Genomic DNA, 43607 nt, shown 5'->3' with positions numbered 1-43607 from the left:
TCAGGTCAAAGCGAGCCATCTCAACCTCCAAGGCTGAGATCAATGAATCAGAACTCAGTCCCGCAGGGAATCCCGTTTATGAGTATGTGACCTAGTGTTTGATCCCAGTCTTTGATGGTGCAGTCATTTCGCGTGAGTGGAAGGGGGCGCTATGGGCCAGGTTCATCAAACCGGCAATCGGTCCTTCAGTTGATACAAGCCGCGTCGGGCGTGCCCTTGGCCGAATCGAGGGTCAGCGACTTGGCGGCGCGCTCGAGCCGCGTGCCACCAGCTCGGGCTGGGTCACGATCTGCGTGATTGCGTCTCGGGCGCCGGTGATGATGTCGAGCAATAGCTGGCCGGTGCGCTCGCCCATCTCGCGGTGGCTGATGCGGATCGTCGAGAGTGAAGGGCTCACCATGTCGACGAGGGGCATGTCGTTGTGACCGATCACCGAGACGTCGTCGGGACAGCGCCGGCCCTGTTCGCGCAGCATCTCGTAGACGCCTAGCGCCAGCAGGTCGTTGGCTGCAACGACGGCTGTCGTGCCCGGGCACCGTTTCAGGAGCTCGCGGGCGGCCGGCAGTCCGGCTTCACGGGTGAAGGCGGCCGCTTCCACGATGGCGTCGTTGCCAACCGAGAGACCGGCAGCTGCCATCGCCTCGATGAATCCGCGACGGCGCAGCGAGCCGGTCGAGAGCGATTGCGGGCCGGCGACATGGACAATGGCGCGATGGCCGAGCCCAACCAGATGCTCGACGGCGAGCCGCATGCCTTCAATATCGTCGGAGACCACGGAGGGGACACGCGCGGCCGTCTCGGCGCGGTTGACCAGCACCACTGGCACCTGCCAGCGCAGGCACCGCTCGACGGCATCGTCCTTGAGCGAAACATTGGCGAGGACTAGCCCGTCGACGCGGCGGGCGACCAGCATCTGCAGGATATCGGGCTGGATCGGCCGGTCCGGCGGCTGGTCGACCACGATCAGGGCGTAGCCACGCGCGGCCAGCACCCGCTCGAGCCCGCTGATGATCGGCGAGAATACCGGATTGGCGATGTCGGGAACGATGATGCCAACGAGATGGGAGCGCCCGCTACGCAAGCTCGCCGCCGCCGTATCGGGCCGGTATCCGAGCCGCTCCGCCGCCTCGAGGACGCGCTGCACGATCGATGGGCCGAGCCGGTCGCGCTGAGACGGATCGAGCGCGCGCGAGACTGTCGAGGGGTGAACACCGACCTCGCGCGCCACGTCCTTGATTGTCGCCAACCCCGCCATGTCCCGCTTGTAGCCGCTGCGCTTGACGGCGGCAATCGCGCCGACTATGCATGCGCAATCGATTGCGCAATCGATTGCGCATGCATAGTCGGCGCAAATGGGATGGCCGGCCCCTTCATGGGGAAGCCGGAGCCGGTGGTCGTTTCGGTGGAGTGGAGGCTCGATGATCATTGCGCGTCAGGAGGACGTGACCGAGGCGGTGCTCATCGCCATGGACGGAGGCGAAGATGCACGTCTGCGCAATGTCATGGCGGCCTTCATCCGCCATCTGCACGCCTTCGCGCGTGAGGTTCGGCTGACCGAGGCCGAATTCGAACATGCGATCGACATGCTCAACCGCATCGGCCAAGCCACGAACGACAGCCACAACGAGGGCGTTCTGTTTTCGGACGCGCTCGGTTTGTCGACGCTGGTCTGCCTGCTGAACAACGGCCAGAACGGCGCGACCGAAACGGCCGCGGCCTTGCTCGGCCCGTTCTGGCGGGCGAATGCGCCGCTGACCGAGAATGGCGGCTCGATCGTGCGCTCACCGACGCCGGGTCCACCGCTCTTCGTCGATTGCCGGATCAGCGATGCGCGGGGCCTGCCGCTTGCGGGTGTGCAGGTTGATGTCTGGCAGGCCTCGCCCACCGGCATGTACGAAAACCAGGACGAGACCCAGGCCGATATGAACCTGCGCGGCGTCTTCGAGACCGACGCAAACGGGCGCTTCGCCTTCCGCTCCGTCAAGCCCGCCGGCTACCCCGTGCCGACCCATGGGCCGACCGGCGAGATGCTGGCGGCGCAGAAGCGCCATCCCTATCGCCCGGCGCATCTGCATGTGCTGGTCTTCAAGCCCGGCTTCAAGACGCTGATTACCCAGGTCTTCGTCGACGACGACGAGCATCTCGAAAGCGACGTCGTCTTCGGCGTGACGCAGGCGCTGATCGGCGATTTCCGCAAGGGAGAGGGGCCGGCGCCGGCTGCCGATGTCGCGGGCGAGTGGTTCAGCCTCGCCTACACCTTCGTGATGGAGCCGGGCGAAGCCGTGCTCCCGCAGCCTCCGATCAAGTGAGTCAGGTCCGATGACGCAAATTCTCTCCGGCAAGGTCGCGGTGATCATCGGCGGATCGGGTGGCATCGGCGCGGCGGCGGCCCGGGCGCTCGCGGCCGAGGGCGCGACGCTGGTCGTGACCTGGCGCTCCGACGAGGCTACGGCGAATGCCGTCATCGCCGGCCTCCCGGGCTCCGGCCATATGGCGCGACACGCTACCGTCGAGGACAGCGCGACACTGGTTGCGCTCGCGGCTGATGTCGCGGACACGCTCGGGCGCTGCGACATCCTCGTCAACAGCGCCGGCTACACGAAGCCGATTCCGATTGCCGATCTCGATGCGCTGGCCGACGAATTCATCGACGATATGTTCAAAGTGAACTGGCGCGGCCAGTTCGCCGCGATCCGCGCCTTCGCGCCGCTGCTGAAGGCTTCCGGCGACGGCCTCGTGGTCAACGTCTCCTCGATCGCGGGGCTGAACGGCGTCGGCTCCAACCTCGCCTATGCCGCGATCAAGGCCGGCATCGACACGATGACGAAGTCGCTGGCGCGAGCGCTGGCCCCGGCGATCCGGATGATGTCGGTTTCGCCGGGCGTCGTCGCGACCGATTTCGTGCCGGGTCGCGATGCGGCGGCCCTGGAGAAGGTTGCCTCGACGATACCGCTGCGGCGCGTTGCGACCGCCGAAGACGTCGCGCGCGCCATCGCGGCCTGCGCGACGCATCTGACCTATTCGACCGGATCGATCCTGATCGTCGACGGCGGAAGGGCGTTGTGAAGCGATGATGATGCGCGCCATGCTCGATAAGGTCGTCATCACCTGCGCGGTTACCGGCAACCTGACGCGTCCGGATCAGACCCCGCATCTGCCGGTCACGCCCGAGGAGATCGCCGACGCTTGCCTGGGCGCGGCGGAGGCAGGGGCGGCGGTCGCCCACATCCACGTCCGCGAACCCGGCTCCGGCGCACCGTCGATGAAACTGGAGTACTATGAAGACGTCGTCGCGCGCATCCGAGCGCGCAACCGCGCGCTGATCTTGAACATCACCACCGGTCCGGGCGGGCGCTTCGTGCCCTCGCAGGACGATCCCAAGATCGCGGCCGCCGGCACCACGCTGATGAATCCCGAGCAGCGCGTCGCCCATATCGTGGCGCTGAGGCCCGACATCTGCACGCTCGACCTCAATACGATGAACTCGGGCGGGCAGGTCGTCATCAACACGCCCGGCAATGTCCGGCGCATGGCCAAGGTCATCCGCGAGGCCGGCGTGAAGCCCGAGATCGAACTGTTCGACTCCGGCGACATCGCCCTGCTGCATGATCTGCTGGCCGACGGCACCCTGACGGGGCCGGCGCTCACCTCCTTCGTGATGGGCGTGAAATACGGCTTCCAGCCCTCACCCGAGACCGTGCTCTACGCGCGCGGCCTGCTGCCGGCCGGCGCCCATTTCACCGCGATCGGGATCGGCCGCTCGACCTTTCCGATGGTCGCCCAGTCGGTGCTGGCGGGCGGCCATGCCCGTACCGGGCTCGAGGACGCTGTCTACATCCACCGCGGCACGCTCGCGCCTTCCAACGCCGCAATGGTCGAAAAGGCGCGGCTGATCATCGAACAACTCGGCGCCCAGATCGCGACGCCGGCACAGGCGCGGGCGCTCTTCGACCTTCCATTGGCCGGGTCCGAGCCGGGACGGACGCCCGCATGACACGCAGGCAAGCAAGAGATTCGAAATGAACGCACCGGCGAAGATGACCTCGATCATGGCGACGACAGTGCGGCTGCCGGCCAAGGCCGATGGGATCGAGGCAGTCGCGCCTGTGATCGAGCTGCGCACGCTGGCTCCAGCGCACGCTGGCGACGCGATCGTCGAGATCAGGGCGGCGGCTGTGAACCCGTCCGACGCCAAGGCCGCGATCGGGATGATGCCCTATGCCATCTTCCCGCGCACACCGGGGCGTGATTTCGCGGGCATCGTCGTTGACGGGCCCGCCGCTCTGATCGGCAAGGAGGTGTTTGGTTCCTCCGGTGACCTCGGCATCCGGCGCGACGGCACTCACGCGTCCCATCTCGTGGTCGAGGCGGAAGCGTTGATCGAGAAGCCGGCCGGGATCACCCTTGCCGAGGCGGCCGGCATCGGTGTTCCCTTTGTCACCGCGCAGGAGGGCTTTCGCCGTTGCGGCATGCCGAAACCCGGCGAGACGGTCCTGATCCTTGGATTGAACGGGAAGGTCGGTCAGGCGGCAGCGCAGATCGCCTCCTGGCAGGGCGCTCGCGTCATCGGCGTGGTCCGCAAGGATGAACCCTATGCCGGCCACGCCCAAGGTGCCGTCACGGTGATCAATTCAAGTCGGGAGGACGTCGCCGGGACGGTCCGCGAACTCACCGGCGGCAAGGGCGCCGACATCGTCTACAACACGGTCGGCGAGCCCTACTACGAGGCCGGCACGAAAGCGCTCGCTATCCTCGGTCGGCAGATTTTCATCGCCGCCCTGAAGCAGACGGTCCCGTTCGACATCTTCGCCTTCTATCGCGGCCGGCACACTTATGTCGGAGTCGACACCCTCTCCCTGTCCTCGGTCGCCACGGCCGACATCCTGCGCGACCTTGTTCCGGGCTTCGCCACCGGCGCGCTGCGCCCGTTCCCGATCTCTCCCGGCGCGACCTATCCGCTTGAGCGCGCTCGTGACGCCTATATCGCGGTACTCGGTTCCTCGCGCGACCGCCTCGTCCTCCTGCCAGACGGATGATCGCCATGCACGTCGTGCGACTGAACGATGCCCCGCGCTACGAGGCGCCTGGCCACAGCGACATGCGGATGTTCCGGCTGCAGGGCCGCGAGGCCGGGCCTGCCGACGTGATGTGGCTGGGAATGAGCCAGATCCTGCCGGGCGGTGGCATCGCTCCTTCGGCCTCGCCGGAGGAGAAATTCTACCTCGTGCTCGAGGGCGAAGTGACCTTCGAGACGCCGGACGGGGTCGTCACGCTCGGGGTCTGGGATTCCTGCCGCATCGCCCCCAACGAAATGCGCGCCTTGCGCAATGAGGCCAAACGTCCGGCCACGGTTCTGCTCGCCATGCCGCTGCCCAACACTGCCAGAGGCTGAAGCCCCGGCTTGTCCACCAGGGAGAAACGTCGATGGATCGCCGTCAGTTCATCATCCGAACCGGCCTTGCTGCCGGTACGGTGCTCGGCGCCCGCAGCGCCCTCGCCCAGAGCTTTCCCAATCATCTCGTGCGGCTCGTCGTGCCATTTTCGGCCGGCAGTATGACCGACATTCTCGCGCGCTCGGTCGCCGAGAGGCTTTCGCCGAAATGGAAGCAACAGGTGATCGTCGAGAACAGGCCGGGTATCGCCGGGACCAGCAGCGTCTCGCGCGGCCCGGCCGATGGTTCGCAACTCCTGCTGACTTCGAACGGTCACAGCGTCATCGGCGCCGTTAACAAGAATGTCGGCTTCGACCCGGTCAAGGATTTCGCCGGGATCGGCCGGGTCGCGACCACGCCCTTACTCCTGATCGTACCGCCTAGTGCACCCTTCAGGACATTGGCCGAGTTCATCGCGACCGCCAGGGCAAAGCCCGGCGATCTGAGCTACGGCTCGGCCGGCCTCGGAAGTACGACGGGAATCGCCGCCGAACTGTTCAAGCAAACGACCAACACGCAGATGGTGCTGGTACCGCATCGCGGCCAACCGGAATCGCAGATCAGCGTAATGCGTGGCGATACCGCCATGGCCTTCACCTTCTTCACTGTCGGCGGCGACCTGATCCAGTCCGGCCAGCTGCGCGCGCTGGCCGTCACGGGGGCGTCGCGCCTCCCGCAGCTCCCGGATGTGCCGACTTTCGCGGAGGCGGGGCTGCCGAGCTTCGTCTACGACAGCTGGTTCGGACTGCTCGCACCCGCGGCCTTGTCGCGCCCTATCATCGGCCAGATCGGCAGGGACGTCGCCGAGGTCATGGCCGATCCCGCAACCGTCGGGCGCTTCGCGGCGCTCGGCGTCGAGATCACGACCTCGACACCCGACGCCTTCGATACGGAACTGCGTGGCGATGCCGAGCGCTACGGCAAGCTCGTCGCGGCCGCCGGCGGCTGAGCTGCTCGCCGCCTGCAAGGCGCCGGCGAGCAGGGAGACGCGCGGACGTAAGCCCGCGGGACGATCGCGCCCGCTGACAGCAGGGCCAACGAAAGCCAGGGAGAACGCCAATGACGACGGAATGGAGCTTCACACGCCGTGCCGCTCTCGCCGCTGGAGCCGCCATGCTCGGCTGCGCCGGCGCGCCGGCGCAGGACGCAAGGCCGATCAGGCTCGTCGCCTTCGCCGGCGCATCGAACTGGCCGATCTGGATCGGCCAGCAGAAGGGCTTCTTCGCGGCAGAGAAGCTCCAGGCGTCACTCGAGATCACGCCGAACTCGCGCCAGATGGCGGCGGATATTTTCAGCGGCAAGTTCGACGTCGCCCTGACCGCGATCGACAACGTCGTCGCCTATGTCGAGGACCAGGGCGAGGCGCAGTTGCCGGGGCCCGCGGATTTCGTGGCCTTCATGGGCGTCGATGACGGCATGCTCTCGCTGATGGCGGTGCCGGGCACAAAATCCGTCAGCGACCTCAAGGGCAAGGAGCTGTCGGTCGACGCGCTGACGACGGGTTTCGCCTTCGTGCTGCGCGACGCCTTGATGAAATCGGGCATCGGAGCCGACGAGGTCAAGTTCGTCGCCGTCGGCGGTGGAGCCCAGCGGCTGGCGGCTCTGCGCGAACAGAAGCAGACCGCCACCCTGCTCAATTCGCCGCTCGACCTGATCGCGGAGAGCGCCGGCTCAGTGCGGCTGGCCGAGATGCACGCGCTGATCGGCCCCTATCAGGGCATTTCCGGCATGGGGCGCCGCGCCTGGCTCGCCGAAAACCGCGACACGGCCAAGGCCTTCCTGCGCGCCTTTCACGCCTCGGTGGCCTGGCTCGTCGACCCGGCAAGCAAGGATGAGGCGATCGCGATTCTGCGCGAGCGCGTGCAGGGCACGTCGCCGGAGCTGGCGCAGAGAATCCATGCCCGACTCACCCATCCCGAGCGCGGCATCAAGCGCGACTCCGCGATCGACATCGAGGGCCTGCGCACGGTCCTGCGCCTGCGCTCGACCTACGCGGCCGCCGGACAAACCCTCAGCGATCCGTCACGTTACCTCGATTCAGCCCTGCTCGGCGAAGCCCTCGCCCGACGCTAGCGCGGCTCAAGCTTGAGCTCTTCCCGTGCAGCCACATGTTCTATTCACGTGATGCCTCGCGCCAGAACCTGCGCGAAGCCGTCCGCATGATGATCGAAGCGCGGCGCGGCCTTTGAGGCGGCGCCGTCATTGAAAAAGGCCGGAAAGGGTCGTGACGACTGAGGTTTTATCACGTTGCCGTGATAACCTTCCCGCATCTCATCTCGCCATGATCGGGACCGCTGCGCTCGAACACGGCGGCTGGGCGGCCAAATCGGCTGTTCTGGCCCAGGAAACCGCGTCCCCGGCGGCCCATCACGCGGCGTGATCAGCCGATCATCGGGCATTGGCTCATCGGTACAACTGAGTTTCAATCAGTTCCAATTCAACTCTGACCGGCACGTCGCGCGGCGTGCTGGCCTTGCGGCGAGGCGCGTTGGCCCTCTCGCCGTCCTTCTTGATCGAAACCGGGAGGTTTACGGTGGCGAAGCTCAATGTGAACGGCAAGATGCTCGATGTCGAAGCGGCCGGCGATACGCCGCTGCTCTGGGTCATCCGCGAGCAGATCGGCCTGACCGGCACGAAATATGGCTGCGGCGTCGCCCAATGCGGCGCCTGCACCGTCCATATTGACGGCGTCGCGACGCGCTCCTGCTCGCTGCCGCTTGAGGCGGTGACGGCGGAACAGAAGATCGTCACGATCGAGGGGCTCTCGCCCGATGGCAGGCATCCGGTCCAGCAGGCCTGGATCAAGCACGACGTGCCGCAATGCGGCTTCTGCCAGAGCGGCATGATCATGGCGACGGCGGCGCTGCTTCAGGCCAATCCCAAGGCGACCGAAGCCGACATCGCCAGCGAGATCACCAATATCTGCCGCTGCGGCACCTATGCGCGGGTCAAGACCGCGATCCTCGACGTCGTCGCCGGCGGTACGCTCGGCCGCGGCTGAGCCTTCGCCTGTTTCGTATTCCCCAGGGCGGGGTCGAACGCGGCAAGTCGCCAAAGGCTGCCGCATCCCTCGCGCCCATGCAGATTCGGAGGACGACATGACATCCGCCTCGACAGCTTCTTCCAAGACCCCTTCGTCGAAGACTGGCCTGTCCCGTCGCGGCCTGCTCGCAGGCTCGGCGGCCGCGGCCGGCGCTTTCAGCTTCGGCTTCGCGATCCCGTTCGGGAGCGAGGCTCAGGCGCAAGGCGCTACGCCTGAGATCAACGCCTGGGTCGTGATCCATCCCGACGACAAGGTGGTGATCCGCATCGTCCGGTCCGAGATGGGCCAGGGCACGCTGACCGGGCTCGCCCAGCTCGTCGCCGAGGAACTGAACTGCGACTGGACGAAGGTCACGACCGAATATCCGACACCCGGTCAGAGCGTGGCGCGCAACCGGGTCTGGGGTAATTTCTCGACCGGCGGCAGCCGCGGCATCCGCGAATCCAACGAATATGTCCGCAAGGGCGGCGCCGCGGCGCGCATGATGCTGATCCAAGCCGCCGCCAATGAGTGGAAGGTGCCGGCCGGCGAATGTAGCGCCGAAAAGAGCGTGATCACGCACAAGGCCTCGGGCAAGTCGATCCGCTACGGCCAGGTGGCGGCAGCGGCCGCCAAGCTCGAAGCGCCCAAGGACGTCGCGTTGAAGGATCCAAAGGACTGGACCATAGCCGGCAAACCGCTGCCGCGCCTCGACACCGTCGACAAGACCAACGGCAAGAAGATCTACGGCATGGATCTGAAGATGCCGGGCATGCTCAACGCCGCGATCAAGGACTGCCCAGTTTTTGGGGGCAAGGTGAAGAGTTTTGACGCGGCTGCGATCAAGGCCATGCCCGGTGTCCGGCATGTGCTCCCCGTCGGCGACAGCGCCGTCTCCGTCGTGGCCGACACATGGTGGCAGGCCAAGTCGGCGCTCGACGCACTGCCGATCGTCTGGGACGAGGGCGAGCATGCCAAGGTCTCGAGCGAGAGCATCGCGGCCTGGCTCAAGGAAGGGCTCGACGCGCCGACCGCCGTGGTCGGCAACCAGAATGGCGACGTGAAGGCGGCGATCGCGGCCGCCGCAAAGACCGTCGAGGCGGTCTACAGCTACCCCTACCAGAACCACGCCACCATGGAGACGATGAACGCGACCGCGGTCTGGACGCCGGAGAAATGTGAGGTCTGGACGCCGACGCAGAATGGCGAGGCAGCGCTGGCTGCCACGGCGGAGGCAGCCGGCCTGCCATTGGCGAAATGCGAGGCCTACAAGATCGATCTCGGCGGCGGCTTTGGCCGGCGCGGCGCCTCGCAGGATTGGGTCCGCCAGGTCGTGGCCATCGCCAAGCAGATCCCCGGCACGCCGGTGAAGCTGATCTGGTCGCGCGAGGAGGATATGACCCATGGCCGCTACCACCCGGTCACGCAGTGCAAGATGGTCGGAGCCTTCGACAAGGACAACAACCTGACCGGATTGCACATGCGCATTTCCGGCCAGTCGATCGTGGCGGGGCTGTTTCCCGGGACGATCCAGAACGGCCGCGATCCGGCGGTCTTCCAGGGCCTGAACGCGCCCGGTCCCGAGGCCTCGATCGGCTATGGCGTGCCCAACCTGCTGATCGACCACGCCATGCGCAATCCGCATGTGCCGCCGGGCTTCTGGCGCGGCGTCAACCTGAACCAGAACACGATCTACCTCGAATCCTTCATGGACGAGCTTGCCCATTCGGTCGGCAAGGACCCGTTGGAGTTCCGCCGCGGCCTGATGAAGAACCATCCCAAGCACCTTGCGGTGCTCAATGCCGTCGCGGAGAAGGCGGGCTGGGGCAAGCCCTTGCCGGATGGCGTCTTCCGCGGCATCTGCCAGACCATGGGCTTCGGCTCCTATGTCGCGGCGGTTGCCGAGGTTTCGGTGAGCCCGGCTGGTCAGCTCAAGATCCACCGCATCGTCGCCGCGACCGACCCCGGCCATGCGGTCAACCCGGCGCAGATCGAGCGCCAGGTCGAGGGCTCCTTCGTCTACGGTCTGTCGGCCTCGCTCTATGGCGAGATCACCATCAAGGACGGCCGTGTCGAGCAGGAGAATTTCGATACCTATGAGGTGATGCGGCTGGAGGCGATGCCGGCGGTCGAGACCGTGATCGTGCCGTCGGGCGGCTTCTGGGGCGGTGTCGGCGAACCGACGATCGCGGTTGCGGCGCCGGCCGTGCTGAACGCGATCTTCGCCGCCACCGGCAAGCGCATCCGTAGCCTGCCGTTGAAGAACGCCGATCTCAAGAAGGCGTGAGGCAGCCGAAATGCTTTGGCGCATGGCGCTTGTCGGGGCGATTCTGGCCGCCGGCGGCGTGACGCCGGTGGCGGCACTCGAACCTTACACGGTCGTCGGCGATGCGATCCCGCGTCCGCTCGGCGGCCTTGCCGGGAACGCGGCGCGGGGCGCGGCGCTGGTACGCGATCGCGAACGCGGCAACTGCCTGATCTGCCACCAGGGGGTGGAGGCTGCCGAGCCCTTCCAGGGCACGATCGGGCCGCCGCTCGCTGGCGTGGGCGCGCGCCTCGATGCGGGCCAGATCAGGCTGCGGCTGGTCGATGCCTCGACACTCAACCCGCAAACGGTGATGCCGCCCTATTTCCGGACGGAAAATCTGCATGATGTCGCCCAGCAATATCGCGGCAAGCCGGCCCTCTCGGCCCAGGAGATCGAGGATGTCGTCAGCTATCTCGCCTCGCTCAAGACATTCTGAGCCCGGCCTTGATCGCCGCAGCGTGCTCGCGGGCGCAACGGCCGGTCTTCTGGTCGCAGCCTTGCCTGCCCGTGCCGCCACCGAACCCTCGCCGGAACTGGCGCAACTGATCGCACGCATCACCGAGGGCGCGGTGCCAGAGCGTGGCCGCATCACGCTCGACATCCCCGCTCTGGTCGAGAACGGCAATTCGGTCGATACGCGGATCGTGGTCGAAAGCCCGATGACCGACGCCGACCATGTCCGCTGGATCCACCTGATCGCCGAGAAGAACCCGTTTCCCGACATGGCGCGCTTTCATCTCGGCCCCCGAGCCGGCCGCGCCGAGGTCGCGACGACCTTGCGGCTCGCGCAATCGCAGAAGATCACGGCGGTCGCGGCACTCAGCGGCGGCGCCTTCGTCCTGGCGGATGCCGACATCGTCGTGACGCTGAGCGCCTGCATCGACGGCGGCTGAGGAGAGTTAAGATGACCTTCAACGCCCGCATCACCTTGCCGCCCACCGCCAGCGTCGGCGAGATCGTCGAGATCAGGGTGCTGACCCGCCATCCGATGGATCGCGGCGGCCAGTCCGACGGCCGCGGCGGCACGGTGCCGCGCAAGATCCTGAACCGCCTGACCGCGACCTATGCCGGCGAGCCGATCTTCCGTTTCGACATGCATACGGGCGTCGCCGCCAATCCCTTCGTCTCCTTCACGACACGGGCGGTCGCGACCGGCGACATCGTCTTCGAATGGCGCGAGGACGGCGGTGCGACCTACACGCGAACCGCAAGGCTGACTGTGACGTGAGTGGGCGAGGACGGCTGATTCAAGGAGCCTTTGCGCTCGGACTGGCCGCGCTTGCCGCCGTCCCGGCCCTGTCGGAGATCAAGTCCGGCACGGAGTTCCTCTCACCCGACATGCGCCGGCAGCAGGCGGACGAGACCCGCAATCCGGCCTTCTTCTGGGTCGAGCAGGGTCGCGAGCTGTTCAGCCGCAAGCCGACGCCCGACGGCCAGGCCTGCGTCTCCTGCCATGCCGACCCGCAGCAGAGCCTGCGCGGCACTGCTGCGCATTATCCGCAGGTCGATGCGGCGACGGCCAAGCTGCTCAACCTCGAAGGCCGGATCGAGCAATGCCGCGTCGAGCGGCAGGGGCAGCCGGCCTTCGGCTATGAGAGCCCCGAACTTCTGGCGATGACCGCCTATCTCGGCTCGCTTTCACGCGGCCTGCCGGTCGAGGTGAAGACCGATGGCGCGGCCAAGCCCTATTACGAGGCGGGCAAGGCCTTCTTCGAGCGCCGGCAGGGCCAGCTCAACCTGTCCTGCCAGCAATGCCATGACGGCCTTGTCGGCCAGAAGCTGCGCGGCGACACCGTCAGCCATGGCGCGGGCACGGGCTACCCAGCCTATCGCCTCGAATGGAACGATGTCGGCTCGCTGCACCGGCGCCTGCGAGCCTGTTCGCTCGGCGTCCGCGCGACCCAGTTCGACTACGGCTCGCCGGAGTATCTCGCGCTGGAGCTTTACCTGGCCGGGCGGGCCAAGGGCTTGCCCGTGGAGACGCCGGGCATGCGGCGCTAAAGACCATCCCACCCGCAATCGATCTGGTCTTCCGTCATTGCGAGCGTGAGCCGAAGCTCAGAGCTTCTTGCCGTCCTTGTCGAACTGCTTGAGATAGGCGGCGAGGTCCTTGATCTCCTGCTCGTTCTTGATGCCGGCGAAGATCATCTTGGTGCCGGGTATCTTCGCCTTCGGGTCCTTGATGTAGTCGGCGAAGACAGCATCGTCCCAGGTCAGGCCGGCAGCCTTGTTGGCCGGGGAATAGCTGTAGCCCTCGACCGAGCCGGAGGACCGGCCGAACAACCCATTCAGCACCGGGCCGATCGTGTTCTTCGCGGTTTCGCCGAGCTGGTGGCAGGCGCGGCACTTGTTGAACGAGCGCTCGCCGGCCGAGACGTCCTGGGCATGGGCGGAGGTCCCGAGCAGCAGCGCTGCGGCGAGGATCGGGGCGCTGGCAAGCACGGCTTTCATCATCGTCATCATCTGTTCCTTGTCGGCGCTATGGGGCCGCAAAAAGCGGCGTGGCAGTCGATCGGCTTTGAATGCGGGGGCCAGGCCTTGCTGGGCGGCCCTCACGTGAACATGTCGGCGCAGATGGCGTCGTACCAGGCGATGTTCTCTGCCTGGGTCTGCCGGCGGATCTCGGTACTTTCGCCCGGCTGCGAGATGAAGGTCTCGACAGCGGCGATGCGGCCGTCCTTGGGCTCGTAGCGGCCGCCGACCTTGATGGCGTCGTCGGTGTCGACGAGGCTCCAGCAGGTGTTGAGATAGCGCGCCGGAAAGGTCGGGGCGGCAACGAGTTCGCCGCGCAGGATCATCGCCGCGACCTTGGCCTGGTTGTTGGCGGAGAAGGCCGATTTCGGCATGTCGCCGGCATTGCAGGCATCGCCGAGCACGACGATGTCGCGGTCCGCCACGGACTTCATCGTCGCGGGATCGATGGCGCAATAGCCCCCGGCCGGGGCGAGCCCGGCATCGCGCGCGATCGCGCCGGCCATCTGGGCCGGAATGACGTTGACGAAGGCGCAGTTCTCGTAGGTCTCGAAGCCGGTGACGACGGTTCCGGTCTTCGGATCGACCGATTTGATGCCGTCATGCACCTTGGGCCCGAGCCACTCGATCATTGCGCCATAGCGTTTCTCCCAGTCGGGCATGAAGACGCCCTGCTTGGAGAAGCTCTCCTTGGGATCCAGGATGACGATGCGGGCCTTGCTGCGGCCTGTCCCCATCAGCACATGCGCGAACATCGAGGCGCGCTCATAGGGGCCAGGCGGGCAGCGATAAGGGTTCGGCGGTGCGATCATCACGATGGTGCCGCCGTCGGGCACAGCGTCGAGCCTCTCGCGGATCAGCTGCGTCTGCCGGCCGGGCTTCCAGCCATGCGGCATGATCTCCTCGGCCTCCTTCGACCAGCCGGGCACGGAATCGTATTTCAGGTCGATACCAGGCGAGAGCACGAGCCGGTCGTAGGCAAGCCGCCGGCCATCGGCGAGCACCACCTCCTTACGGTCCCGGTCGACCTGCACGGCGCGGCTGCGGGCGAGCGCTATGCCATAGGCCGAGGCGAGCGCGTCGTAGCGATGGACGATCTCGTCATATGTCTTGAAACCGCCGATATAGAGGTTGGAGTGGAAACAAGTCTGGTAGGTCTCGTTCTCCTCGACCAACGTCACCGCGATCGCGCCGTTGCTGTCCCTGGCTAGATATTTTGCTACCGTTGCGCCTCCCGGACCGCCCCCGACGACGACGACGCGCGCCTTGGCCTGACCAAGGACTGCGGGTGCACCGATCGAGCTCGCGGCCAGCAGCGCGACCGGGCCGACAGTCACATGACGTCGCGTCAGTTTCATCAGCGCATCCTCCGCAGGTTCAGGGCTCGGGCGTCAGCGAGGCGAAATAGGTGGCAAGCGCGGTCACGTCGTCGCGGCTCAGGCGCGCAGCAATGGTCTGCATCGTCTGGTTGCCCCGCTCCTTGCGAGCGTAAGAGTTGAGCACTGCGACGAACTGCTCCTCGGGCCAGCCGACAATCGGCGGAATGCCGCCGGGACTGCGGCCCGAGAGCTGGTGGCAGGAGGTGCATTCAGAGGCGAGGTATTCTCCCAATGCTCGATCCCCCGCCGCCTGGACCGGCGCCGCCCCGAAAAGCAGCCCAAAAGCTCCGAGCAGGACGAAACCTGCAGGACTTTGCGCATGGCGCAGCTTGATCCCGTCCCAACCCAAGCCGGGCTCCTGTCACAGTGTTCAGTTGGCCGCCCTCCATCCGCAATCCGAGAGCAACAAAGCCGCAAGGCGAGATCATGGAGATAATCTCTTTTTTGGAAGAGTTCGAAGGTCTCGTCTTTCACGATCGTGTCAGATCGTCGCGAGCAAGGTTGGCGGCGCAATCCTTTGCAACACAGTTGACGGCCCTAAAGGCCGTTAAGGAGTGATCGACCCTGATTTCCGAGCTTCGTGCGATAAAGCCGTCGCCAATCATATCCGCCTGATGTTTCCGGTGAAGAATAGGCTCTGCTCGCGCCGTATCCGGCGTTCTTGCCGGAGAACACCGGCAGTGGACCCCTTCGCCATGCGAGATGATCAACGGCCTGCGCTATGTGGCGAAGACGAGCGCCCCGGCGCTGGATGCCGAACGGCCCGCACCATGCGAGATCGTTTACCAGCAGGTGCGGCGCCGGTTCCGGGCCTGGGACTTAGACTGATCAGGCGGAGCATCCGGCCGAAATCCTGAGCCCGCCATGCTCTGAAGCCTGTCGTCTATCTGAAAGAAGTCCGAATAATCGATGGTCACGACATCATCGATCACGCCGGGATAGGAGCCTTTCGCAATGATCTTATCGTATTTCCGGAAGCCGAACTTGGCCATTACATCGATAACGTCCTGCCTAATCGAAAGAACCCGCATGGGCTTCTGTTCATTGAGGCGCTTCCAGAGCGGATTGGCGATTACAGTGGCTTCGTGAAAGATCGAATCCACCTTTCCCGCGAGCATGCCTCGCAGCGCCGGGCCGGCCCACGCATAGGCTCGATCTTGGCCCCCCATGACCGCATCTCGGCAAGCGAGACACCGTAGGCTTTCATCACCTCCTCGAAGAGGAAGCCTGTGGTATCATCATCGTCTTGATGTCCGGTGGCGATCTTGAGCGGAATTTTGCGTTTGATCAGTTCTTCGACAGAATTCACTCCCCATTCCGCCGGAACGGCAAATGTAATCGGGTCGCGTTGGCCAATTCTGAATAGTCCGCGAACATTTGGATTAGCTTGCTCGAACACTCCGACGCCGTGGTAGCTCATATAGGGGGTAGCTGATGGAGTCGGGATGGCGACCTGCGCCATTCCTCGCTGAAGATTCTTGAGTTCTATGCCGTAGCCGCTGCCGGTGAAGAGGATCTCACCGGAAAACTCTGCATCGGGAAACTGATCGTTGACGGCATTCAGCATCCAGGCGGCAATTCTCGGAAAGTTTGCCCGCCCGGCCGAGATGACAAGATGTGTTTTCGCCTGCCACTGCGACCACCGATCCGCGTGTGAATCCGACTGGGCGTACGCATCGAACGCGCTCATGTTCGATAGGAGCGCCATAGCGATCACAAAAAGACCGGAAAATCGTGACCTGACGCTTTTCAAAATCATAATTTACCTCCCTTGGGCGAGTATGGTCAGGAGCATCGGACGCCCCTGGCCCTAGGCGTGCCGCTATCTCGTCTGCAAACGAGCCGAGCGCGATCGCCCGCAAGCGGCCGATGCCGTCACGGCGCGCGCGAGCGCGGCAGGCTGAAAGTCCTATGCCCGGGATAACCGTCTATCTGGGCCGCTGCGCCGCGAGCTTCATTCCGCAAACGCGCGAGCTCTCACGGGTCTTTAACTGTGCGGGAACACCGAGGTCGGCGTCCGACGTGATCGTCCTGGCAAATGCAACTTCGCACTCAAATACGCTTATGCTTTTCGCCGTTGGGGCCGGCTCGCCCTATTGCCATTTCGCGCGAAGACGCGCCCGGCCACACCGCGCGAACAGTGATGGCATTCGTGGTTGCGAGATCGGTCCGGCCATTCGATCGCTCCCTCGACGCGGTCCTGTTTTTTGGAATTTCCCACTTGTGAGCGAAGGTATGGGCGCCAGTAATCGAAGTCCAAGATTATCTCGCTTGGTCTCTCAAACATTTGCCCGTGCGTCTGTCTGAAGTTTTGCGTGCAAAGCGGTTCACTCCATCAAGCGGCGAACACGCTCAGCCCGATGCCGTCTATTCGCGGTGCTGGCGAGCGCGAGCAGATCATGCACCGCCAAGCCTCAGATATTCGGAATTATTGACGCGCCCAGGATGTACGCCCCTGCACCGGCCAGAGCGACGCTTGCTGATGCCTTGACGGGAACGGCACACAAAAGGGGACCAGGTCGAAAGCCGCGGCAAGCAGCGATGAGCGCGGCGGAACCGGCCGAGGTTGCGTTGGCGCGTCGAGCTCGGCTCTGGCCGAGTTGGTCGGATCGGATCGCCAGGCGCGGTCGGGCTCGCAGCCTGACGTCTGGATCTACGGTTCCTGCACAGGCTCCTTACGCATCGCGCTGAATTGGCTGCGGCCCGTGAATCCAGGTGCATTCTCAGGCAAAGTGGACACCGGTACGCGTGACGACGGCGCGTCAGAACAAAGACTAGGATTGCACGATGAGCGATGCGAGCTTCACCCCGCTTCCGCCCGAGAGCTTCCGGCGCACGCCTTGGAAGAATGGCGGCGGTGTCACCATCGACATTGCCGACGCCTATCGCGAGGGTGCCACGCCGGGCAGTTGGGAGGGCATGATCTGGCGCTTCGGCCGCACCAGCATCGTCGCGCCCGGGCCATTCTCCGATCTCACCGGCTATGAGCGCCTGCAACTCGTCATCGCCGGGAGCGGCCTCGTCCTCGAAACGCCGGCAGGCGAGATCGACCTTCGCAGACCCTTCAAACCCGTCCGCTATGATGGCGGCACACCAATCATCAGCCGTCTCGAGAACGGCCCGGTCGAAGTTGTGAACCTGATCGCCGACAGGGCGCTCTGCAAGATCGACCTCATCGTTGTAACAACGGGGCAGGACGCCATGCTGGGCGCGGGACGCCATGTCATTTACGCGCCGGAGAATGCCTTCACTGGCTCCTGCGACGCGAAGCCTGTCCGGATCGAGCCAGGGCAGGCGCTCCTGATAGAAGCCAGGATTGCCGTATCGCTCAAGGCCGTGACAGGGCTCGCCGTCCTTGCGACCATCGCCCAGCGTCCTTCCTCAGCCTGACGCCACCTCAATGCGCGCGCTTCTTCGCGCCAGGCTTGGTCGCGGTCTGCGACGCGACGGGATCGCTCGCCGGGAATGTACCTTTCAGCGCCTCATGCAGCTCGGCATCCCTGCCCTTGCCACGCTTGGCTTGCTTCTGCTCCTGCTGTTCCTTGCGCAGGCTTTCCTTGGCCGGATTGACAGTCGCCATGTGAAATCTCCTCTTTGAGACGTGCCGGACGCCTTCGCTGAGGAGTGAACGCGCAAAACCCGCGCGCGTTCCGCGGTGGCCAGGTTCACCAGTGCCGTGGCCAGGCGATCCGCGCCACGAGCCCACCGCCCGGCCGCTCGGACAGCGTCAGCCCACCGCGATGCGCCTCGGCAATGGCGCGCACGATGGCGAGCCCCAGACCGAAGCCGCTGCTCTCACGCAGGGTGCGGGCGAGATCGGCGCGATAGAACGGCTCGAACACCTTCTCACGATGCTCCGGGGCAATGCCCGGGCCATCATCCTCGACCACGATGGCGACATTCTCGCCCTCACCATCATCGAGCCGCACCACCGCCTTGCCGCCGAACTTGATCGCATTGTCGACGAGGTTGGTGACGGCGCGCGTCATCTGGTCGGCATCGCACAGGGCCGAGGCGCGGATCGGCCCTTCATAGACGACGATATGCCCGAGATCGGCGAAATCATCACAAACCGTCTGAAGCAAGGCCGGAACATCGGTCGCGACCATGCTGCCCGAGGCTCGTCCCTCACGCAGATACGACAAGGCCCCGCTGACCATACGCTCCATCAACGCCAGATCGGCAAGGATGGCGCGGCGCTTGTCGTCATCGCCGATCTCCTCGGTGCGCAAGCGCAGCCGCGTGATTGGCGTGCGCAGATCATGGCTGACGGCCGCCAGCATCCGCGTCCGCTCATCGACGAGCCGCCGGATGCGCGCCGCCATCGCCCCGAAGGCGGCGGCGAGCCGCTTGACCTCGACAGGGCCGTGCTCAAGCGAGACCGCCTCATCGCGATCGGGATCAAAGCGATCGGCGGCCGTCGCCAATTGCGACAGCGGCGAGACCACCGCCCGCGTCGCCCAGAGCGACAAAAGCCCGATCAGCATGGCAAGCGTGGCCAGTGTCGTGATCAGGTAGAAAATGAAGGCCGTGCCGCGCGGCGGCGGCGTCATCGCGGGCGGCTCGACCACCAAGCCGGTTCCGTCAGTGAAGCGCAAGGCCACGGCAGGCGGCAGCTCCCGCCTGGACTGCGCATTGTTCTCAAGCAGTTGCGCCTGTCCGAGGCCGTAAAGGTCCTGTTCAAGCAACTCCAGCAGGGCCTCGTCATGCCTGTTCGGGTTGCGCAGGGGCGTGCCCTGCCCCGGCTCCAGCCGCGACAGTCGCGGATTTGCCCTGGTGGCGGCCTCGATGATGGCGGCCTTCAATTCCGGCGTCGCCGCCGCATTGTGCAATTGAGCCAGCGACACCAGCTCGGTCACATAGGAGAAACGCGGAACCCGACGCAGCTCCGCGGGCAGAAGCGTCAGCAGCACGGCCACCGTGACGAGGTTGGCGAGGATCAGCGAACCGACGACGATGACCGCGATCTGCGCGGCGGCCCGGGCCGGCAGCAGGCGCAGCAGGAAACGCTTCATCCCGCCTCGATCTCCGGCGAGAACATGTAGCCGCCCGACCGGATGGTCTGGATCATCTCCGGTTCGCGCGGATTACTTTCCATCTTCTGCCTGAGGCGGCTGACGAGCACGTCGATCGAGCGCTCGAACGGCGCGGCCGCACGGCCTTGCGTGAGGTCAAGCAGCTGGTCGCGCGAAAGTACCCGGCGCGGCCGCTCGCAGAAGGCAAGCAGCAGATCGAGCTCTGCCCCGGTCAGCGCCACGCGTTCCCCGGCAGGGTTGAACAGCCGCCGGACCGCCTTGTCGAGCTTCCAGCCGGCAAAGCCGAGGAAGACGCTCTCACCGATCTCGGGTTGCCCCTGGGCGGAGGCCCGCCTGAGCACGGCGCGGATGCGGGCGAGCAATTCGCGCGGGTTGAACGGCTTCACGAGATAGTCGTCGGCCCCCATTTCGAGGCCGAGGATGCGGTCGATCTCCTCGGCCTTGGCCGTGAGCATGATGATCGGCATCGCGCCGTCCGACCGCAGCCGCCGGCACAGGCTCAGCCCGTCCTCACCCGGAAGCATCAGGTCGAGCACGATCAGGTCGAAACGGCCGTCGCGCAGGGCAACGTCCATCTCGCGCCCGTTCGCCACGGTCTTGACGCGATAGTCATTGTTACGGAGGAAGCGCGAGACGAGCGTCGCGATCTCGCGGTCGTCCTCGACGATGAGGATATGTGCGGTTCGGTTCATCGGGCGGCCTTAAACCCAGTGCGCGGCGCGGTCGCGACGGAATTGTTTCCAATTGTTTCTAAACGAGCTTCTGGAAAAGCCCCGATACCAGATACCCGAATCCTGGACGTCATTTCGCAAAACGCAGCGCCGACACTCAGGCGCGAATGATGACCTCGACCCAAATCATATCAAATCCTGTCGGCGCCGGCATCCTTCCCGGCAAGATCCTGCCCGGCAAGCCGCATCAACGGCTTCGCCGCGCCGCCATCCAGCTGCTGCTGCTCGCCGGCGTCTCGCTCTGGCTGATGCTGTTGCCGGCCCTCATGGCCCATGACGGCTTGTCCTCGGGCGAGAACGGCTGCGGTCGGCGCGGCTTTCGCGATCCGGTGACCGGCCGACCGGTGCAGCTCTCCTCCGCACCAGCGGGGCCGGCCGATGCCGATGGCTGCCCGCTGCCGCCGCGGGCACGCGCCCGATGATCACTCGCCGCCTGTTGGACGGCGCCTTGCGGTTGCCTCCCGTGCTCGAACGTCTCGGCAAAGTGGTACTGCGCCATCCCCTCGCTTTGGCGCTCATCGTCCTGCCCCTCGCCTTGTTGCTCGGCTCGCTCGCGGGCTACGAGTTCGGCCGTGCCGGCTCAGCGCAGCCCTATCGCACCACCCGGCTTCAGGCCGTCACCGCCGATCTCGGCCGGATCGAGGGCGACTACCTGCTGGCCGCCGGCGATTCCCATATCGAGCGCTGGCCCACGCGCACGCTATGCGGCCTGCCGCTCGTCAATGCCGGGGTTTCCGGGGCGACCACCAGCGCCTATGCCGATTTCCTTGCGGAACTGCCGCTGCCGCATCCGCCGCGCGCCGTGATCCTGACCATCGGCACCAATGACGCCAACGCCAAGCGTTTCAGCAACGAATACGAGGCGGCGATGCGTTTCGAGGCGAGCTTCGAGCCGCTGCTCGGGACCTTGCAACGCGCATCCCGCATCGTGCTCGTCACCGGCGTCCCGCCCATCGACACAGCCAGGGCCGAGGGTTTCTCGGCGGAGGCGGCCGAACGCATCGGGTCGCTGGCGGAGAGCACCTGCAAGGCGACGAGCGGTTGCCTGGTCGCCAACCCTTTCACGCCCGGCCTGCCCATGGCCGATGGCGTCCACTACAGGGATTATGCAGCCGTCTACCGCCGGATCGGCCCTGCGCTCTGCGCCGCGCTCGAACGGGAGCACGCCGTCACAGCCAGCTCGAAATGAGCCGAGGCGGCGGGATCATCAAGACGTGGCGGCCGGCCGCCGCGTCATGAAGCTGACGCAGACGCGTCATGACACGCACGGCCACGCATTGGATTGCCTGGCCGCCACACCCATCTGCATGGTCCTTTCAGGATTCGCGCCTCGGCCTGCGGCACAGCCGTGGTTTCCCGCCGCCGCGCCAGAGCAGAGGCCGCCATGGTCGCCATTTCCGTTCTCGACCTCGTTCCCGTCATCGAAGGCCAGGAGCCGGGAGACGCGCTCCGGAACTCGATCGAGCTCATCCGCCATGCCGAGGCCCTGGGCTATCGGCGCTACTGGGTCGCCGAGCACCACAACATGACCGGCATCGCCAGCGCCGCGACCGCCGTGGTGATCGGCGCGCTCGCCGGCGCGACCAGCACGATCCGCGTCGGCGCCGGCGGCGTGATGCTGCCCAACCACGCTCCCCTGGTCATCGCCGAACAGTTCGGCACGCTGGAAGCGCTCTTTCCCGGCCGCATCGATCTCGGCCTCGGCCGCGCGCCGGGGACCGATCAGCGTACATTGCGGGCGCTGCGGCGCGACCCGATGGCCTCGGACCAGTTTCCGCAGGACGTGCTCGAGGTGCAGGCCTTTTTCGAGCCGGCCGGGCCGAACCAGGCGGTCCAGGCCGTGCCGGGCGCGGGCCTGCGCGTGCCGCTCTGGATTCTCGGATCGAGCCTGTTCGGCGCGCAGCTCGCGGCCGAACTCGGCCTGCCCTACGCCTTCGCCTCGCACTTCGCTCCGGATGCGCTGATCCAGGCCCTGGCGATCTATCGCGAACGCTTCAAGCCGTCGGAACAGGCGGCAAAGCCCTATGCCATGCCCGGCATCAACGTCGTCGCCGCCGAGACCGACGCCGAGGCGCGCTACCTCGCGACCTCCCTGCAACAGCGCTTCGTCGGCATGGTCCGGGGCGCGCGCGGCAAGCTCCAGCCGCCGATCGCCGATATCGAGCAATACTGGTCGCCGGCCGAGAAGGCGCATGTCTCGCAGATGCTGCGCTACGCCTTCATCGGCTCGCCCGAGACGATAAAGCGGGAGCTTGGCGCCTTCATCGCAGCGACATCAGCCGATGAGATCATGGTCACAGCGCCGATTCACGACCAAGCGGCGCGCAAGCGGTCCTACGAGATCCTGGCGCAGATCGCGCCGGAGATCGGCCTGGCCCGCTCGGCGGCCTGACGCCGCGCCGGAACTTCAATCCCGGCGCGGCGTTTGACCGTCGCGTTCTCACACGCATGCTCCGGGGAATTTCATGAAGCTCTCGATCGCGGCGACGCTGACCTATGGTTTTGGTAGCGCGACACAAATCATTGCCGCAATCGAGGCCGCGCGCTCGCCCGACCAGGCGATCCTCTCGGAAGAGCTCAGCCTCACGTCGGGGCCCGCGCTGATCCACGACGAGGACCCCGCTACCGGCGAGAGGCGCTTTCGCGCGGCGCTCTCCGGCCAGGTCGAGATCCGCTACAACGCCATCGTCGATAACGGCGTGCGGGCGCCGCTCTCATCCAGCGCCCGCCAGCACGACTGGTCGGAACTGCCCCGCGACGTGCTGCCTTACCTGCTGCCCAGTCGCTTCTGCCCCTCCGACGAATTCATGCGCTTCGCCCAGCGCGAGTTCCGCATGATCCAGGGCGGTGGTGCACGCGTTCTCAGCGTCCTCGACTGGCTCCATACCCATCTCGACTATGTCCATGGCGTCAGCCACGCATTGACCACCGCCGAGCAGACCTTCATCGACCGGGCCGGCGTCTGCCGCGACTTCACCCATCTCGGCATCGCTTTGACGCGGGCCCTGAACATCCCGGCGCGCGCGGTCAGCGCCTATGCGCTCGACCTCGATCCGCCGGATTTCCACGCCGTCTACGAGGTATTTCTCGACGGGCGCTGGTGGCTTGTCGACCCGACCCGGCTCGCGCCCGTCGAAGGGCTTGTCAGGATCGCGAGCGGACGCGACGCCGCCGACATCGCTTTCCTGACCAGCGAGTACAACTGCCAATGCCTGAACCAGAGCATCACGGTGGTGCGCCTGTTGGACGAGGCCGGCCAGCAGGCCGCATGACGGATCAGCCAGGCTGCTGAACCGCGCTCGCCCGCCGTGACGCACGCATCAGATTGCCGGCGAGCGCCATCAGGAAGAACGCGGCCTGCACCACCACGATGCAAGGGCCGGTGGCGGCATCGAGGTGGAAGCTCAGGATGGTGCCGAAGATGCTCGACAGCGTCGCGGCCCCGACCGCGACCAGCAGCATCCGGTCGAACTGGCGTGTCGTCAGATAGCCGATGGCGCCGGGCGCAACCAGCATCGCCACCACCAGGATGATGCCGACCGCCTTCAAGGCCACGACGATGGTCAGCGCCAGCAGCATCAGCAGGCCGAAATGCAGCGCCCGGACATTCAACCCGATGGCGCGGGCGTGAGCCGGATCGAAGGCGTGCAACAGGAAATCCCCGCGCTTGGCCAGCATGATCGCGATGGTCGGAACCGCGATGATGGCGGTCTCGGCGATATCGGCCCAACGCACGCCCAGCATGTTGCCGAACAGGATATGCATCAGGTGCTGGTCGCTATCGACCTTGACGAAGAGCACGAGACCAAGCGCGAACATGCCGGAAAACACGATGCCCATCACCGTGTCCTCCTTCACCCGGCTGTTCTCCTTGAGATAGCCGATGCCGAGTGCGCAGCTGAGGCCCGCCGCGAAAGCTCCGAGCGCCAATGGCAGCCCCGTCATGGCGGCAAGCACGATGCCGGGCAGCACCGCATGCGAGACGGCGTCACCCATCAGCGACCAGCCCTTCAGCACCAGGAAGCAGGACAGGACGGCGCAGACCACACCGACAAGCGCCGCCACGATGAGCCCGCGCAGCATGAACTCATGCGACAGGGGCGTGAACAGCCAGATGTCGATCAGACTCATGCCACGGGCTCCACGACGCTGCGCGCGGCCCGGCGCGCCGCGAGCCGGCCATGCCTGGGCGCAAACAGAAAGGCAGCCAGGAACAGGATGGTCTGGAAGACGACGATCAGGCCGCCGGTCGAGCCGTCGAGGAAATAGCTCGCATAGGCTCCGACCGCGCTCGTCGTCACCCCCATCGCGACCGCAATGATGATGAGCCGCCCGAAACGATCGGTCAGAAGATAGGCGGTCGCGCCCGGGGTCACCACCATGGCGATGACGAGACAGGCGCCGACCGTCTGCAGCGCCGCGACCGTGCAGGCGCTGAGCAGGACGAAGAACAGGATCTTCAACCGCGTCGGCGAGAGACCCACCGCGCGCGCCTGATTCTCGTCGAAGAAGACCAGCATCAGATCCTTCCAGCGCGCGATCAGGATGCCGAGTGAGATCGCGGCGATGATCGCGACCTGGAGGACGTCCTCATCCGAGATGCCAAGAATGTTGCCGAGCACGATCGACTGGACATTGACCGAGGTCGGGTTGATCGAGACGATCAGCAGGCCCACCGCGAAGAAGGTGGTGAAGACGATGCCGATGACCGCATCCTCGCGCAATTGCGTGCGCACCCGGACCAGCGCCATGGCGAGCGCGGCCAGGAGGCCCGAGAAGAAGGCGCCGGCGGCATAGGGAACTTTCAGCAGATAGGCGAAGGCGACGCCCGGCACGATCGCATGCGCCAGCGCATCCCCCATCAGCGACCAGCCCTTCAGCATCAGATAGCAGGACAGGAAGGCGCAGACGCCGCCCACGAGAGCCGAGACCCAGATGGCCTTGACCATGTATTGATAGCCGAAGGGCTCCAGAAGCAGCTCGATCACGACGAACGCCCCTCCCTGCCGGTCGCCCTCTCGCCGTTCTCCTTGCCGCGCGTGGTCTGGCCGCGCGTGGTCTGGCCGCGAGTGGTCTGGCCGCCATCGGCCAGCTTCTCATGGTCGCGCTCGCCATAGAGTACGAGCGGCCGCTCATCGTCGCTGATGACGGTGACACGGCGCGCATCCGCATCCTCATGCAAGGCGTGCCCTTCCAACCGGAAATGCCTGAGCGCACCACCGAAGGCCCGCTGCAGATTGGCATGGGTGAAGGTTGTATCGGTCGGCCCGGCGGCCAGCACCGTCTTGTTGACCAGCACGACCTGATCGCAGAAATCGGGGATCGAGCCGAGATTATGCGTCGAGACCAGCATCAGCCGGCCCTCCGCGCGCAACTCCCGCATCAGATCGACGATCTGGTCCTCGGTCTTGACGTCGACGCCGGTGAAGGGCTCGTCGAGCAGGATGATCCGCCCGCCCTGCGCCAGGGCGCGAGCCAGGAAGACGCGCTTGCGCTGGCCGCCGCTGAGTTCGCCGATCTGCCGGCGGCGGAATTCCAGCATGTTGACCCGCGCCAGGGCGTCGTCGACGGCATCACGATCGGCTTTACCGGCGATGCGCAGGAAACCCATATGCCCGTAGCGCCCCATCATCACGACATCGTCGACCAGTACGGGGAAGCTCCAATCGACCTCCTCCGCCTGCGGCACATAGGCGACGAGGCCGCGCTTCAGCGCCTGGCGAACTTCCATTCCGGCGATCGAGACCATGCCCTTTGCCGGCTTCAGAAACCCCATCAGGGTCTTGAAGAGCGTCGATTTGCCGGAGCCGTTGATGCCCACGAGCGCGCAGATCGTGCCCGGCCCGAGCGCGAACGAGGCGTCGTGCACCGCGGTGACGCCGTTGCCGTAGCGGACCGTGACCCCCGCCACGACGATCGACGGGGTCGGGCCGGCGGCCATGCTCGAACTGATCACAGGGGTCTTCACTGGCTAAACCCCTTGGCGATCGTCTCCACTGTCACCTCCAGCAATTTGGCGAAGGTCGGCACCGGCCCGTTTGCGGCCGACAGCGAGTCGACATAGAGCACCCCGCCATATTTCGCGCCGGTCTCGCGCGCGACCTGTCTGGCCGGCTTGTCCGAGATCGTGCTTTCGCTGAACACGGCCGGAATCTTGCTCTTGCGCACGAGGTCGATCAGCTTGCGAACCTGCTGCGGCGTGCCCTGCTCGTCGGCGTTGATCGGCCAGAGATAGGCTTCACGCCAGCCATAATCGCGGGTGAGATAGCTGAAGGCCCCCTCGCTGGAGACGAGCCAGCGCCTGTCGGCGGGCACCTTGTCGAGCCGGGCGCGCAGCGGCGCGTCCATCGCCTTGATCTCGTCGGCGTAGGCAGCGGCATTCCTGGCATAGGTCGCGGCGTTGGCAGGATCGGCCTTGGCCAGCGCCTTCCTGATGTTCTCGATATAGATCAGCGCGTTTTTGGTCGACATCCAGGCATGCGGATTCGGCTTGTCCTGATAGGGGCCTTCCTTGATGCCCATCGGCTCGATGCCGTCGGTCAGCACCGCGCTCGGCACATTCTTGACGTTCTCGAAGAATTTCTCGAACCAGCGCTCCAGGTTGAGCCCGTTCCACAACACGAGATCGGCCGACTGCGCCTTCACCACGTCGAGCGGCGTCGGCTGATAGTCATGGATCTCGGCGCCGGGCTTGGTGATCGACTCGACGATCGCGACATTGCCGGCGACGTTCTGCGCCATGTCCTGAATGATGGTGAAGGTCGTCACCACCCGCAGCGGCTTGCCCGCCGCCGGCTGCGCCAGCGCCGGAACTGTCGCGGCGCAAACACCACCCACGACAGCGAGGGCGGCCCACAGACCCAAGAAATACCGACCCATGAAATGACGACGCGAAGGCATGCTCTCTCCTGCTGGCTATCAATCTCCCCAATAGCTATTGCAAACGAATTGCATCTGTCAATGCAATTGCAAATGATTTGCATTATGCCTGTTTTGCAAATGCGTCGCAGCCTTGCTATCTGCGAAGAATGATCGGAATCGAGCAGCGCGTGGCCATTTTCGAGGGCCAGTTGAAGCAGGCTGGCTTGCGGATGACGCAGCAGCGCCGGCTGATCCTGCGCATTCTCGCCGAGGCGCACGACCACCCCGACGCCAAGGGCATCTTCACCCGCGCCTTCGAGCACGACCCGACCTTGTCGCTCTCGACGGTCTACCGCACCATGAAGCTCTTGGAATCGCAGGGCGCGATCGAGCGCCACGCCTTCGAGGACGGCGTCTCGCGCTACGAGCACGCCGACCAGCAGCACCACGACCATCTGATCGATGTCGAGACCGGCCAGGTGGTGGAGTTCTCATCGCCGGAAATCGAGGCGCTGCAGGCGAAGATCGCAGCCGAGCTGGGCTACGAAATCGTCCGCCACCGGCTCGAACTCTATGGGCGCAAGCTGTCCAAGACCGGGCGGAAGCGCGTCAAAAAGGACGTTTGACGCGCGCCGTCATGCTCGGGCCTGACCCGAGCAACTCATGGCCAGCAAACGTCCCGGGAGATGGCCGGGTCAAGCCCGGCCATGACGCGCGACGTATCGCCTTACCCTGCCTTGCGCTTGTTCTGCCGGTTGGCGATCAGGTCGTCGACCACCGCCGGATCGGCCAGGGTCGAGGTGTCTCCGAGCGCACCGAACTCGTCCTCGGCGATCTTGCGCAGGATGCGGCGCATGATCTTGCCCGAGCGCGTCTTGGGCAGACCAGGCGAGAACTGGATCAGGTCAGGCGAGGCGATCGGCCCGATCTCCTTGCGCACATAGGACACCAGGTCCTTGCGCAACTCCTCGCTCGGCGTCTCGCCGGCCATCAGCGTGACATAGGCGTAAATGCCCTGCCCCTTGATGTCGTGGGGATAGCCGACGACGGCGGCTTCCGAGACCTTGGGATGCGCCACCAGCGCTGATTCGACCTCGGCCGTGCCCATCCGGTGCCCGGAGACGTTGATCACGTCGTCGACGCGGCCGGTGATCCAGTAATAGCCGTCGGCGTCGCGCCGGCAGCCATCCCCCGTGAAGTACTTGTTCGGATAGGTGGCGAAATAGGTTTCCTCGAAGCGCTTATGGTCGCCATAGACCGTACGCATCTGGCCGGGCCAGCTCTCGGCGATGACGAGGTTACCCTCGCAGGCGCCTTCCAGGACCTTGCCCTCGGCATCGACGATCTCGGGCTTGACGCCGAAGAAGGGCCGCGTCGCCGAGCCGGGCTTGAGCTTGGTCGCGCCCGGCAGCGGCGTGATCAGGATGCCGCCGGTCTCGGTCTGCCACCAGGTGTCGACGATCGGGCAACGGCGATCGCCGACGACGCGGTGATACCACTCCCAGGCTTCCGGATTGATCGGCTCGCCGACCGAGCCGAGCAGACGCAGCGATTTGCGCTTGGTCTTCTTCACCGGTTCCTCGCCCGCGCCCATCAGCGAGCGGATTGCGGTCGGCGCGGTGTAGAAGGTGTTGACCTTGTGCTTGTCGATCACCTCCCAGAAGCGGGAGATCGTCGGATAGGTCGGGATGCCCTCGAACATCAGCGTCGTCGCGCCGTTGGCGAGCGGGCCATAGAGGATATAGCTGTGTCCAGTGACCCAGCCGACATCGGCCGTGCACCAGTAGATGTCGCCGTCATGGTAGTCGAAGACGTATTGATGCGTCATCGAAGTGTAGACGAGATAGCCTGCCGTCGTGTGCAGGACACCCTTGGGCTTTCCTGTCGACCCGGAGGTATAGAGCAGGAAGAGTGGGTCCTCCGCCTTCATTTCAACAGGCGGACAATGGCCCGAAACCTTGGCGGCCTCGTCATGGTACCAGACGTCGCGGCCATCAACCATATGGGCATTGCCGCCAGTGCGCTTGACCACGATGACCTTGCCGATGCCGCCCTTGACCTTGGGATCGGCAGCATCGACATTCTTCTTGAGCGGCACGGGGCGGCCCCCGCGCAAACCCTCATCGGCAGTGATCACGATCTTGGAATCGCTGTCCTCGATCCGGCTTGCCAGTGAATCGGGCGAGAAGCCTCCGAACACCACGGAATGGATCGCACCGATACGTGCGCAGGCGAGCATCGCATAGGCCGCCTCGGGGATCATCGGCAGGTAGATGGTGACGCGATCGCCCTTCTTGACCCCGTTGGCCTTGAGCACGTTCGCGAACTTGCAGACCTCGGTATAGAGCTGGCCGTAGCTGATCTTCTTGGATTCCGAAGGATCGTCGCCCTCCCAGATGATCGCGGTCTGCTTGGCCCGCGTCGCCAGATGCCGATCGACGCAGTTATAGGCGACGTTGGTGGTGCCATCCTCGTACCATTTGATCGAGACCTTGCCGGGCTTGTAGCTGGCGTTGCGGACTTTGTTGTAGGGTTTGAACCAGTCGATCCGCTTGCCCTGCTCGCCCCAGAACACGTCGGGATCCTTGATCGAGGCCGCATACATCTTCTTGTATTTGGCGTCGTTCAGATGCGCCTTCTTCGCCCATGCGGCGGGCACATCATAGATCGTCTCGGACATTTTAGGCGTCTCCCCAGACCTGGGCCGTCTGAATCGCGGCTTCGGGGGCGCATCGCTGGATTCGCCTCGTCCGCTTGGTTTGAATGCGCTGCATCATAGTCCCGGCAGCCAAGGCGGCAAGCTGGGCGGCCTCGCACTTTCGTTTCAAAGACTTTCGGCTGCCGTGCCGGTCTTCAAAGCCCGCCCATCTTGCAGACCAGATCCCATTCCTCGTCGGTCACCGGCTGCACCGAGAGGCGGAAGGAGGTGACGAGCGACATCTTGGCGAGCTTCGGTTCCGCCTTGACCTGCGCCAGCGTCACTGGCTTGGGCAAAGGCTTCACCGCCTTGAAATCGACCAGGACCCAGGGCTCGCCCGGAATCCAGATATAGGCCTCCTTGATCACCTCGACGATTCCGACGACCTCGAGCCCCTCATTTGAGTGGTAGAAGAAGACCTGATCGCCCTGCTTCATCGCCATCAGGTTGAGCTTGGCGGTATGGTTCTTGACGCCGTCCCAATGCGTGCCCTTGGCGCCGGCCGCGACCTGCTGTTCCCAGGACCATTTCACCGGTTCGGATTTGATCAGCCAATGTGCCATCAGGCCTCTTCCTCTTTCATCGGGCTCGGTGGTTTCGAGGCCGCTTGCCCCTGCTCGTTCCAGAACCGCACCATCTCGCGCGTCAGGGCGGCATAATCCTGCGGATCGAGCTCGACCCGGACCTCGCCCTCGCCGAAGGGCAGGATCAGCACGAAGCGATGCGTATCCTCGGCGCGGCGGCGGCGATGCTGGATCACCGGGCCGGCCGGCACACGGCCCGCCAATGCCACCGGCAGGCTCTCGGCAACAAGCTCCGAGCCCGTCGTCTTGCGGACTTCGGCAATGCCGCGCGCCACGCGCTTCGTCAGGTCGGACCAGTCATTGGCCATTGCCGCCTCCTTCGTCCCGACGTCTCATGGTCGGATCTCCACGCGCGTCCCGTCCGGAACACGCGACCAAATCTCGCGAATCTCGGCATTGGTGACCGCAATGCAGCCATCCGTCCAGTCGCGGTTGCGATGCAGCCCGGCGAGCCAGCCGAGGCCATTGCGGATACCATGGATCATGATGTCGCCGCCGGGAGAGACGCCGGCCCGCAGCGCTGTCTCGCGCGCCGGCTGATCCGGATAGGAGATGCGCAAGGCCAGGTGATAGCGGCTGCGCGGATGCTAGAAGTCGACGGCATAGACACCCTCCGGAGTCCGGCCGTCACCTTCCCGCTGCTTTTGGCCGATGGGATCGGAGCCGAGGGCCACCGCATAGCGCGCCAGCACTTGGCCATCTCGCTCCAGCGTCAGCCTTCGCGTGCCCTTCTCGATCAGAACAAGCGTCGCCTGCTCGTTTTGAGCTGCAAGCACCGGCGTTGCTCGCAAGAACTGCGAGAACTCCAAGCCCAAGGCAAGGACGAGCCCGACGGAGAGCAAGATCGCAGCTCGCTTCAGCACGCTCCGGCTCGCCTCAATTCTCGGCGCGGATCGGTCGTGCCAGGAGCCCGGCCACTGCCTCGCGCACGCCGATCTCGCCTGCGATGATCGCCGCGACCGCATCCGCAATCGGCATCTCGACCTTGTGCTCCCGCGCAATCCGCGCCAGCACCGAAGCGGTGAACGCCCCCTCCGCCAGCTTGCCACCCGAAGCGTCCGCAATCGGCCGCCCCTGCCCCAGCGCCAGGCCGAAGGCAAAATTGCGCGATTGCGGCGAGGCGCAGCTCAGCACGACATCGCCGAGCCCCGACAGCCCCATCAGCGTCTCGCCTTGCGCGCCAAAAGCCTCACCGAAGCGGCGCAATTCAGAAAAGCCGCGCGCCACCAGCGCGGCGCGGGCGCTCTCGCCATAGCCTAGGCCAATCGTGATTCCCGCTGCGATGGCGAGCACGTTCTTGGCCGCTCCGCCGATCTCGACGCCGCGCGGATCGGCGCTGTGATAGATGCGAAAGGCCGATGAGCTCAGCGCCTCCGCCAGGCTCCGCGCCAGATTTGCGTCCTGCGCGGCCAGCGTCACCGCCGTGGGCAGGCCGCGTCCGATATCGGCGGCGAAGCTCGGGCCCGACAGGATCGCAGCCGGCGAGCCCGGCCAGGCCTGCGCGATCACTTGCGTGGTGAACAGGCCGGTCGCCTGCTCGATGCCCTTGGCGGCTGAGATCACCGGCCGGCCGGACGGCAGCGCCTGCGCCAGCCCCTCGCAGACCTGCCTCAGGCTCTGCGTCGGCACCGCGACCACGAAGGCGCCAGAGGCGCTCAACGCCGCGAGCGACCCTGTCGCGGTGATTGCCTCTGGCAGGATCACGCCCGGCAGATGCGGCGTCTGGCGGGTCTCCCGGATCGCCGCGACCGTCGCCGCGTCGCGGGCCCAGAACAGGACCTCGCGCCCAGCCCGCGCCGCGGCCAACGCCAAGGCCGTACCATAGGCGCCGCCGCCGACAATGCCGATGACGGAAGAGGCCGTGAGCCCGCTCATTCCCCGGCCTTGGCGTCGCGCGGTACGAGATCTTGCGGCCTGAGCTCGTCCAGCGGCCAGCGCGGACGCGCGACCGCGCTCATATCGTCGATCAGCCCCAGGCGCAGCCGCTCCAACCCAGCCCAGGCGATCATTGCGCCATTGTCGCCGCAGAGCGCGACCGGCGGCGCCACCATCGGCAGGCCGGCCTCGGTCGCAAGCCGCGTCAGCCCGCGCCGGATCGGCTGATTGGCGGCGACGCCGCCCGCCACGACCAGCGCCGACGGCGTGATGCCGGCGGCACGGCAGGCGCGCAGGCCAGCCCGTGTCCGGTCGACCATCACATCGACGACCGCCGCCTGGAAGGAGGCGCAGAGATCGGCGACATCGCGATCCGACAAGGGCGCGATCCGCTCGGCGACGAGGCGCACGGCCGTCTTGAGGCCAGACAGAGAGAAATCCGGATTCGGCCGGCCGCTCATCGGGCGGGGAAAGTCGAAGCGCTCGGGATCGCCCTTCTCCGCCTCGCGCTCCACCGAAGGGCCGCCCGGATAGGCCAGGCCCAGCATCTTGGCGATCTTGTCAAAGGCCTCGCCGACGGCGTCGTCGATCGTGCCGCCGAGCTTGAGATAGTCGCCGACGCCGCGCACGGCGAGCAATTGCGTGTGCCCGCCCGAAACGAGCAGCAGCAGATAGGGAAAGGCGAGATCGTCGGTCAGTCGCGCCGTCAGTGCATGGGCTTCGAGATGGTTGATCGCGATGAAGGGCTTGCCGGTCACCAGCGCAATGGCTTTTCCCGTGGTCAGCCCGACCATGACGCCGCCGACGAGCCCCGGGCCGGCGGCGGCCGCCACCGCATCGATCTCGGCAGGCTTGAGCCCCGCGCGCTCGAAGGCGCTGCCGACGATACGGTCGATCGCCTCGACATGGGCCCGCGCCGCGATCTCCGGCACGACGCCGCCAAAGGCCGCATGTGCGGCGATCTGACTCAGCACCTCGTTCGACAGGATTTTCGCTTCGCCGGAGCGTGTGACCTCGACAATCGCAGCCGCGGTCTCGTCACAAGTCGTCTCTATGCCCAAAACTCGCATGATCGGCCGGTTGGTCTCGCAGCAGCTGTGACGGAATAGGCGGGCGCAGGAATTCGGTCGTGAAGAACCGGCAGTTTCGCGCCGGGAATTCCCCCGTATAGTGCGCGAGCGAGCATAAGGCCAAGAGGCGGTCTTGCGGCCCGGACACCAACTCTGGAATACCGAGTCTGGGATGCCGGTCTGGCATGACACATCCGGAGCCGCCGGCAGAGCGGCCATTTGAGGGGGGACCTAAGGCATGGCCGGAATCGCAACCCCACTCCGCGACATCCCCTCTGACTACGTCGTCATCGGGCACGCCGCGATCGCTAACCAATTCGACGGCGAACACGAGCGCAGTCCAAGCGTTCATGCTTCAGATGGGAGCCTTGCCTGATGATGCCCGGCGCAAGAGGAGACCGCATGCGCATACTCGTACTGAGGCCGCAGGCCGATGCCGAGCGCAGCGCCCGCGCGGTTGCCGCGCGCGGCTGCGAACCGTTGATCGCGCCGCTGTTCACGGTCGTGCGTCTGCCCGAGCCGGCTCCGACCGGAGATTTCTCCGCACTCGTCCTGACCAGCGGCAATGCGGTGAGCGCGCTCGCCGACGCACCCCCGGGCTGGCGCGAGCTGCCCGTCTTCAGCGTCGGCGCACGCACCGCCGGCAAGGCCCGTGAGGCCGGCTATGCCGATGCCCGCAGCGCCGATGGCAATCGCCATGACCTCATCGATCTGATCAGCCGCAATCTGCCGGCGCCCTCGCGGCTGCTTCTGATCGCCGGCCGGGACAACCATGAGGATGTGCCGCAGCGCTTGCGGGACGCCGGTTACGACGTGACGATCTGGACGGCCTATGCAGCCGAGGCCGTGACCGCGCTCCCGGCGAATGCGACTCAAGCCCTGCGTGACGGCAAGGTCGACGCCGCCCTGCATTACTCACCGCGCGGCGCCCGAACCTTCCTGGCGCTGGCGCGGCAGGCCGGCCTCGCCGAGCCTGCCCTGGCGCTGACCCATGTCACGCTCTCGGCGGACGTCGCGGCGCCATTGATCACGGCTGGAGCCAGCACGGTGCTGGTCGCCGAACATCCGGAAGAGGCCGGCCTGCTCGCCGCCCTCGATCAAGTGTCCGCTCGCAATCGCCTGCGCGACGATGTTAGAGACGAACCGGCTGCGACGACAGGCGTCGAGACGGAGACAGGCCCGATGACCGAGCCCGACGCTGAAGCGATGAAGCGTGGCCGTGCCCGCCGCACGCCGCCGACCATCGATCTGAAGGCGCAGGACACGTCAAAGGCGCAGGACACGTCAAAGGCGCAAGACGCCCAGCCCTCCGTAACGGACACGGCGTCCGCAAGCGCAGCCGCATCCGAGGCCGTGCTGCCGACCGAGGCGCTGCCCAAAGAATTCGTCGCGCCCGATTTCGCCGCGCCCGAGACCAAGCCCTCGGCCGCGCGTGGCGGCCCTGATGACGAAGGATCGCGCCGCGCCGGCACAGCCGAAACGCCGCCCCTGCAGGCGACGAGGCCGCGCCTGCCCTGGCCGGCCCTCGCGCTTGCCGGCATCGTCGGCGGCGTGGCCGGCGCAGGCCTCACCATGCTGGCCTGGAGCCGCACGACGCCTGCCGTCGACGTTACGCAGATCGCCGAACTCCGCGCCCGGCTCGACAGCCTGCAAGGCGCCACCGCCGCGCTCGACCGCAAGGCGGATGCCGCCGTCAAGGCCGGGACGGAGGCGCAAGCCGCCGCGACCCGGCTTGGCGAACAGGCGAAGGCGCAAGGCACCCAGAGCGCCGATTCCGGCGCCATCGCGGGCTTGAGTGCCCAGGCCCAGCGCGCCGAGGCCGCCGCCAACGCGCTCGCCCAGCGGCTCGGCACGGTCGAGACCCTCGCCAAGACAGCCTCCGCACCCAGCCCGCAGGCCCTTGCCGCCGCACGCATCGTCCTGGCCGAGCGCATCCAGAGCGCCATCGCCTCGGGCCAGCCCTTCGCCAGCGATGTGGCGGCGCTCGCAAGGGGCGGCGGCGCGCCCGAGCAGATCGCGGCGCTGAATGCGGTCGCGGCGACCGGCGCCCCGACCCGTGACACGCTGCTCGCGCAGTTCCGCGAGCAGCGGGCCATGTTCGCCAGGGAAATGACCCCGGCGACAGCCAGCTGGCAGGACCGCCTGCTCGGGCTCGCCAGCCGTATCGTCACGATCCGCCCCGTGGGCGACACCGGCTCTAATGATCCCGCCACATTGCTGATCCGGCTGGAGAACGCGCTGGCGAGCGGGAATATCGTCGTGGCGGCTGGCCTCTGGAACCAGCTGCCCGAGCCGGCGCGGCGCGGCAGCGCCGATTTCGGCACGGCTTTGCAGAAACGGGCCCAGGCAGATGCCGCGATTGCAAAAATCGCACAGGATGCCGTGACCGCGCTCGGCGCGGCGGGCTGACGGAGGATAGAGTTCATGGTTCGGGTTCTGCTCTATCTCCTTGTCTTCGCCTGCCTCGCGGTCGGCGCCGTCTGGCTCGCCGATCGTCCCGGCGAAGTTTCGATTCTGTGGCAGGGCTACCGCATCGAGACCAGCGTCGCGATCGCCGCCATCGGCGTCGTCGTGCTGGCGATGCTGGCGATGCTGGCCTGGGCGCTGGCGCGCTTCGTGCTCGGCCTGCCCTCTGCCTTCAGCTTCGCCTCGCGGGCCCGCCGCCGCGCTCGCGGCTTTGAAGCCGTCTCGCGCGGCATGGTCGCGATCGGCGCGGGTGACCCCATCGCCGCCAGCCGCCACGCCGTCGATGCGCGCCGCTTCTCCGGCAACGAGCCCCTGACCCTGCTGCTGGAGGCGCAGGCCGCCCAGCTCTCCGGCGATCGCGGCCGGGCCGAGGCTGCCTTCAAGACCATGCTCGACAAGCCCGAGACCCGCGTGCTCGGCCTGCGCGGCCTCTTCGTCGAGGCCAGGCGTCGCGGCGACATGACCGCCGCGCGCGCCTTCGCCGACGACGCCGTGCGCCGCTCGCCCTCGCTCGCCTGGGCCAATGACGCGTTGCTCGACTTCCACACCAGCGCTGGCGACTGGCAGGCGGCGCGCACCGCCGTCGAGCGCCGTGCCGCCCTGAGGCTGGCCGAGAAGGCCGAGGCCAAGCGCCAGCGCGCCGTGCTGCTCGCAGCCGAAGCCCTGCAGGCCCGCGATGGAGAGCCGGAAAAGGCACTCGCCGCCGCGCTGGAGGCGACCAAGCTCGCACCCAGCCTGACGCCGGCCGCGGTGCTGGCCGGCCGCATGCTGGCCGAGCGCGGCGACATCCGCAAAGCCTCCAAGATCCTGGAGGCCGCCTGGAAGGAGGTCTCCCATCCCGACATCGCCGCCGCCTATCTCGATGTCCGCTCCGGCGACAGCGCCCAGGATCGGCTCAACCGCGCGACCACGCTGGCGAAATTGCGCCCGGCCGATCCCGAAGGCGTGCTGGCGCTCGCCGACGCCGCCATCCACGCCCGCGATTTCGCCAAGGCCCGCACAACCTTGAAGCCGCTGCTCGCCGGCGGCGCCTCGGTGCGCGCCTGCCTGCTGATGGCAGAGCTCGAGGAAGCCGAGCACGGTGCCGCCGGCAAGGTGCGCGAATGGCTCGCACGCGCGACCCGCGCACCGCGCGACGCCGCCTGGGTCGCCGACGGGCTGGTCTCCGATCAATGGCTGCCGGTCTCACCGATCTCGGGGCGGCTCGACGCCTTCGTCTGGACCGTGCCGCCCGCCACGCTCGGCAGCCATGCCCCGGCGCTCGACGATGTCCTGGCCGATCTCGACGATTCCGCGCCGCTGATCGAGGCCCGCGCCGAAACCGTGACGACCGAACCTGCAAGCATTCCGGCCATGCCGCCGCCCAAGCCGAGCGAGCCGCCGCCGGCAGCCACCGTCGAGCCTGCGCCCAAGCCGCCCGAGGAGGCCAGATCTGCCGCGGAGCCAAAGCCTGTCGCGGAGCCCAAACCTGCCGTGGAACCAAAGCCAGCCGCAGCCAAGCCCGAGGCCGCGCCGGCAAAGGGCGACACGCGCGCCACGCCCGTGATCTTCCCCGTCTCGCATGCGCCCGATGATCCGGGGCCGGAAGAGGCCCAGATTGTCGAGGAGAAGAAGGCGAAGTTCCGCATCTTCGGCTGAGGCCAGATCTTTGGCCGTGGCAAGCCCGGCCGCAGGCGCGTGCGAAAAGAAGTGCGGCTTTCGGCCCGGGCGCTTATAGCGTCGGTCATGACATCACAGCCAAGCCAATTTGAGACCGCGCCGCCTGCAGGCGTGACCTTGCATGTGACGGCCGAACAGGCCGGCGCGCGCCTCGACAAGGCGCTCGCCTTGCTGGCCGGCGAGATCTCGCGCGCCCGCCTGCAGCAGATCGTCAAGGATGGCGGAGTCAGCCTGAACGGCGCGGTCACGACCGATGGCAGCCGCAAGGTCGTCGAAGGCGACGCATTGACGCTGATCATGCCCGAGGCCAAGCCCCCGGCCCCGGCGGGGCAGGACATCCCGCTCACCGTGGTGTTCGAGGACGAGCACCTGATCGTCATCGACAAGCCCGCCGGCCTCGTTGTGCATCCCGCCGGCGGCCATGAGGACGGCACGCTGGTCAACGCCCTGATCGCTCATTGCGGCGAAAGCCTCTCGGGCATTGGTGGCGTCAGGCGACCGGGCATCGTGCACCGGCTCGACAAGGACACCAGCGGGCTGCTCGTCGTCGCCAAGAACGACAAGGCCCATCAGGGCCTGGCGAAGCAGTTCGCCGATCATGGCCGCACCGGCCCCCTCCAGCGCGCCTATCTCGCCATTGTCTGGGGCTTTCCACGCCGGGCGCACGGCACGATCGAGGCCAATATCGAGCGCTCGAACAAGAACCGCGAAAAGATGATGGTCGTGGGCGAGGAGCGCGGGCGTGAGGCGATCACCCATTTCACGGTCATGGAACGCTACCCCGCTTTGCTCAAGGGCAGGGAGGAGACCGAGGCGCTCGCCAGCCTGATGGAGTGCCGGCTCGAGACCGGCCGCACGCATCAGATCCGCGTTCATATGAGCCATCTCGGCCATCCCCTGCTCGGCGACCAGCTCTATGGCTCCGGTTTTGCGACCAAGGCGAGCCGCCTGCCCGAGCCCGCCCGTCTGGCGCTGACGCAATTGGGGCGACAGGCGCTGCATGCGGCGCTGCTGGGTTTCGCCCATCCCGCCACGGGCGAAGAGCTGCTTTTCGAATCCGACCCGCCGCCTGAGTTTGCAAATTTGCAAGCAGAACTCGCGAGGCTGTGAGGCAATCTCGCTATCCTGCCCATTTTCCGCCAAGCTGTCTTGGCATAGAGTGAGCGTTGGATGCGGATGGCTAAGGGGCGCCGCACGTGGCTTGAAACAGCGCCGAACCGTTAGTCGGTTCCGGCGTTGTATCTTTCACGAGATCCAAAGCCTGCGCGAAGGTTGATCGCGCGGTTGGTTTGCCGCGAAGCGGGGGCCAAGAAGGAGAACGAGCATGGCGATTGCGTCGCTGCCCGTCATGTCCGCGGAAGGCGGACTGTCACGTTACCTCGACGAGATTCGTAAGTTCCCGATGCTGGAACCGAACGAGGAATTCATGCTGGCGAAACGCTGGCGCGAGCATGGCGACCGCGATGCGGCGCACCGGCTCGTCACATCCCATCTGCGGCTCGTGGCCAAGATCGCCATGGGTTATCGCGGCTATGGCCTGCCGATCGGCGAGGTCGTGTCCGAGGGCAATGTCGGCCTGATGCAGGCGGTCAAGCGCTTCGAGCCCGATAAGGGCTTCCGGCTCGCGACCTATGCAATGTGGTGGATCAAGGCCTCGATCCAGGAATACATCCTGCGTTCCTGGTCGCTGGTGAAGATGGGAACCACCGCCAACCAGAAGAAGCTGTTCTTCAATCTGCGCAAAGCCAAGAGCAAGATCTCGGCGCTTGGCGAGGGCGATCTGCGTCCCGAGCAGGTCAAGACCATCGCCACCAAGCTCGGCGTCAACGAGCAGGACGTCATCGACATGAACCGCCGTCTCGGCGGCGACGCGTCGCTGAACACGCCGCTGCGCGAGGATGGCGACGGCGAATGGCAGGACTGGCTGGTCGACGACAGCGAGAGCCAGGAGCGCCGCTATGCGGACTCGCAGGAAAGCGACAACCGCCACTCGGCCCTGCGCGAAGCGCTCGATGTCCTGAACCCGCGCGAGCGCCGCATCTTCGAGGCGCGCCGGCTGGCCGAGGACCCAATCACGCTGGAGGAGCTCTCCGAGGAGTTCAACGTCTCGCGCGAACGCGTCCGCCAGATCGAGGTGCGCGCCTTCGAGAAGGTGCAGGATGCGGTCAAGAAGGCCCTGACCCGCATCGAGGCGCCGCGCGCGGCGCTGCCGGCGGCGTGATCCGCTGCCGTTCATGAGCAAAAAAGGGGCGCGATGCGCCCCTTTTTCATATGCGGTCAGTACAAGGGCGGGATCAGTACAAGGGCAAGAGCGGCTGGACCGGCAGGCGGATCGGCCCGAGATAGACGCGGCCCTCGCGCAGCACCACCGGCGGCAGCGCCGTCAGGCCGGGAGCCGCACCCGGCGCCTGCGCGCTGGCCCGGCCGCCGAGCAGGCCCCCAAGGCCACCGAGCACCCCCCCGACCGGAACGCCGGCGATCTGCTTGATGCCCGCGAGCGAGGCCTGGATCTGCCCGGACACGCGATGCGTCTGGTCGAGCAGCAGCAGGCCGCTCGCCTCGATGCGGGCCGGGCCCTTGGCTGAAACCAACTTCGTCAACTCGATCTGTCCCCCAGCGCTGCGCCAGCGCTCCAACGCATCGGGATTGAAACCGAGCTTGAAGGCTTCGGCCTGCGTCAGGGTCGCCTGGATGTCGACATCGCCGGCCTCGCTCGTGCCGAGCAGCGCATCGAGCGCTGGCAGGACGGAGCCCTTGGTGCTGATGGCGAGATCGGTGGCCTGATCGCTTGCCGGGCGCGTCGGATTGCGGCGCAGATGGACCTCCAGGCTGGCCGCGCGCCAGCCTTCATTGGCCTGGCCCGGCGCGGCGAGGGTCGCATTCGGCTCGGTCATGACCAGGGAGACCTGCTGGGGCGCTGTGCCGTTATGCGTCAGGCTGGCCTCGAGCCGGGCCCAGGCCAGATCGAGCTTGCGGCCCTCGGGCAAGCTGGCCTGTAGCGGGCCGGTGATCTGCACGATGACGAGCCCCGGCGAATAGATCTGCCCGAGCGCCAGGCTCGGGCCGGTCTGCAGCTTCACCGCATCGCCCCAGCGCGTCGAGGTCAATTCCAGCGACGCGCACCGCAGTTCGACGCGAAACGGAAAACCGCTGATCGAACGGTCCAGGCAGGTCCAGCTGCGGCCGAGCCCGGCCTCGCGCGCCAGCGCCGTATCGACCGCATCGGCGACGCGCCCGCGCACCACGAACCAGAAGCCGCTCCAGGCGGCGGCCAACAATGCGAGCAACACGAAGGGCGCATAGAGCCAGAACCGGCTGCGGCGACGCGTGGGAGTCAGATCGGTCATACGGCGGCAGTCCATTGCGAAAAAGCGAGCGGATTGTTAGCTGCCGCCGAGCAAGGACGCCAGTGCGTCCATCAAGCAGGCGGCCACGGCTAAATTATGGGATGATGATGACAGCTGATCTCAGTGCGAGCGATCTCTGGGTCTTCGGCTATGGTTCGCTGATCTGGCGGCCGGGCTTTCCCTTCGAGGAAAGCGTCGTCGCGCGGCTGCACGGCTACCACCGCTCGCTTTGCATCTTCTCGCATGTCCATCGCGGCACGCCCGAACGTCCCGGCCTCGTATTGGGGCTCGATCGCGGCGGCATCTGCCGCGGCCTTGCCTTCCGGGTCGCAGCCAGCGAGGCGGCCGAGACCGTGAGCTATCTGCGCGCCCGCGAACAGGCGACTTCAGTCTATCTCGAGCGCCATATGCCAGTGCGGCTCGATGACGGGCGCAACGTCAAGGCGCTGGTCTATGTCGCCGACCGCAAGCACCTGCAATATGCCGGGCGGCTGCCGCCGGACCAGATTCTAGAGCTGGTGCGCAACGGGCGCGGCGGCTCAGGCGAGAACCCGGACTATGTGCTGCAAACCCATGAGCATCTGCGCAAGATGGGGGTCTTCGACCCTGTCCTTGCCGATCTCGCGCAAAAACTCGCCCCCGGCCTCGGCGAGCCGCGCCCGCCGCTCTGATACCGGCTCAGACCTCCGGCATCAGGTCGAGCAGCGCCGCGCGGCGGCTCATGCCGTCCTCCGCAAGCAGATGGACATGGATTTCGCGCGCGCCGGCTTGCGTCACCGCCTGCCGCCAGCGCGTCAGCGCAGCCTCGACCCCAAACGGCCCGCTGTCGCGCGCGGCGAGGATCTGGCGATCCGGCGAGACCGCCAGCAGCACCGCATCGGTGAAGCCGAGCGCATGATCATCCGAGACCGTGAAGACCGAGGCGACGTAGCGCCGGCCCGAACGTCCCCGCCAGGCGGTGAAGCGACGCTCTGAGAGGCCCGCCGTGCTGCGCAGCGGCATTTCGCGCGCCGAGACCACGGGCTCGTCAGCGAAAAGATCGGCGTGGGAATAGGCGAGAGCGGCCATCCGTTCCTCCTTTTGTTCCAGAACAAAATGAGAACGAACAAGCTATCTGTCAAGGGCAGCCAGCCCGCTCAGCCGGCCTTGCTGACAGTTGCTGTCAGGAGTGTTTCGCCAGCGGGTCGAGCCCGAGCTTGGCCAGTTCGCTGCGCCCCAGTGCCAGCAGCCGGTCGCTTTCCGTCTCGATACTGTCCTGCAGCAGCGCCTGGAACTCCGTCTTGTTCAGCCCCGGCGGGATCGCCGGCAGGAATGTCAGGCGGATCGTGCCCGGCAGGCGCAGGAACTTGCGACGCGGCCAATACAGGCCGGAATTCAGCGCGACGGGCACGCAAGGCACTTTGAGATCGGCATAGAGATGCGCAACGCCGTATTTGTAGTCCGGCGGAGCTCCGGCCGGCCGGCGCGTGCCTTCCGGGAAGATCAAGAGCTGGCGCCCGTTTTCGCGCATCTCGATCCGCGAGCCCCGCGTGACCTGGGCCAGGGCCCGCGCCCGCCCACCACGATCGACCGGGATCATCCTGAGCTTGAGCAGGCACCAGCCGAAGAACGGAATCCAGGTCAGTTCACGCTTCAGGATGAAGACCGGATCGGGAAACAACCCGATCAGGACAAAGGTCTCCCAGAGGGACTGGTGCTTGGACGCAACGATCAGCCCGCCGCTGGGGACGTTCTCGAGCCCCTTGATCTCAAAGCCCGTGCCCGACGTCACCCGCAACAGGAACAGCGCGCTGCGGGACCAGCCGCCAGCAATCTTCATCAGGTAGCGTCGGGGCAGCAGCAAGGCGGGAAATGCCGCGAACACCAGCCATAGCGACAGGTTGACGTAGAACACGACATTGGCGAGCAGGGAGCGCAGGATCAGCATGGCGCGCAAAGAGCCCGTCAGCTCGCCGCCGTCAAGCGCGCGAATGCGGATCAGGCGTTGTGGCGATGGTCATGCAGGCGCGTGCGCTTCTCGTTGTCTGGCCCGAGCAACCCTGCAGGCTTCGGCGATACCGGCTTGCGGCCGCCGATGATGACCGAGAGCCGCGACGTCTCGGGGTCCCCCTCGAAGGCGCTGCGCAGGCGCGCCACAAGGTATTTGCCGTATTCGGGCCCGAGCAGCCGGACTGCGTTCCAACTCCGCCACCAGCCGGTGGTGTCGATCTGGTCGGTCACGACCGGATGCGGCACGAGGCGCACGCCCGGCATCGCATGGGCGAACTCGGCCAGCACGCGCGGCATGTGGTAGTTCGAGGTCACGACCAGAAGCGAGTGGAATTCATGCTGGCGCACCCAGCGGCGGGTCTCGATGGCGTTGCCGATGGTGTTGCGGGCGCGGTAGTCGAGATCGACGCAGCAGGCGAGGAGCTCGCGCGCCGAGGGGTTGAGCTTGGCCAGCTCCTCGCGGCTCGTCTTCTCGTTGACGCCGCTGATCAGCAGGCGCGAACCGCGCTCGGCGCCGAGCAGGCCGATGGCGTCGCCGATACGCTGCGAGCCACCGGTGACGACGACGATCGCGTCCGTACGCGGCACGGCAACAGGCTCGCGCGGTTCGATTCCGGAGGCGAATTCGGCATAGCCCAGCCCGAGCGCCACGGAGGCGGCAACCAGCATGCAGCCCAG

Annotated in this window: 47 protein-coding genes and 1 pseudogene (1 of these 48 cut by a window edge); 24 read left to right on the top strand and 24 right to left on the bottom strand. The window is 66.3% G+C overall.

Annotation, left to right across the window (positions count from 1 at the left end; genetic code table 11):
• Positions 1 to 232: 232 nt before the first annotated feature.
• Complete coding sequence (locus tag J2Y55_RS28400; RefSeq protein ID WP_404979057.1) at positions 233 to 1255, bottom strand: LacI family DNA-binding transcriptional regulator; 1023 nt, start codon at positions 1253 to 1255, stop codon at positions 233 to 235.
• A 163-nt stretch (positions 1256 to 1418) separates the two neighbouring features.
• On the opposite strand from J2Y55_RS28400, the gene J2Y55_RS28395 reads away from it, so the two are divergent.
• The 7 genes from J2Y55_RS28395 to J2Y55_RS28365 all read left to right on the top strand — a co-directional run bounded on the left by J2Y55_RS28395 (position 1419) and on the right by J2Y55_RS28365 (position 7505).
• Complete coding sequence (locus J2Y55_RS28395; protein ID WP_310160005.1) at positions 1419 to 2309, top strand: dioxygenase family protein; 891 nt, start codon at positions 1419 to 1421, stop codon at positions 2307 to 2309.
• A 10-nt stretch (positions 2310 to 2319) separates the two neighbouring features.
• Positions 2320 to 3066: an SDR family NAD(P)-dependent oxidoreductase gene (locus J2Y55_RS28390; protein WP_310160004.1), complete on the top strand. Its 747-nt coding sequence runs from the start codon at positions 2320 to 2322 to the stop codon at positions 3064 to 3066.
• A 19-nt stretch (positions 3067 to 3085) separates the two neighbouring features.
• A complete protein-coding gene (locus J2Y55_RS28385) occupies positions 3086 to 3994 on the top strand; it encodes a beta-keto acid cleavage family enzyme (protein ID WP_310160002.1) in 909 nt (302 codons plus the stop codon).
• A 25-nt stretch (positions 3995 to 4019) separates the two neighbouring features.
• Entirely contained in the window at positions 4020 to 5036 is a 1017-nt protein-coding gene (locus J2Y55_RS28380) for a quinone oxidoreductase family protein (protein WP_310160001.1), read from the top strand.
• A gap of 5 nt (positions 5037 to 5041) precedes the next feature.
• Entirely contained in the window at positions 5042 to 5392 is a 351-nt protein-coding gene (locus tag J2Y55_RS28375) for a cupin domain-containing protein (RefSeq protein ID WP_310159998.1), read from the top strand.
• 32 nt (positions 5393 to 5424) lie between these two features.
• Entirely contained in the window at positions 5425 to 6381 is a 957-nt protein-coding gene (locus J2Y55_RS28370; RefSeq protein ID WP_310159996.1) for a Bug family tripartite tricarboxylate transporter substrate binding protein, read from the top strand.
• Positions 6382 to 6491: 110 nt separating this feature from the next.
• The gene (locus tag J2Y55_RS28365; RefSeq protein WP_310159995.1) at positions 6492 to 7505 is read left to right on the top strand and encodes an ABC transporter substrate-binding protein; all 1014 of its coding nucleotides are present in this window, start codon (positions 6492 to 6494) and stop codon (positions 7503 to 7505) included.
• Positions 7506 to 7549: 44 nt separating this feature from the next.
• Here the strand turns inward: J2Y55_RS28365 and J2Y55_RS28360 are convergent, their stop codons facing one another.
• On the bottom strand, positions 7550 to 7702 hold the full coding sequence (locus J2Y55_RS28360) for a hypothetical protein (protein ID WP_310159994.1): 153 nt from the start codon (positions 7700 to 7702) through the stop codon (positions 7550 to 7552).
• A 263-nt stretch (positions 7703 to 7965) separates the two neighbouring features.
• On the opposite strand from J2Y55_RS28360, the gene J2Y55_RS28355 reads away from it, so the two are divergent.
• The 6 genes from J2Y55_RS28355 (at position 7966) to soxA (ending at position 12763) form a co-directional block, all read left to right on the top strand.
• Positions 7966 to 8433 carry a (2Fe-2S)-binding protein gene (locus J2Y55_RS28355; protein ID WP_310159993.1) on the top strand — a complete coding sequence of 156 codons (468 nt, stop codon included), beginning with the start codon at positions 7966 to 7968 and terminating at the stop codon, positions 8431 to 8433.
• Between the two features lie 97 nt (positions 8434 to 8530).
• Complete coding sequence (locus J2Y55_RS28350) at positions 8531 to 10741, top strand: xanthine dehydrogenase family protein molybdopterin-binding subunit (RefSeq protein ID WP_310159992.1); 2211 nt, start codon at positions 8531 to 8533, stop codon at positions 10739 to 10741.
• Positions 10742 to 10751: 10 nt separating this feature from the next.
• Positions 10752 to 11198, top strand: a complete 447-nt coding sequence (gene soxX, locus J2Y55_RS28345; RefSeq protein ID WP_310159990.1) for a sulfur oxidation c-type cytochrome SoxX — start codon at positions 10752 to 10754, stop codon at positions 11196 to 11198.
• Between the two features lie 22 nt (positions 11199 to 11220).
• Entirely contained in the window at positions 11221 to 11655 is a 435-nt protein-coding gene (locus J2Y55_RS28340; RefSeq protein WP_310159988.1) for a thiosulfate oxidation carrier protein SoxY, read from the top strand.
• 11 nt (positions 11656 to 11666) lie between these two features.
• On the top strand, positions 11667 to 11990 hold the full coding sequence (locus tag J2Y55_RS28335) for a thiosulfate oxidation carrier complex protein SoxZ (protein ID WP_310159986.1): 324 nt from the start codon (positions 11667 to 11669) through the stop codon (positions 11988 to 11990).
• Positions 11987 to 12763, top strand: a complete 777-nt coding sequence (gene soxA / locus J2Y55_RS28330; protein ID WP_310159984.1) for a sulfur oxidation c-type cytochrome SoxA — start codon at positions 11987 to 11989, stop codon at positions 12761 to 12763. The genes J2Y55_RS28335 and soxA overlap by 4 nt, the downstream gene beginning before the upstream one ends.
• A 57-nt stretch (positions 12764 to 12820) precedes the next feature.
• Here the strand turns inward: soxA and J2Y55_RS28325 are convergent, their stop codons facing one another.
• The 5 genes from J2Y55_RS28325 to J2Y55_RS28305 form a co-directional block, all read right to left on the bottom strand.
• Positions 12821 to 13213: a c-type cytochrome gene (locus tag J2Y55_RS28325; protein ID WP_310160019.1), complete on the bottom strand. Its 393-nt coding sequence runs from the start codon at positions 13211 to 13213 to the stop codon at positions 12821 to 12823.
• 101 nt (positions 13214 to 13314) lie between these two features.
• Positions 13315 to 14592 (bottom strand): FCSD flavin-binding domain-containing protein, encoded by a 1278-nt coding sequence (locus tag J2Y55_RS28320; protein ID WP_310159980.1) that lies wholly within the window; start codon positions 14590 to 14592, stop codon positions 13315 to 13317.
• Between the two features lie 19 nt (positions 14593 to 14611).
• Positions 14612 to 14962, bottom strand: coding sequence for a c-type cytochrome (locus tag J2Y55_RS28315; protein ID WP_310159978.1), 351 nt, complete (start codon positions 14960 to 14962; stop codon positions 14612 to 14614).
• Positions 14963 to 15395: 433 nt separating this feature from the next.
• The gene (locus tag J2Y55_RS28310; RefSeq protein ID WP_310159976.1) at positions 15396 to 15716 is read right to left on the bottom strand and encodes a hypothetical protein; all 321 of its coding nucleotides are present in this window, start codon (positions 15714 to 15716) and stop codon (positions 15396 to 15398) included.
• Entirely contained in the window at positions 15686 to 16372 is a 687-nt protein-coding gene (locus J2Y55_RS28305) for a type 2 periplasmic-binding domain-containing protein (protein ID WP_310159975.1), read from the bottom strand. Before J2Y55_RS28305 ends, J2Y55_RS28310 begins: the two co-directional genes overlap by 31 nt.
• A 1028-nt stretch (positions 16373 to 17400) precedes the next feature.
• On the opposite strand from J2Y55_RS28305, the gene J2Y55_RS28300 reads away from it, so the two are divergent.
• Positions 17401 to 18003, top strand: a complete 603-nt coding sequence (locus tag J2Y55_RS28300) for a HutD/Ves family protein (RefSeq protein ID WP_310159973.1) — start codon at positions 17401 to 17403, stop codon at positions 18001 to 18003.
• A gap of 7 nt (positions 18004 to 18010) precedes the next feature.
• Here the strand turns inward: J2Y55_RS28300 and J2Y55_RS28295 are convergent, their stop codons facing one another.
• The 3 genes from J2Y55_RS28295 to J2Y55_RS28285 all read right to left on the bottom strand — a co-directional run bounded on the left by J2Y55_RS28295 (position 18011) and on the right by J2Y55_RS28285 (position 20341).
• Positions 18011 to 18193 carry a hypothetical protein gene (locus J2Y55_RS28295; protein WP_310159971.1) on the bottom strand — a complete coding sequence of 61 codons (183 nt, stop codon included), beginning with the start codon at positions 18191 to 18193 and terminating at the stop codon, positions 18011 to 18013.
• Positions 18194 to 18278: 85 nt separating this feature from the next.
• Positions 18279 to 19628, bottom strand: coding sequence for a sensor histidine kinase (locus tag J2Y55_RS28290; RefSeq protein ID WP_310159967.1), 1350 nt, complete (start codon positions 19626 to 19628; stop codon positions 18279 to 18281).
• Positions 19625 to 20341: a response regulator gene (locus tag J2Y55_RS28285; protein ID WP_310159965.1), complete on the bottom strand. Its 717-nt coding sequence runs from the start codon at positions 20339 to 20341 to the stop codon at positions 19625 to 19627. Before J2Y55_RS28285 ends, J2Y55_RS28290 begins: the two co-directional genes overlap by 4 nt.
• A gap of 149 nt (positions 20342 to 20490) precedes the next feature.
• Here J2Y55_RS28285 and J2Y55_RS28280 point away from each other — a divergent pair, with 149 nt between their 5' ends.
• The 4 genes from J2Y55_RS28280 to J2Y55_RS28265 all read left to right on the top strand — a co-directional run bounded on the left by J2Y55_RS28280 (position 20491) and on the right by J2Y55_RS28265 (position 23652).
• Positions 20491 to 20802: a hypothetical protein gene (locus tag J2Y55_RS28280; RefSeq protein ID WP_310159963.1), complete on the top strand. Its 312-nt coding sequence runs from the start codon at positions 20491 to 20493 to the stop codon at positions 20800 to 20802.
• Complete coding sequence (locus J2Y55_RS28275; RefSeq protein ID WP_310159960.1) at positions 20799 to 21569, top strand: SGNH/GDSL hydrolase family protein; 771 nt, start codon at positions 20799 to 20801, stop codon at positions 21567 to 21569. The genes J2Y55_RS28280 and J2Y55_RS28275 overlap by 4 nt, the downstream gene beginning before the upstream one ends.
• Positions 21570 to 21764: 195 nt before the next feature.
• Positions 21765 to 22772 (top strand): LLM class flavin-dependent oxidoreductase, encoded by a 1008-nt coding sequence (locus J2Y55_RS28270; protein WP_310159959.1) that lies wholly within the window; start codon positions 21765 to 21767, stop codon positions 22770 to 22772.
• A 73-nt stretch (positions 22773 to 22845) separates the two neighbouring features.
• The gene (locus J2Y55_RS28265) at positions 22846 to 23652 is read left to right on the top strand and encodes a transglutaminase-like domain-containing protein (protein ID WP_310159957.1); all 807 of its coding nucleotides are present in this window, start codon (positions 22846 to 22848) and stop codon (positions 23650 to 23652) included.
• Between the two features lie 4 nt (positions 23653 to 23656).
• On the opposite strand, the gene J2Y55_RS28260 is transcribed toward J2Y55_RS28265, so the two are convergent.
• From J2Y55_RS28260 to J2Y55_RS28245, 4 genes are read right to left on the bottom strand one after another with little or no spacing between them, the layout of a single operon-like run.
• Positions 23657 to 24511 carry a metal ABC transporter permease gene (locus tag J2Y55_RS28260; RefSeq protein ID WP_310159955.1) on the bottom strand — a complete coding sequence of 285 codons (855 nt, stop codon included), beginning with the start codon at positions 24509 to 24511 and terminating at the stop codon, positions 23657 to 23659.
• The gene (locus J2Y55_RS28255; protein WP_310159953.1) at positions 24508 to 25368 is read right to left on the bottom strand and encodes a metal ABC transporter permease; all 861 of its coding nucleotides are present in this window, start codon (positions 25366 to 25368) and stop codon (positions 24508 to 24510) included. The genes J2Y55_RS28260 and J2Y55_RS28255 overlap by 4 nt, the downstream gene beginning before the upstream one ends.
• Complete coding sequence (locus J2Y55_RS28250) at positions 25365 to 26321, bottom strand: manganese/iron ABC transporter ATP-binding protein (protein WP_310160017.1); 957 nt, start codon at positions 26319 to 26321, stop codon at positions 25365 to 25367. Before J2Y55_RS28250 ends, J2Y55_RS28255 begins: the two co-directional genes overlap by 4 nt.
• 23 nt (positions 26322 to 26344) lie before the next feature.
• Positions 26345 to 27280 carry a metal ABC transporter substrate-binding protein gene (locus J2Y55_RS28245; protein ID WP_404979056.1) on the bottom strand — a complete coding sequence of 312 codons (936 nt, stop codon included), beginning with the start codon at positions 27278 to 27280 and terminating at the stop codon, positions 26345 to 26347.
• A 128-nt stretch (positions 27281 to 27408) separates the two neighbouring features.
• Between J2Y55_RS28245 and J2Y55_RS28240 the strand changes: the two genes are divergently transcribed.
• The gene (locus J2Y55_RS28240; RefSeq protein ID WP_310159951.1) at positions 27409 to 27867 is read left to right on the top strand and encodes a Fur family transcriptional regulator; all 459 of its coding nucleotides are present in this window, start codon (positions 27409 to 27411) and stop codon (positions 27865 to 27867) included.
• Positions 27868 to 27968: 101 nt separating this feature from the next.
• Here J2Y55_RS28240 and acs read toward each other — a convergent pair whose 3' ends face one another.
• From acs to tsaD, 6 genes and pseudogenes are all read right to left on the bottom strand, one after another.
• Positions 27969 to 29921: an acetate--CoA ligase gene (acs, locus tag J2Y55_RS28235; protein ID WP_310159948.1), complete on the bottom strand. Its 1953-nt coding sequence runs from the start codon at positions 29919 to 29921 to the stop codon at positions 27969 to 27971.
• A 173-nt stretch (positions 29922 to 30094) separates the two neighbouring features.
• Entirely contained in the window at positions 30095 to 30502 is a 408-nt protein-coding gene (locus J2Y55_RS28230; protein WP_310159944.1) for an EVE domain-containing protein, read from the bottom strand.
• A complete protein-coding gene (locus tag J2Y55_RS28225) occupies positions 30502 to 30831 on the bottom strand; it encodes a hypothetical protein (RefSeq protein WP_092174829.1) in 330 nt (109 codons plus the stop codon). Before J2Y55_RS28225 ends, J2Y55_RS28230 begins: the two co-directional genes overlap by 1 nt.
• A gap of 24 nt (positions 30832 to 30855) precedes the next feature.
• A pseudogene (locus J2Y55_RS30185) lies at positions 30856 to 31299 on the bottom strand (L,D-transpeptidase family protein).
• Between the two features lie 100 nt (positions 31300 to 31399).
• Positions 31400 to 32398, bottom strand: coding sequence for an NAD(P)H-dependent glycerol-3-phosphate dehydrogenase (locus J2Y55_RS28210; protein WP_310159935.1), 999 nt, complete (start codon positions 32396 to 32398; stop codon positions 31400 to 31402).
• The gene (tsaD, locus tag J2Y55_RS28205; protein WP_310159933.1) at positions 32395 to 33468 is read right to left on the bottom strand and encodes a tRNA (adenosine(37)-N6)-threonylcarbamoyltransferase complex transferase subunit TsaD; all 1074 of its coding nucleotides are present in this window, start codon (positions 33466 to 33468) and stop codon (positions 32395 to 32397) included. Before tsaD ends, J2Y55_RS28210 begins: the two co-directional genes overlap by 4 nt.
• A 402-nt stretch (positions 33469 to 33870) precedes the next feature.
• Between tsaD and J2Y55_RS28200 the strand changes: the two genes are divergently transcribed.
• From J2Y55_RS28200 to rpoH, 4 genes are all read left to right on the top strand, one after another.
• Entirely contained in the window at positions 33871 to 35877 is a 2007-nt protein-coding gene (locus J2Y55_RS28200; protein ID WP_310159930.1) for a uroporphyrinogen-III synthase, read from the top strand.
• A gap of 15 nt (positions 35878 to 35892) precedes the next feature.
• Entirely contained in the window at positions 35893 to 37572 is a 1680-nt protein-coding gene (locus J2Y55_RS28195) for a heme biosynthesis protein HemY (protein ID WP_310159929.1), read from the top strand.
• Between the two features lie 87 nt (positions 37573 to 37659).
• A complete protein-coding gene (locus J2Y55_RS28190; RefSeq protein ID WP_310159928.1) occupies positions 37660 to 38703 on the top strand; it encodes an RluA family pseudouridine synthase in 1044 nt (347 codons plus the stop codon).
• Positions 38704 to 38917: 214 nt separating this feature from the next.
• Entirely contained in the window at positions 38918 to 39814 is an 897-nt protein-coding gene (gene rpoH / locus J2Y55_RS28185) for an RNA polymerase sigma factor RpoH (RefSeq protein WP_069688663.1), read from the top strand.
• A gap of 73 nt (positions 39815 to 39887) precedes the next feature.
• On the opposite strand, the gene J2Y55_RS28180 is transcribed toward rpoH, so the two are convergent.
• Entirely contained in the window at positions 39888 to 40940 is a 1053-nt protein-coding gene (locus J2Y55_RS28180) for a DUF2125 domain-containing protein (RefSeq protein ID WP_310159927.1), read from the bottom strand.
• Between the two features lie 104 nt (positions 40941 to 41044).
• Between J2Y55_RS28180 and J2Y55_RS28175 the strand changes: the two genes are divergently transcribed.
• Positions 41045 to 41611 (top strand): gamma-glutamylcyclotransferase, encoded by a 567-nt coding sequence (locus tag J2Y55_RS28175; protein ID WP_310160014.1) that lies wholly within the window; start codon positions 41045 to 41047, stop codon positions 41609 to 41611.
• A 7-nt stretch (positions 41612 to 41618) separates the two neighbouring features.
• On the opposite strand, the gene J2Y55_RS28170 is transcribed toward J2Y55_RS28175, so the two are convergent.
• The 3 genes from J2Y55_RS28170 to J2Y55_RS28160 form a co-directional block, all read right to left on the bottom strand.
• Positions 41619 to 42008, bottom strand: a complete 390-nt coding sequence (locus J2Y55_RS28170) for a hypothetical protein (RefSeq protein WP_092174803.1) — start codon at positions 42006 to 42008, stop codon at positions 41619 to 41621.
• Positions 42009 to 42102: 94 nt separating this feature from the next.
• Positions 42103 to 42867: a lysophospholipid acyltransferase family protein gene (locus J2Y55_RS28165; RefSeq protein WP_310159925.1), complete on the bottom strand. Its 765-nt coding sequence runs from the start codon at positions 42865 to 42867 to the stop codon at positions 42103 to 42105.
• Positions 42868 to 42917: 50 nt separating this feature from the next.
• On the bottom strand, positions 42918 to 43607 hold the 3' portion of the coding sequence (locus tag J2Y55_RS28160) for a YdcF family protein (protein ID WP_310159924.1). The gene runs 66 nt beyond the window's last position; 690 of the gene's 756 nt are visible here — the last part of the coding sequence; its start codon lies off the right edge, out of view; its stop codon occupies positions 42918 to 42920.

It is taken from the genome of Allobosea sp. BE125 (assembly GCF_031456075.1).
Classification (GTDB): Bacteria; Pseudomonadota; Alphaproteobacteria; order Rhizobiales; family Beijerinckiaceae; genus Allobosea.
Note: the sequence above shows the minus strand (reverse complement) of the source record. Positions and strands in the feature narration are given on the sequence as shown.

Coding starts and splice junctions, on each gene's coding strand:
- J2Y55_RS28260 (WP_310159955.1), bottom strand. CDS start 24,511: ATGAGTCTGATCGACATCTGGCTGTTCACGCCCCTGTCGCATGAGTTC.
- J2Y55_RS28210 (WP_310159935.1), bottom strand. CDS start 32,398: ATGAGCGGGCTCACGGCCTCTTCCGTCATCGGCATTGTCGGCGGCGGC.
- rpoH (WP_069688663.1), top strand. CDS start 38,918: ATGGCGATTGCGTCGCTGCCCGTCATGTCCGCGGAAGGCGGACTGTCA.
- J2Y55_RS28250 (WP_310160017.1), bottom strand. CDS start 26,321: ATGGCCGCCGGCCCGACCCCGTCGATCGTCGTGGCGGGGGTCACGGTC.
- J2Y55_RS28370 (WP_310159996.1), top strand. CDS start 5,425: ATGGATCGCCGTCAGTTCATCATCCGAACCGGCCTTGCTGCCGGTACG.
- J2Y55_RS28390 (WP_310160004.1), top strand. CDS start 2,320: ATGACGCAAATTCTCTCCGGCAAGGTCGCGGTGATCATCGGCGGATCG.
- soxX (WP_310159990.1), top strand. CDS start 10,752: ATGCTTTGGCGCATGGCGCTTGTCGGGGCGATTCTGGCCGCCGGCGGC.
- J2Y55_RS28385 (WP_310160002.1), top strand. CDS start 3,086: ATGCTCGATAAGGTCGTCATCACCTGCGCGGTTACCGGCAACCTGACG.
- tsaD (WP_310159933.1), bottom strand. CDS start 33,468: ATGCGAGTTTTGGGCATAGAGACGACTTGTGACGAGACCGCGGCTGCG.
- J2Y55_RS28230 (WP_310159944.1), bottom strand. CDS start 30,502: ATGGCACATTGGCTGATCAAATCCGAACCGGTGAAATGGTCCTGGGAA.
- J2Y55_RS28200 (WP_310159930.1), top strand. CDS start 33,871: ATGCGCATACTCGTACTGAGGCCGCAGGCCGATGCCGAGCGCAGCGCC.
- J2Y55_RS28195 (WP_310159929.1), top strand. CDS start 35,893: ATGGTTCGGGTTCTGCTCTATCTCCTTGTCTTCGCCTGCCTCGCGGTC.
- J2Y55_RS28400 (WP_404979057.1), bottom strand. CDS start 1,255: ATGGCGGGGTTGGCGACAATCAAGGACGTGGCGCGCGAGGTCGGTGTT.
- J2Y55_RS28245 (WP_404979056.1), bottom strand. CDS start 27,280: ATGCCTTCGCGTCGTCATTTCATGGGTCGGTATTTCTTGGGTCTGTGG.
- J2Y55_RS28295 (WP_310159971.1), bottom strand. CDS start 18,193: ATGGCGACTGTCAATCCGGCCAAGGAAAGCCTGCGCAAGGAACAGCAG.
- acs (WP_310159948.1), bottom strand. CDS start 29,921: ATGTCCGAGACGATCTATGATGTGCCCGCCGCATGGGCGAAGAAGGCG.
- J2Y55_RS28165 (WP_310159925.1), bottom strand. CDS start 42,867: ATGCTGATCCTGCGCTCCCTGCTCGCCAATGTCGTGTTCTACGTCAAC.
- J2Y55_RS28350 (WP_310159992.1), top strand. CDS start 8,531: ATGACATCCGCCTCGACAGCTTCTTCCAAGACCCCTTCGTCGAAGACT.
- J2Y55_RS28305 (WP_310159975.1), bottom strand. CDS start 16,372: ATGATTTTGAAAAGCGTCAGGTCACGATTTTCCGGTCTTTTTGTGATC.
- J2Y55_RS28265 (WP_310159957.1), top strand. CDS start 22,846: ATGAAGCTCTCGATCGCGGCGACGCTGACCTATGGTTTTGGTAGCGCG.
- J2Y55_RS28375 (WP_310159998.1), top strand. CDS start 5,042: ATGCACGTCGTGCGACTGAACGATGCCCCGCGCTACGAGGCGCCTGGC.
- J2Y55_RS28225 (WP_092174829.1), bottom strand. CDS start 30,831: ATGGCCAATGACTGGTCCGACCTGACGAAGCGCGTGGCGCGCGGCATT.
- J2Y55_RS28240 (WP_310159951.1), top strand. CDS start 27,409: ATGATCGGAATCGAGCAGCGCGTGGCCATTTTCGAGGGCCAGTTGAAG.
- J2Y55_RS28335 (WP_310159986.1), top strand. CDS start 11,667: ATGACCTTCAACGCCCGCATCACCTTGCCGCCCACCGCCAGCGTCGGC.
- J2Y55_RS28380 (WP_310160001.1), top strand. CDS start 4,020: ATGAACGCACCGGCGAAGATGACCTCGATCATGGCGACGACAGTGCGG.
- J2Y55_RS28290 (WP_310159967.1), bottom strand. CDS start 19,628: ATGAAGCGTTTCCTGCTGCGCCTGCTGCCGGCCCGGGCCGCCGCGCAG.
- J2Y55_RS28175 (WP_310160014.1), top strand. CDS start 41,045: ATGATGACAGCTGATCTCAGTGCGAGCGATCTCTGGGTCTTCGGCTAT.
- J2Y55_RS28280 (WP_310159963.1), top strand. CDS start 20,491: ATGACCTCGACCCAAATCATATCAAATCCTGTCGGCGCCGGCATCCTT.
- J2Y55_RS28275 (WP_310159960.1), top strand. CDS start 20,799: ATGATCACTCGCCGCCTGTTGGACGGCGCCTTGCGGTTGCCTCCCGTG.
- J2Y55_RS28170 (WP_092174803.1), bottom strand. CDS start 42,008: ATGGCCGCTCTCGCCTATTCCCACGCCGATCTTTTCGCTGACGAGCCC.
- J2Y55_RS28285 (WP_310159965.1), bottom strand. CDS start 20,341: ATGAACCGAACCGCACATATCCTCATCGTCGAGGACGACCGCGAGATC.
- J2Y55_RS28320 (WP_310159980.1), bottom strand. CDS start 14,592: ATGAAACTGACGCGACGTCATGTGACTGTCGGCCCGGTCGCGCTGCTG.
- J2Y55_RS28270 (WP_310159959.1), top strand. CDS start 21,765: ATGGTCGCCATTTCCGTTCTCGACCTCGTTCCCGTCATCGAAGGCCAG.
- J2Y55_RS28190 (WP_310159928.1), top strand. CDS start 37,660: ATGACATCACAGCCAAGCCAATTTGAGACCGCGCCGCCTGCAGGCGTG.
- J2Y55_RS28395 (WP_310160005.1), top strand. CDS start 1,419: ATGATCATTGCGCGTCAGGAGGACGTGACCGAGGCGGTGCTCATCGCC.
- J2Y55_RS28180 (WP_310159927.1), bottom strand. CDS start 40,940: ATGACCGATCTGACTCCCACGCGTCGCCGCAGCCGGTTCTGGCTCTAT.
- J2Y55_RS28360 (WP_310159994.1), bottom strand. CDS start 7,702: ATGCGGGAAGGTTATCACGGCAACGTGATAAAACCTCAGTCGTCACGA.
- J2Y55_RS28365 (WP_310159995.1), top strand. CDS start 6,492: ATGACGACGGAATGGAGCTTCACACGCCGTGCCGCTCTCGCCGCTGGA.
- J2Y55_RS28325 (WP_310160019.1), bottom strand. CDS start 13,213: ATGAAAGCCGTGCTTGCCAGCGCCCCGATCCTCGCCGCAGCGCTGCTG.
- J2Y55_RS28300 (WP_310159973.1), top strand. CDS start 17,401: ATGAGCGATGCGAGCTTCACCCCGCTTCCGCCCGAGAGCTTCCGGCGC.